The following is a 57,671-nucleotide window of genomic DNA, read 5'->3' as shown; positions in this document are numbered from 1 at the left end:
CCACGGTCAGCTACCTGCTGCGCGTGGGCGCCGGCGTGCGCGCTGGCCTGCACACCAACACGGCGGAGATGCATGACAACGGCAGCCGTGTCTCCAACGTGGCCACCGCCACGGTGCAGATGGTGGCCGACCCGATGACCGACGAATCCACCCTGATCGGTACCGTGTTCGACGACCGCGACGGTGATGGCTGGCAGGACAGCGCCGAAATGACCGACGTGCGCGTGCAGGGCGGCTTCGCCGCCGGCGCATACATCGCCAGTTCCACCACGGTCGATCACGGCAAGGGGCCGCAACCCGAGCCCGACGCCAGTGCGCCGCTGCTGCATGGCATCGCCATCGGCCGCATCGGTGGGCGCCAGTCCGACGCCGATCCGGCGCAGGCACGCGAGGTGGTGGTCAGCCAGCTGCTGCGTGCGCCCGAGTTCACCGGCGACTTCGTGCTGACCACCGGCCAGGGCGCGACGCTGCGCATGGATGCGGCCGGCACCACCGTGGTCAGCGCCGACGGCGGCGACGCTGCCCGCGGCCTGACCGCGGCCGTGCCGAGCGTGGAACGGCGCATCAGCCAGGTCGAGGGCGGCTACCGCGTGGACTACGTCATTCGCAACGAAGGCGTGGACGAGCGCGGCATCCCGGGCGTGCGCATCGCCTCGGTCGAAGGGCTGCTGGTGGAGACCGACCAGTTCGGTCGCTACAACCTGATCGGCATCGACGGCGGACGCGACGAGCGCGGTCGCAACTTCATCCTGAAGGTGGATCCGGCCACCCTGCCGCCGGGCAGCGTGTTCACCACGGCCAATCCGCTGGTACGCCGCATCACCCCGGGGCTGCCGGTGCGCTTCGACTTCGGCGTGAAGCTGCCGCCGGGCCTGGTCAAGGGGCAGGGCACGCAGCAGGTGGAGATGGAGCTGGGCCAGGTGATGTTCGCTCCGGCCAGCGCGCAGATCCGCAGCCAGTACCAGCCGATGATCGGCCGCATGGCCGAGCAGGTCCGCGCCCACGACGGTGGGGAGGTGGTGATCGGTGCGCAGGGCGAGGACGAGCTGCTGGCCTTCGAGCGCGCCGTGGCGGTGCGCAAGGCGCTGGTGGCCGAACTGCCCGCCGAGGTCGCCGCGCGTACCCGGGTCAGCCTGCGCACGGTGACCACCGATGCGGACAGCACGGTGGTGGGGCTGTCGTCCTGGCCGGTGCTGGGCAACGTGCTGTTCGACACCGACACCGCAAACATCAAGCCGGAGTACGGCGCGCTGCTGCGTCGCATCGGTGCGTACCTGGTGGAGATGGACGGCCGGGTGGTGAAGATCACCGGCCATGCCGACCGCCGGGCTTCCGATGCCCACAACGACGCACTGGGGATGCGTCGTGCGCGGGCGGTGCTGGATGCCATCACCGCCGCCATGCCCGAAGCGCAGCGGAAGGATGTCCGAGTCGAAATCGTCCCTGGCGAGCTCAACGCCCCATCTGAGCGTGCTGTCCAGGAGGCCAAGCCATGAAGATGAAACTGTTGGATTACGCACTGCTGTGCGCGCTGTCGGGCATGGCCCCGGCGGTCTACGCCCAGGTCGCGCAGGCGCCGGCCATTGCCCGTGGCCCGGCAACCGATGCGGTCGAGCCAGCCTGTGATGCCGCAGGCTGCAATGGGCAGGAAGGCATGCTGTTCCGCATCAACAGCCGCGGCAAGCGCGAGACCGTGGTGCCACAGGCAGCCAGCGGTTCAGCTGCACTGGCCCCGGACCGCCGCGTGTCGGTGGAAGCGGAGAAGCCGGGCAATGAGGCGCCGATGCCGTTGCAGCCGGGCCAGGCCGTGGCCATTGGCAAGTGGTCGCTGCAGCTGCCCAATGGCGGCGTGATCTGGGCCACGGAAGACCCCAACCTGGGCAAGCCGTCCTTCAGCCTGTCGGCACCGTCGCTGGTGCCGTTCGATGGCAGCCGCATCACCAAGCCGGTGCAGTTCTACGCCTTCAACAACTATTCGGCCTTCATCCAGCGTGCCGAGGTGCGGGTGTTCCGTGCCTCCGACACCGACCTGGTCGACCCGGTCGCCACCGTCGCCTTGCCGGTGGCCGCTTCGACCACGCTGGAATGGGACGGCGGCCTGCCGTCCGGTTATCGGCCCAAGGTGGGTGACGAACTGGTCTACATCGTGCGTGCCTACGGCGCCGATGGCAGCGTCGACGAAACCTACCCGAGCCGGCTGCAGCTGGTGCGTCCGGAAGAAGCCGAGCGCGGCACGCAGATGCTGCGCAACGCGGTGGAGCGCAGCAAGGGTGCTGCGTTCAGCACCGACGATGCGCAGCTGCAGAGCCTGGTCGACCAGAGCTTCGGCCGCGACAGCCTGCGCCAGCAGAACATCCCGATCTACGGCTCGCGCATCCGCATCCAGGGCCGCAACCTGCCCGAGCAGGCCAGTGTCCGCATCAACGGCCAGATGCAGCCGGTGGACATGGAGAGCAAGCTGGTCGCCGAGTACCTGGTGCCGGTGGGCCAGCACCGCTTCGACATCGACATCAGTGCCGGCACCCATGGCATGACGGTGCGCGACCAGTTGGACATCGACGTCACCGGCCGCTACATGTTCGCCGTGGCACTGGCCGACTTCACCCTGTCCGGCAACAGCGTGTCCGGCTCGCTGGAACCGCTGGGCCAGGACGATCGCTACGAGAAGGACCTGGTGGTCGACGGCCGCCTGGCGTTCTATCTGAAGGGCAAGGTCAAGGGCAAGTACCTGGTCACCGCGCAGGCCGATACCCAGGAGCGCGAAGTCAACGAGATGTTCCGTGGCTTCTGGGATGCCGATCCGCAGGACGTGTTCCGCCGCCTGGACCCGGACCAGTACTACCCGGTCTATGGCGACGACTCCACCACCTACCGCGACGTGGACACGCAGGGGCGGCTGTACGTCCGGGTGGACTGGGACAAGAGCCAGGCCCTGTGGGGCAACTTCAACACCGGCTTCACCGGCACCGAGTACGGCCAGTATTCGCGTTCGCTGTACGGCGGCGCGCTGAACTGGCGCAGCCGCGCGACCAACCCGTGGGGCGATGCCCGCAGCGAAGTGCGCGCGTTCGGCTCGGAGGCGCAGACCGCGCCGGGCCACAGCGAATTCCTCGGCACCGGCGGCAGCCTGTACTACCTGCGCCACAACGACATCCTGCCGGGCTCGGAGAAGGTTGCCATCGAGATCCGCGACGCCACCACTGGCCGCGTGGAGAAGCGCATCGACCTGCAGCCCGGTGCCGACTACCAGGTCGACAACTTCCAGGGCCGGTTGATCCTGTCCGACGCGCTGTCCATCGTCACACGGGATGGGCTGCCGCGCCTGTCGCGCGACACCCCGCTGGACGGCTACACCCAGGTGCTGCTGGTCGACTACGAATACCTGCCGACCGGCTTCAACCCCGATGAGGTCACCGCGGGCGTGCGCGCCAAGCATTGGTTCGGCGACCACGTTGGCGTGGGAGCCACCTACGTCGATGAGAACCGGGCCGGCGACGACTACACGCTGGCGTCGGCCGACCTCACCCTGCAGGCCGGGCGCGGCACCTACGTGAAGGTGGAACGTGCCCGCACCGAGTCCACCAGCGCCCCGGTGTTCTATTCGGAAAACGGTGGCCTGACCTTCGCCGAACTCAACTCCGGCCTGGGCGCACGCCGCCAGGGCGATGCCACCTCGGTGGAGGCGCGCGTCAATTTCAAGGAAATGGGCTGGACCGCGCTGGACTGGTCGGCCGGCGCGTGGATGCGCCGTGTCGACGCCGGGTATTCGATTGCCCGCTACGACATCGGCGAGGAGGTGCGTGAGCACGGCGCCGAGTTCCGTGGCCAGCTCAGCCCGGACATCGACCTCTACGGCCGCTACAGCCGCGCCGAGCGCGGCGCGGAGTACCTGGAGCAGAGCCAGCTGACCGGCGAATGGCGCATCACCGACGTCGACACCCTGAGTGCCGAGCTGCGCCGTGTCGACGAGAACCGCTACACCGGGCAGGGCATCGGCACGCTGGGCGCACTGCAGTACAAGCGTCGCTTCGGCAACATGCTCGACCTGTACGGCACCGCGCAGGTCACCCTGGACGATGATGGCGGCAAGTACGAAAGCAATGATGCGGTCACGCTGGGCGGCAACTACCAGTTCGGCAACCTCTCCAGCGTCGGCGCGGAAGTCACCCAGGGTGATCGCGGCGATGCAGCGCAGGTCAATGCCGAGTACCGCCTGACCCCGGACCATTCGATCTACGGCAACTACACCTTCACCAACGCCACCAGCAGCAGCTACGACTCGTTGTTCAGCCCGACCCAGCGTGATGGCTGGACGCTGGGCCAGCGTTGGCGCCTGTCCAACCAGGTCAACGTGTTCAACGAGAGCCAGTACCTGAAGGCACCGAACGAAACCGGGCTGGCCCACACCTTCGGCATGGACTTCTATCCGGGCGTGGGCTGGAACCTGGGCTTCCAGCTGCAGGATGCGGAACTGGACCGCGGCACCGGCAACATCAACCGGCGCGCGGTCAGCCTCAGCGGTGGCCGCACCTCGTCGGCCACGCAGTGGAGCAGCAAGCTGGAGTGGCGCAAGGACAGCGGCGCCGAGCGCCGCGTGCAGTGGGTGACCACCAACGCGTTGACCCACAAGTTCAGCGAGAGCCTGCGCATCGCCGCGCGCTTCAACTACTCCGACACCGACGACGCGCTGGATCCGCTGGCCGGGGCGAAGTTCATCGAAGGCAACCTCGGCTTTGCCTACCGCCCGTTCAACAGCACCCGCTGGGGCCTGCTGGGCCGCTACACGTACCTGTACGACGTCTCCACGCTGGCGCAGGACACCAGCAGCGCCTACTACGACCAGCGCAGCCAGGTGCTGTCGTTCGAGGGCGTGTACCGCCCGCTCAACCACTGGGAATTCGCGCTCAAGGCGGCGCGCCGCGAGGGCGAAGTGCGGATGGGCCGCATGACCGGGGCCTGGGCCGATTCGGCGGCGACGTTCCTGGCCGGGCAGGTGCGCTATGGCGTCACCACCAACTGGCACGCACTGGCCGAGTACCGCTCGCTGGCGGTCAAGGACGGTGGCCGCCGGCAGGGTGCCCTGGTGGGGCTGGACCGCGACATCGGCCGTAACTTCCGCGTCGGCGTCGGCTACAACTTCACCGACTTCAGCGACAAGCTCACCGATTTCGACTACGACCACCGGGGGTGGTTCCTCAACGTGGTGGGCAGCTACTGATGCGCGGACCGGTGGCGCGGCTGGCCCGCGCCATCCCTTCGGGAAGCACCCGCGGGCTTCCCGTCATTGAACCAAACCAAGCGGCGCGCGCCTGGCCCGGTGGCCGGGTGCGACGCCAGAGAGTCATGGGGGACAGGATCTTGATGAGTTGGAAGAAAGCCATCGTGGTGGTGGCGGCCGGCGCACTGGCAGGCCACGTCGTGCCGGCCAAGGCGCAGTTCGTGGTCAATGCCAGCTTCCGGAACACCACCGCGCCAGGCTGGTCGATCCCGAAGGTGGACAACGCCAGCACCGTGGATGACAGCAACATCCTCACCGGCGGCTACGGCGCGATCTCCGATACCAACACCAACGATGCCAACGGCAGTGGCTGGCTGCGCCTGACCACCAAGCGGCAGAACCAGGCCGGCGTCAGCCTGTACACCGGTTCGGGCTTCCCGTCTTCCAGCGGCGTGCTGCTGGAGTTCGACTACGTCAGCTGGGGCGGCGTGGCATCCAATGGCGCCGATGGCATCAGTGCGTTCCTGTACGACGCCAACGGCAGCATGGCCGGCGCCAAGCCGGGCGCGAGCCTGGGCTTCTGCCACGGCAACGGTGGGTACCTGGCGGTGGCGCTGGACGAATTCGGCAACTTCTCCAGCGACGCACGGACGGTGACCGATGCCTGCACCGGCATCACGCCGCACGGCGCCACCCGCCAGCCGCAGAGCATCGCCATCCGTGGCCCGGTCGGCAGCGGCAACCCCTACGTGGCCGGCCTGACCCTGCCCGGTGGGCAGACCCTGGACGTGACCGGCGTGACCTCGCGCCCGACGACCAACCGGCGCGTGCGCCTGGTGCTGGTCCCCAAGGGCAGCGGCACCGGCTACCGGGTGAACGTGTTCTACGGCGCAACGCCGGAGACCATGACCCAGTTGATCAGCAACCAGGACTTCGCCTACGCGGCCCCGGCCAACCTGCGGTTGGGCTTTGGCGGCTCCACCGGCGGCTACGTCAACGTGCATGAGGTGCGCGAGGTGTTCGTGCGTGCCCCGGCCGACCTGGTGGTGACCAAGCAGGTGTCCACGCCGCAGGCCGCCAAGGGCGACCGGCTCAGCTACACCGTCACCCTGACCAACAAGGACATCAACGCCGTCGACGCGGGCAACCAGGCCCCGACGATCACCCCGGCCAACGCGGCGCTGTTCAGTGACAGCCTGCCCAGCCAGCTGCGCGACGCCACCTGGACCTGCAGCGCATCAAGCGGCTCGACCTGCCCGGCCGCCAGCGGCACCGGCAGCATCAGCACCAGCAACTACACGCTGGCCCCGGGCGGCGTGCTGACCTTCAGCATCACCGGTTACGTCACCGACAGCGCGCAGTGCAACGCCACCGTCAGCAACACCGCCGCGGCCGTGTTCCCGGCAAGCTCCGGTTTCTCGGACATGAACCCAGGCGACAACAGCGCCACCGCCAACTTCACCGTGCTCTGCCCGGCGCCGTTTGCCACGTGCCCCACCGATGCCTTCGTCACCCGTGACAGCAACCTCTACACCATGGACCTGAGCACCGGTGCCATGAGCCTGCTCGGCACCAGTGGCCCGCTGGCCAACAGCGGCGTCAACGGCATCGGCTTCCGCCAGCAGGACGGCTACCTGTGGGGCTACTACAAGGGCACCGGCGCCGGCGACGTGCCGCGGCTGGTGCGCATCGGCCAGAACGGCGTGGCCGACCTGCCGTTCGCCGCAGCGCCGAGCGGGCTGGGTTTCAGCGGACAATTCGTCGTCGCCGACATCCAGCCGGGGACCGGTTACTACGCCGCCGCCAACGCCGGCAGCCTCTATTACATCAACGTGGCCACCAACGCCGTGGTCGGCTCGCCGGTGGCCACGACCGCCTTCGCGCAGTCCTCGGACATGGCCTTCCACCCGACCGATGGCAACATCTACGGCGTCAACAACACCACGGGGGTGTTGTTCCGGGTCAACTCCGCCACGGGTGCCAAGGTGGACCTGCCGCTGGCGCTGCCGCTGACACCGGGCAGCGGTGGTTGGGGCGGCATCTTCTTCGACAGCGCGGGCACGATGTACGCCTACCGCTCGGGTGCGACCACGCCGCCGGGCCTGGTCTATCGGATCTTCAACGTCAGTGGCAGCGGCGGTGCGATGTTCTACGACGTGCTGGCACCCAATGCCCCCACCTCCAGCAACCTGGACGGCGCACGGTGCCCTGCCGCGCCGCCGCCGGCCCTGCCGCCGGTGATCGCGCTGAGCAAGACCACCACCGGCGCGACCGGTGGGCCGTTCTCCTTCGCGCTGACCAATACCCGCACCCATGCCAGCGGCCAGGTGACCACCACCACCGCCGGCACGCCGACGCAGGTGGACGCGGACGGCAACGCCGCCAACGGCGTGCAGCCCTACACGGTGGACGTGACCGCGCAGGCGGTGACCATCAGCGAGACGGTCGCCCCGGGCTGGCGGTTGGCGTCGGCGACCTGCCGGAACAGCCAGGGCACGGTGCTGGGCGCTCTCAACGGCAGCACCTACACGCTGCCGGCCGGCACGCTGGCCACCTCGCAGGTCTACCAGTGCGAGTTCGTCAACGAGCGCAGTGATGTCGACCTGTACATCACCAAGACCAACAACGCTGCCGCGGTGGTGCCGGGTACGCCGTTCGACTACACGCTGGTGATCGGCAACAAGGGGCCGCAGCCGGCGGACGGCGCGGTCGTGCGCGACCCGGCAGTGGCTGGCCTGGCGTGCAGTGCGTTGACCTGCACCAGCACTGGCGGCGCCAGCTGCCCGACACCGCTGACCGTGGCCGCGCTGCAGTCGACCACCGGCCTGACGATTCCCGGCCTGCCGAAGGACAGCAGCGTGGAGCTGAAGCTGCGTTGCAGCGCCGATTGAGCGCCACCGGCACCTGCGCATCGTGCGCAGGTGCCGACGTCCCGGTTGCAAGGCTGCGATGGGACGAAGCGATCCATTGCTGGATCTGTGCGCGGAAGCGCGCCTATCGCCGGCATCCGGCGTGCTTTGTTGATGCCGCTGGCGTGAAAGCCAGATGAAACCCTTATCGGGCCTTGCCGCGCTTTGTGGCAGGGCTGACACACGACGACATCGTGCATGGAGCGAGCGCCGTGCCGAGGGACGTTCAATGCGATGGCTGGATCGGTCCATGCAGATCCATGTCAGCACCGACATGTTCTGCAGGGTTTTCCACTGCGCCCGGCGCCGCATCTGGTACACATAAGAAGTCGCCTGTGCTGTCGCCCAACCGGGATGGAGCGTTGCGTTGCACGCTTCGCCCGGAGGTACAGTTTGCGACGACAGTAGCGGCGCGCTGCGATGCGGGCCCGATGCTTCAGGCATCCATGGACAGTCCGCTCGCCGACGGGCACACGCGTTGGGTCCGTCATCCCTGTGGCGCGATTGGACGCATCTGCCGTATGGACAACCATGACTGTCGACTACCCCCCTCTCTCCCTGGCTGAAAAAGTCGCCACCGATATCGGCCGGCAGATACTGGCCGGCGCGCTCAAGCCCGGTGACAAGCTTCCCTCCCTGCGCGAGTACGCCCGATTGAACGGCTACTCCAAGAACACCGTGATCGCCGCCTTCGATCTGCTCAGCGAGCGCGCCCTGGTCGAGCCACACCATGGCAAGGGCTTCTACGTGCGCGAAATGGCCGGGCTGGGGGAGCGCGATACCGAGGAGGATCCACCGGCCTACAACCAGGCCATCGACACCATCTGGCTGATGCGCCAGCAGGCGGTGCGCGAACCCGGTCGCGCGCATCTGGGCGAGGGCTTCCCGCCGGTGGAGTGGCTGATGGACATGCGCGTGGACCGCTTCCACCGGCATATCGTCCGCTCCGGCGTGGCCAACCTGTTCCGCTACGGCAACCGCTACGGTCACCTGCCGCTGCGCCAGCACCTGGTCCGCCGGCTGGCCGGCTACGGCATCGAGGTCGGCCCCCGGCAGGTGGTGACCACCTTCGGTGCCAACCACGCCCTGGACATCATCATCCGCTGCCACGTGCGTCCCGGCGACACGGTGCTGGTCGAGGAGCCGGGCTACCACCCGCTGTACGGCAAGCTGCGCCTGCAGGGGGCCAACCTGGTGGCGGTGCCGCGGCGCGCCGATGGCCCGGACCTGGCCGTGCTGGAGTCCATCCTGCAGCGGAACAAGGTGCGCCTGTTCTTCATGCAGTCGGTGGCCCACAACCCCACCGGCACCGATATCTCGGCCGACGTCGCGCAGCGCCTGGCCAAGCTCGCGGCCGCGCATGACCTGCTGGTCGTCGACAACGATGCGATGGCCGACTTCAAGGCCAACGCCACGCCGCGCGTATCGGCGATGGCACAGCTGAAGAACGTCATCTACGTCGGCAGTTTCTCCAAATCGGTGTCCGCCTCGCTGCGGGTGGGCTTCATCGCCGGCGACAAGGCCCACGTCGAGGAGCTGGCCGACATCAAGCTGCTGCTGCACCTGGGAGGCAGCGAGTACGCCGAGCGGGTGCTGGAGGCGATGCTGCGCGGGGGCAACTTCCTGCGCCACGTCAAACGCCTGCAGGATCGCGCCCGCGCGGCCACCACAAGGGGCCTGGAGGTGCTGCACGGCATGGGCGCCACCGTGTTCGCCGAACCGGCGCAGAGCCTGTACCTGTGGGCGCGCTTTGCCAACATCACCGACACCCACCAGTTGACCACGCGGTTGTTGTCGCGCGGCGTGGTGCTGGCCCCGGGCGCATTGTTCCAGCTGGATCCGGAACGGGTCTCGCCGTGGACGCGGTTGAACGTGGCCTACCTCAACGAGCCGGTGTTCGTGGACAGCCTCAACCAGGAGCTGGACCGGGCCGCGGGAACCGCGTCGCCGCTGGCACGCCCGGGGCTGTTCACGCCGCCGGAATGGGGCCGCTAGGCGCGGCCCTCACTGCCAGGCCGACAGGGACAGCTTCAGCTCGGCGGCGAAGCCCTTGGCCGAGCGCAGCGGCACCGAGAACACATCCGGTGCCTGCTGCACGATGCCGATCGCCTTGGTGCGCGCGGCGTCGAGCTCGGCCTCGTTCTTCGGCCCGCCGGCCCACTGGTCGTCGCTCCAGACATAGCGCAGGCGCCAGCCACCGCCATCGGCCGGCTTGGCGAACAGCACCAGCGTGTTGCGGAACAGGTGCTCGCCGGGGATGTGGTTCTTCAGGAACAGCGCGCCATCCACCTCGTAGCCGGCATTGCATACCGCCAGGTCGATGGAGAAGGCGATCTCGCTGCCGGCCATGATCCTGCCGCTGTCCAGGAACACCGAGAACAGCACCGGCGAGCGCGCCTCGCGGCTCACGCTGCCGTCGGCATTGAACATCTCGTCGTAGCTGCGCCGGATGGCGCACTGGTTGGCCTGCGTGCGCGAGGTCAGCTCGTAGGTATACGCACCGCGCGGGGCGACCGTGGACTCGATGTAGTAGGAGGACTGGATCTTCTTGCCCTTGCGGCGCGCGGCCTCGATCTCGGGCGGGAAGGGCAGGGCGGTGATGTCCAGCTGCGCCGTGGCGCAGGTATCGCCGAACAGGAAGCGCACCAGGTTCTGGTAGCCCTCCTCGGAATTGACGATGCCGAAGTAGCCACTGTGGCTGCGGTTGACGAAGGCGCGTGGCGCGCCTTCCACGTAGGCATTGGCGATGCGCACCAGGCCATCGCTCAACGCACCCACCGCGAACGAGGACAGGCCATGCGCGGCGGCGTAGTCGCGGCTGTTGGTGCCGATCAGGCAGAACATGCGTTGCGGCGGGAACTCCGCCTTGCCCAGCGTGTTGACCTTGTCCTTGGGCACCTTGAGGTACTTGCCCATATTGGTGCGGTTGAAGTTGTTCAGGTCATTGATCGACAGCAGGTTGGGCAGGTTGATCCCGCCGACCTCGATGCCGTTGTGCGGGGTGGCGTAGGTGAACACCTTGTCGACCATCGCACGGGTCTGTGCACTGGCCACCTCCGGGTTCTGCAGCAGGCAGCGGCAGATCAGCCCGCCCATCGAATGGGCGACCAGGTAGACGCGGAAGTCGCGGCGCATGGCGGCGTTGTTGCCGCAGACGCTGTCACGCAGTTCCTCGATGCGACGCCCCAGGCTGGTGGCGGCGTCGATGATGGACGGCGTCCGGCCATCGCCGAAGGCCGGGTCGGCCGGGTCGTAGTAGCGGTGAATGACGATGCAGCGCGGCGAGATGCGGTCGCGCCGTTCGGCCCCGAACTCGTACACGTCGCGGTAGTTGTGGTCCTTCATCAGCCGCACCAGCGGCGATTCGAAAACGAACTTCACCACCGAGCCGTCCTGCGCCTGGCGCATCTTGGTCGAGCCCGCCTCGAAACCCATGAACGGCGTGGACGTGGTTTCCACGATCTCGTCGCGGGTCATCGCATAGCCGCGCACGTAGATGATCGGGTAGTAGGGGCGTTCGATGCGTTCCATGGGACGGCTCCGTCGCTGCACGCGGGAATGGTGGGCGGATTGTTGGTCAGTTGCATGAATCGGGGAAGCGTCGCGTCTCACATGATCGCGTTTTCCCTGGCCCTCCCTGCACCGGGCGCGTCGTTGCGCAGGCCAATGCCGACCGTCACAGGCCCGCTTCCGCCCCTCCCGCAAGGGGTGGGGCCGTTGATCGCCCCTGACGGCCCAACGCCACAAGCAGGACTACTGCCGGTCTCCCGCCGCGCTCCCGCGATCCAGCTGCCGGTACCCGATCGCCTCGGTCAGGTGCGACCGTTCAATCGCAGCGGCCCCCGCCAGATCAGCGATGGTCCGTGCCACCCGGAGGATGCGATGCATCGAGCGCGCCGACAGCTGCAGCCGTTCCATCGCCTGTTCGAGCAGGTCGTGGTCGGCCGACTGCAACGTGCAATCGCGCAGGGTTTCCGATTGCCCCAGGTGCGCGTTGGCCTTGCCGGCCCGCGCCAGCTGCCGGTGACGTGCCTGCATCACCCGCGCACGCACGGTCGCGCTGTCCTCGCCCGGTGGTGCATCGCCGCGCAGTTCCGCCGGCGGCAGGCGCGGCACCTGCAGGTGCAGGTCGATGCGGTCCAGCAGCGGTCCGGAGATACGCGCCCGGTAGCGGCGGATGGCATCCAGCGGGCACCGGCAGCGGCCACTGGCATCCCCCACCCAGCCGCATGGGCACGGGTTCATCGCGGCGACGAGCTGGAACCGCGCCGGAAATTCCAGGCTGCGCGCCGCCCGCGACACGGTGACCGTGCCCGACTCCAGCGGTTCGCGCAGTACCTCCAGCGCCTGGCGGTTCCATTCCGGTAGTTCGTCCAGGAACAGGACGCCGTTGTGCGCGAGCGAGATCTCGCCCGGGCGCGGGTGCGACCCACCACCCACCAGCGCCACCGCGCTGGCGGTGTGGTGCGGGGATCGAAACGGGCGCTGGCGCCAGTGCGCAGGATCGAAGCCACGCCCGCTCAACGAGGCGACCGCCGCGGTCTCCAGGGCCTCGGCTTCGCTGGCATCGGGCAGGATGCCGGGCAGGCGTGAGGCCAGCAGCGTCTTGCCGCAGCCTGGCGAACCCAGCATCAGCAGGTGGTGGCTGCCGGCGGCGGCGATCTCCAGGGCACGTCGCGCCTGCTGCTGGCCGCGCACATCGGCCAGGTCCGGCTGTGGCGAAGGCGTGGCCATCGGCACGCTTGCCTCCGGCAACGCCTTGGCGCCGCTCACGCCGGCGCAGACCTCCAGCAGGGTGCGGGCCACCTTCACCTGCGCATGCCGCGCCAGCCCCGCTTCGGCGGCATTGCCTTCGGCGACCACCAGCGTGCGCTGCGCCTGCGCGGCGGCAATCGCCGCGGGCAACGCGCCGTCGACCGCGCGCAGCTCGCCGGTCAGCGCCAACTCGCCGATGAACTCGTGTTCGGCCAGCGCGTTGCGGTCGATCTGGCCGCTGGCGGCGAGGATGCCCAGGGCGATCGGCAGGTCGAAGCGGCCGCCGTCCTTGGGCAGGTCGGCCGGTGCCAGGTTGATGGTGATGCGCCGCGCGGGATACTCGAACTGCGCGCAGAGCAGGGCGGCGCGCACGCGGTCACGCGATTCGCGCACGGCGGCCTCGGGCAGGCCGACGATCTGGGTCGAAGGCAGGCCACCGGACAGGTGGACCTCCACCCGTACCGGGGGCGCGTGCACACCCGCGCGGGCGCGGCTGTGCACCAGCGCCAGGCTCATCGGGCCCGGCTCAGGCGGACGGGGTGTCGGTGCGGCTTTCCAATGCGGAGACGGCCTGTTCCAGCGCCTCGAGCTTCTCGCGGGTGCGCAGCAGCACGGCGCGCTGCACCTCGAACTCCTCGCGGGTCACCAGGTCCAGTTTGCCCAGGCCGGCCTGCAGGGCGCTCTTGAAGGTGGCCTGCAGCTCCTCGCGCGATTGACGCAGGCCCGGCGGTACCAGGTCGCTCAGGCGACGGGCGAGTTCGTCGATGTGGTTCAGGTCGATCATGGTGGGTCTCCGCAGGAATTGGCCGAGCCTAGTGGGTCGGCGGCGTGCGGCGCATCGGGGTCCGTTATGGCAGGCGGTAAGGATAGTCCGTAATGCCCATGCCGGCACCTTGGCCGGGGTGGCCAAGCGCACCGGCGTAGAGGGTATCCTTCGGACAGATAACCCGAGGGAAGCGACCGATGAAGATGATCATGGCCATCGTCAAGCCGTTCAAACTGGACGATGTGCGTGAAGCGCTGGCCGAGCGTGGCGTGGCCGGCATCACCGTCACCGAGGTGAAGGGGTTTGGCCGGCAGAAGGGCCACACCGAGCTCTATCGCGGTGCTGAGTACGTGGTCGACTTCCTGCCCAAGGTGAAGATCGAGGTGGCGGTCACCGACGCCCAGGCCGACGAAGTGGTCGAAGCCATCGTCAAGGCCGCCGGTACCGGCAAGATCGGCGACGGCAAGGTGTTCGTCTACGACCTGGGCAGCGTGGTGCGCATCCGCACCGGCGAAGTGGACGCCGACGCACTCTGAGCCGCCGCGCAGGCCGGGACGCCATCCCGGCAGTGCACATCGCCGGGGAGAGGGCTCCGGCTCCCGGTTCCGCCCGGAACCAACGCATCAGGCCCCATCACGCCAGGCCTGCACGCCCCGCGTGGTCACTCCTGGCCCTTGATCCGCCGGTACAGGCGCTTCCACGTACCGCGAATGGCCTGCACCCATCCCGGCTCGGCCAGCAGGGCCACCTGTTCGGCGCTTGGCCGCTGGCCGGTCAGGCGCTGGCGCATCTTCACCAGGTTCTTCATGTCGCTGCGGCGCAGCTGGCGGCTGATCGGCCCGTTGCGCAACCAGCGCGGCGAGCGCCACGCCGAGGTGAAATCCAGCAGCACCGGCACGCCGGCGCTGACCACCACGTTGGTGCCATGCAGGTCGTTGTGGGTGATGCCGGCGGCATGCAGGCGGCCGAGCGCGTTCTGCAGCTGGTCGAAGACTTCCTGGGTGACGCCCTGCACGCCGGCGCTGAGGGTATCGCCGGGGATGAACTCCATGCCCAGCGCCAGGCCGCCCAGGGTGCCCAGCAGCGCCGGCGCATGTTTCCAGCCCTTCAGGCGTTCCAGTACCCGGGCCTCGCGGCGGACCAGCAGGCGCGCGACCGGCGCCAGCGGCGTGCCACGGTAGCGGCGGTAATCCTTGACCACGGCCGGCCGGCCATCGAGCTCGGTGCGGTAGACGTCGGGCTCGAGCAGGCGTTCGCCGCGCTTGAGCAGGTTGGGGGTGGGGACGACGGCATGTTCACCGTCAAAGGCGGGCAGGGAATTCATGGCAGACCTTCCTGACGCGGCGTGGGCGCGGAAAGCGTCGTGAACTGCCGGTCTTCGGGGTGATTCGTGTTGAGTGGCCGAATTATAAAACTGAACAGTCCACGAATTGCTGAATGTAAAAAAAATGTAGGAATCGCGTGACGGAAAGGATCGTTGCGCTGGTTGGCTTGCAACACTGCCGGGCCTTTGCGCTCGCCATCGCCACAAACGAAAAACCCCGCGCCTTGCGGGCGCGGGGTTGGGTCACCACGGCGGGCCTGGGTGGCTTACTCGCCCAGTGCCTTGGCCACGAACGGCGGGCTGACCAGCACGCCGGTATGCAGCGGGGCGGTGTAGTACAGCGTGTCGAACGGCTTGGCGGCCGCATCGGCCTCACGGAAGCCGAAGCCGAAGCCGGCCTGCTTGCTGGCCACGGTCACCGACCACCAGCCGGTCGGGTAGCACGGCTGCGGGAACGGCAGGGTCTTGAACGACTGGAAGCCGGCCTTGCCCATCTCCGCGCGCATGTCCTTGATCAGGTCCAGCAGCGCCAGCGGCGACTCGCTCTGCTGCACCAGCAGGCCGTCGTCCTTCAGGGCACGGAAGCAGCTTTCGAAGAACGCCTTGTTGAACAGGCCTTCGGCCGGGCCGACCGGGTCGGTGGAGTCCACGATCACCACGTCCACGCTGCCCGGGGCGCAGTTGGCCATGTAGGCCACGCCGTCGTCGAACAGCAGCTCGGCGCGCGCGTCACCGTTGGATTCGCACAGTTCCGGGAAGTACTTCTCGGCCATGCGGGTGACCTGCTCGTCGATGTCGCACTGGGTGGCGCTCTCCACGCCCGGGTGCTTGAGCACCTCGCGCAGGGTGCCGCAGTCGCCGCCGCCGATGATCACCACGCGCTTGGGCGCGGTGTGGGTGAACAGCACCGGGTGGCTGATCATCTCGTGGTAGAAGAAGTTGTCCTTGGTGGTCAGCATCATGGCGCCGTCGATGACCATCAACTTGCCCCAGTCGGTGCTGTCGTAGATCTCGATCTTCTGGAACGGCGACTGCACTTCGTCCAGCTTGCCGGTGATGCGGAAACCAATGGCCGAGCCGGTCGGCTGGAAGTGTTCGATGAACCAGTTTTCGTTGGAGGTCATGATGATTCCTGGGTGCTGGGGCTGTCCTCCTCCCACCGGGAGAAGGTGCCCCGAAGGGGCGGATGAGGGTAAGGGCGAAGCCTGTCATAGTCAGGTTTCACGCTTACTCTCACCCCCGATCCCTCTCCCGGGCAGAGAGAGGAAGTGGCGCGGGCGCGGATTGTAACGGACCGGTGCCCCGCTGGCGTTAGAATGCGCGTCCTTATTTATCCACAGCCGAGAGTTGCTACGCCGATGAGCGATTGGTCCCTCGAACAGGCCCGCAAAACCTATTCGATCCCGCACTGGTCCGATGGTTATTTTGACGTCGATGCCGCAGGGCATGTCGTGGTCCGCCCCGCCGGTAGCGCGGGCGTCACCGTTTCCCTGCCGCAGATCGTCGATTCGGCCCGTGCCGCAGGCGCCAAGTTGCCGCTGCTGGTGCGCTTCCCGGACATCCTGGGCGAGCGCCTGGGCAAGCTGCAGGCGGCCTTCGCCCAGGCCCAGGCGGACTGGGACTACGCCGGCGGCTATACCGCGGTGTACCCGATCAAGGTCAACCAGCACCGTGGCGTGGCCGGCACCCTGGCCAGCCACCACGGCGAGGGCTTCGGCCTGGAAGCCGGCTCCAAGCCGGAGCTGATGGCGGTGCTGGCGCTGAGCCGGCCGGGCGGGCTGATCGTCTGCAACGGCTACAAGGACCGCGAATACATCCGCCTGGCGCTGATCGGCCGCAAGCTCGGCCTGCAGACCTACATCGTCATCGAGAAGCCCTCCGAGCTGAAGCTGGTGCTGGAGGAGTCCAAGGCACTGGACGTGAAGCCGGGCTTGGGCGTGCGCATGCGCCTGGCCTCGCTGGGCGCCGGCAAGTGGCAGAACAGCGGCGGCGACAAGGCCAAGTTCGGGTTGTCGCCGCGGCAGCTGCTGGACCTGTGGAAGTCGCTGCGTGACACCGAGTACGCCGATTGCCTGAACCTGCTGCATTTCCACATGGGCAGCCAGATCAGCAACGTGCGCGACATCGCCAACGGCATGCGCGAGGCCACCCGCTACTTCGTCGAGCTCTCGCGCCTGGGCGCGAAGATCAGCCACGTCGACGTCGGCGGTGGCCTGGGCATCGACTACGAAGGCACCCGCTCGCGCAGCTACTGCTCGATCAACTACGGCCTGAACGCGTACGCCAGCAACATCGTGCAGCCGCTGGCCGAGGCCTGCGAGGAACACGCGCTGACCCCGCCGCGCATCATCACCGAGTGCGGCCGCGCGATGACCGCCCACCACGCGGTGCTGATCGCCAACGTGTCCGAAGTGGAGCAGGCCGCCGAAGGCCGCATCCCCGAGGCGCACGACGATGAGCCGGCCGCGGTCCGCCACCTGCGCGAGATCCATGACGAGCTGGACCAGCGTCCGGCGGTGGAGCTGTTCCAGGAGGCCCAGCACTTCCACGCCGAAGGCCTGAGCGCCTATGCGTTGGGCCAGATCGACCTGCCGCAGCGGGCGCGCATCGACGACCTGTTCTACGCGATCGCCCACGGCGTGCGTGCGCGCCTGAGCTACGACGAGAAGAGCCACCGCCCGGCGCTGGATGAGTTGAACGAGCGCCTGGTCGACAAGTATTTCGTCAACTTCAGCGTGTTCGAGTCGATCCCCGATGCCTGGGCCATCGACCAGGTGTTCCCGATCGTGCCGATCGAACGCCTGAACGAGCGCCCGGACCGCCGCGGCGTAATCGCCGACATGACCTGCGACTCCGATGGCATGGTCAAGACCTACGTCGAGAACGAGAGCCTGGACAGCTCGCTACCGCTGCACGCGGTGCGCCACGGCGAGAGCTACCGCATCGGCTTCTTCCTGGTCGGCGCCTACCAGGAAATCCTCGGCGACATCCACAACCTGTTCGGCGACACCGACGCGGTGGAAGTGGTGGCCGACGCCGATGGTTACTCGATCACCCAGCAGCGTCGCGGTGACACCACCGACGTGATGCTGGACTACGTGGGCTACAGCCTGGCGGATCTGCGCGCCTCGTACCGCGAGCGTGTAGCGGCGGCAAATCTGCCGGCCGAGCGCGCAGCAGAGCTGGACGCCGCACTGGAAGCAGGCCTGACCGGCTACACGTATCTGTCGGATGAGCCGCTGGGTTGAGTGGATGCGTTGCATGGCTGCCGGCATTGGCCGGCAGCCGATCTTGCGCCCCGGCCTTCCATAACGGGTATCGACTTCCGCAACCCCAGCCGCGCCGGCCACAACAGCCGCCAGTGATATGGGGTGGGGCGTACCGTTGCCGCCTGTCCCGCATCGTGCAGCCTCAGTAGGATTGGCACGGGAGCTGCGACCAATCACCGCTGCGTCAGGATTTTCGCCAGTTGCGCCAGCCGCGTAGCGGCCATTTCCACTGTATTGGCGTGACGTGACTCCACCGCGCCATCACAGCGCGGGCAGCTATCAAAGTGATCGAAACCGGGAACGCGGCAGTCACTGACTGGGCCGGGGAGGGTGTACTTCCAGCCACAGGCACGGCAGGCGAAAGTACGCGGTGGTGATGACCAAGCCATAGCGTTCTTCTCAGCCTCTCTGCAGGCCGTCATGCAGGGTTTCCAGATACTTGGCCAGGCCGAACAGGGCAAAACCGTAAACCACTACGCCACCGATTACCTTGAACATGACAGTCTCCCTTGGTTGGAAAAGCCCGCCCCCGGTATGGGAGCGGTGTAGAGAGAGGATGCAAGAGCGAGGCGACAGTTCATGTCGTGATCACTCGTATACATTGAGCGCCAAGAGCGGCGATGGTGGTAGTTGAGGATTGTTCCGTTGCTCACCCTGCGCGCAGTCGCTTGTACTCGCCCTTCAGTATGTCCGCCTGCTGGTGCCAGCTGTTGAAACGGTGCTGGCGCGACGACATCTCGTCCAAGGCAGATTTCAGTGAGCGCAGCACCTCATGGAGATCACGTAGATCCGGGAAATAGGTGCGGACGAACTGGCTTTCGCCGCCAACCCCGTCAAGCTCGTCGTTGAGCAACTTTCGTTGCTTTACGAGCGTCGCTACGAGCTCTTCCACCCCCTCTTTGAACTTCCTTTCCTTTTCGATTTTCTGGTAAGAATCCCAAACCTCCATCGCGATCCCAAGGCCGGCAAGTGCTCCATTGACGCCGCCAGCAAGTTTGTGGGCGCCCCAGGGGGCGAACTTGAGGTTTTTTCCTAGGTCTACGCCGACCATCTTGCCTGCCGAGACTACGCCATCGCGCATCATCAGGATGGACTTGTTGTTGATTACTTTGGAGTCCAGCAGATACTTGACGCCTTGCTGGCCAAATGAGGAAACAACCGTGTTGAAGTGATTGATTTCTTCCACGAAGCTTCCCTGTACCGACTCGAGGTTGAGCTTCGCTGTGCGTAGTGACTTGGAGTACTCGTCCTGAAGACGCATACGGATGATGATGCCTTCATCGCCAATTTCTCGTTCAAAGAACGTGGGCCAAGTCTGCATGTCTGCGCCCTGGGCCTGGATTATAAGGTCTGCGAAGTACTGAGCCAGAAAGCGACGGATCTGCTCCTCCACCTCCGATGCCTGCTCTTCGGTCGCCTTCAATTGTCCCGAGAGATCCTGAATGGTATCGGTCAGGCGTTCCACTTCAGCGTTGATTAGCTGACCACGCTCGATAGCAATCGGCAAATGCTTACTGAGAACGTCACCGATGATGGCCATACGGGTGTCGGCGACCAGGCGTTCGGTGCCGCCGCTGGATTGAATTCGACCTGCCGTGGCCTGCTGCAAGGTGACGATCCGCGAAAGCTGGCGATGCTGATCCTGGTTGACCAGCCAGTATTCGATGCCCTGTTCATAGGGGTTTGCCGAGACCGCAACGATGCTCAGCGCATCGATCTCGCTCGGAGACAGTACAATCAGCTCTGCAAGGCGCTGTCGTACTGCCCCACGCTTTACTTCCAGCAAACGCTGGTACTCGCCCTCGTCCTCTAGATCGGCGACAGCATCGAAGCGACTGAGCACGAACACAGTCCGGGGCAGCAGTGCGAGGTCACGGAAAAGCCACGTTAGTTCGGTCTTGTGGCTCTCCTTAATCGGATTGGTCGGGTCCATCACGTACAGGACAAGATTGGCCTCACTGATGTACTTGCGTGTGAGTTCCTTGTAGGTCTCACCATCAATCTCGCGCTCGCCGAAGAGCCCGGGTGTATCCACGAGCAACAGATCATCGCCAACCGGATACTCAAGTACGTGGTCGGTCGATTCCTTCTGTGAGATTTTCATGCCCTCCCGGTCCAAGCGGTTCATCCAGGCAGCTGCGATGGACGTCTTGCCTTCGGAGAAGCCTCCTACCAATGCAACCTTCAGTCGCTCCCCGGAGATCGCTTTAATCGCAGATTCGAGCTTCTGCTCGAATGCATTATCCATCGTCACCCCGAAATCTTCACCGGACTTCAGGAACGAAAGCAGATCCTGCAGAATGTCTACAGCGCGGCTTTGCTGGGCTTTGAAACTCTCAAGCGTGGTATCCATTGTGATAATCCTTTATGCCAACGTGGTTTCAATTCTGGAGGTCAATGCATCCAGTCGAGTGGTAGAAAGTCTGAGGATGGACGCTTTTGCCTTGATTGCACGCTGGGGGATGCTGAGGCGATTTTTCGCATCAACGCAAGCCACATCAAGTGCGGCCATGATGTCGCGCTCGCTGTTTTCCAGGTCTTCGGTCAGTGACGACCTTGCCTTGAGCAGGTTTTCATCAACGGCCTTGCGTTGTTGTGCCTTCTTGAAGTCTTCATCGATCAAGCTCCACAGGGCCTTGGCAAAACTTATGGCGATGCCAATAGCGCTGATTGTGACGAGTACCCAGCCCGGTGGGCCAGCAAAGGCCAACAGTGCTGTACTGATGCCCGATGTCACAAGACCGATGACACTGATGCCATTGTCAATTTTCAGGTCAAGTGAGAAACCTGTGACCGAGGATTGGCGCATTTTTCCACTGGCAATTTCGCCAAGATCCTTCAGATGCTTCTGCAGCCGCTCGGTGGTCTTGGCAATCGACTCCTGGAATGCCGTCATGGATTTCTGGGAGGCCTTGGCAAGATCTTCCGACAGCAGGACCGCATGCCTGTTCATGGAGTCCTCCAGCTTCGATTTCAGTGATTCATTGCTGATGCCATCGTTGATGAGCCCGTACACCTCGTTGCGTGCACCTGTCTCGAATGTGCGCAATGCATTGGAGGCATCGCTGCGCAGACTGCAGCGCAGCCTGCTGGCAGCCATGTCAACATGGCCTTGTGCAGCCTTGGTCTCGGTGATTACCTTGCGCGCGTGTGACTCCAGGCTGGTGGCGTGGCGGTCAAGTTCTTCGACAACGCTGCGTAGCGACTGGTTGGCCTTGAATACGTTGGCTTGCCGAATCTTCCGTGGTGCATCGACTGCCATGCTGGTCAGATGGTCTGCCATTGCTGCAAACCCGGTCTTTTCCAGAAGCTGGGGAGCATCGAACTCGGCCAGGAATTTCGCTCTGGCGCCGCTTCGATCCAGAGCTGCATCAGGCAGGGCTTCTGATGGCGGCAAACGATCAGCAAGTGCAAGGAACGCAGGGTACGCACTGACCGGCAGGACGCCTTTGTAGTTGCTCGCTAGCGCGTCGCTCAAGCCCTTGTCCAGATCCAGCATGCCATCGGCATCGTTGGCGAACAGGTTGGCAGCGTTGCGCAGCGGCATGGTGGCAGTCACGCGCTTGTTGAAGACCGCCCAGACCTCGGTCTGCGGCCCTAGGTGGCGTTTGATCTTTTCCAGCGTGCCGTCTTCCTTGTCGCCGTGCTGTGGGCGTGCGGCCTTGCCAGTGACATAGAACACGGCGTGCGCGGTCTGTACGGCACGGTCGATATGCGCTTTCACGCCTGCTTCGCCGCCTTCGATGCCAGGTACATCCAGCAGCACGATCGGCGCCCCGCCGTTATCGAAGACATAGCGCTGCGTTTCACGGGTGAAGTCGGGGCGACCGTCACCAATGATCGCGCCATCAGCGTGCTCCACAAGCAGCGGCAGCGAGCGCAGGCGACGGCCTAGCTCGTCCTCTGCACTGGCCAGCACCGCATCGGCAGCCGCCTTCTCATTTTCAAGCTGCTGACGCTCTTGCGTGTGGCGCGTGCGGAGGTCATCCAAACGCGCCTGCAGCGCGACCGTCGCGGCTGCCTGGGGATCGGGCTTGAACATACCCAGCATCCGCTGCCACCATGTGCGACCGGCCACGGCAAGCGCCACGGCCTGCTTCTGCTCATTCACTTCCAGCTCGAGCGCATGCAGTTGGCTCTGCGCCTGCGTTTCCAGCTCCGTGCTACGCTGCACTGCCGTGGCAGCCGATTCGCGGGCGATGGTGATGGATCTTCGCGTCGCCTCGATTGAGGCCTCGTCCAGACCGTGCGATGCCTTCAGCGCGTCGTACCGGCGGCGCTGCTCACGCTTCTCTGCTTCGCCCAGATGAATCCGCAGCGATTCGATGATGGTGGACTTTCCTGCGTTGGTTTCGCCGTAGAGGGCAACGGTGAAGTCCTTCCAGTCAGCCGAGGTGCGGAGTTCCTCCTGCTTGGCTGCAACGCGGGCCTGCATCAGGTTCAGCGCAGCGATGATCTCACTCTGCACCGATTCATCGTCTGCATCAGCATTCTGCGTTTCAAGCGCACATATAACATCCCGCACACCCTGAGTCACATAGCTGTAGATCTGCTCGGGCGACCCGGCATCCAAGTCGACAGCATGCCCAAAATCGTTAGAGCGCATGGTGTGTGCCTGTAATGAATTTATTCTATTTTGGATCATTAGGTGTCGCTGCTATTTTTTTTGCGTTGAGTAGTGGAAATGCCGGAGCTTATCTGGTGACGGTGATCTGTATGCTGGAAAGCGAATACATGGAATGCAGGGATTTGGAATTATTATTGATGGCTTTTTGCAGTGAGGCCGGTTCGTGAACAAGGATGCTTGCCCCCAAGCCTAGCACCCACCAAAGCGTCTCTTGGTCATCCGCCACGCGGACGCGCAGTCGCAGCCAATCGTTTTCGGGTAATGGATCCAGAGTTTGTTCTTCGCTGAGAGGGGTTTCCCGTAATATCCACGCGGTATCGGGATGCACATCCGCCACGAGCTCCACCATTCCCGTTCCCTGCCGTGGAGTAAATGCGGCGGTCGGCAGGTAGGCATCCATGTCGAAGTCGTCATCGCGTGTTGGATCGATCAATACTTCGGCACGCTGGATGCGGTGCAGGGCGAAGTGGCGCACATCGGTGTAGTCGCCGACGCTGGCGATCAGGTAACTGGCCGGGCCGCGTGATGCCAGGCCTTTCGGGTGCAGGGTCATGGTTTTGACCTCGCCCTTGACCCGGCTGAAGTAGTCCACCTGCAGCTGGCGTTGTTCGAGCAGGGCGGTGGCCACGCTTTCCCATACCTGGCCATCCACGCTGGCCGGCAGCAGGGTTTTGCCGTTGGGCAGGCTGCGCACACGTTGCGCCCAGCGGGTGAGGGGGTTGTGCTGCAACGACTGCAGGTGGTTGCGGGCGGTGGCGAACTGGGGTTCCAGCAAGGCCAGTACGCCAGGAGGCAGCAGGTGTTTGAGGTGACCTTCGGCAAGATTCATCGCCAGTGCGGCGGCGGTGTCTGTGGCTGGCAGGGTGATCTGCGCCTGGCTGTCGAAACTCCAGCGAAGCGTTTGGCCGTCGTTCTGGCTGATCAACGGGAAACGGGTGCTGAGTTTCTCGCCCAGGTCGCGTTGCAGGGTACGTGCGGTGACCGAAAAGCCGCGCTGCTCAAGGGCCGTCTTGAGTTCCTGCACGGAAGCACTTTTGGGATAGCGCGGAATCAATCCAAGCAAGACGAGACTGCGGACGAGGGGGTCTTTGGGGTCATTTCTGGACATGGCGTTTGCAGGCAATCCGTCTGGAGTTGCAAGGGGCCGTTGCGCTGGAGGGCGTATGGCGTGGCAGAAAGCCGACGTTAGTCAGTTGTCGCGACGGTTCCTGTCGCGGTTGCGGGGCCTTGCAGGAAGGGGGCTGGATTGGCAGGTGATGTGCCGACTTGCGCTGCGCTGGTGTACTCGGGCAGGACCGGGTAGGCGATGGCGTCGTTTTCAAATGCATCGGCTTCCATCATCACGCTGATAATGATGGGCATCAGGGCCCCTAGCAGCCCGCAACCATCGCGAAGTTGCTGGCGATTCACCGAACTGTTCCAGGTGGCACCGCCGTGAACCAATTGATTGCGTAACACGTACAGGCGACTGAGCACGATCGTCAGCAGGTCGGTGGTCCGTTTTCCGAGCAGCGCGTCCATGGCGGTCCTGCGGTCGCTATCGAATTGCTCTTTCCAGCGCTCGCTGGAATCGTGATCACGCAGTGCCCTCCAGAACGGAGCGAACACGTAGCGGTTGTCGATCAGCAGCCGGATGTGACCGGTGAAGTGTTCGAACAACAAGGTATGGAGGTGCTGCTCGGTATCGGCACTGACGAGGCGGGAAACAAAATTGGCCACGCGCTTCTGTTCGCTGGACTCCTCGTCGAACTCGCCCGCATACGCTGCGTTGAGGGAGATCCAAAGATGAATGAATCGCGTGTCATCATCATTCTCGTTGGCTTCGGAACGACGCAGCCAACTGATCGAGCGATGCAGGCGGGTTGCCATCGCCTGACTCTGCGCCTCCCGGATGTGCCGATGGCGCTGACGCAATGCTGCAGCGGTGATGACTTCCATGTTGTAGCGCCCCTCCCGTCCCTGTTGCTATGCATCCGCAGTGCCGTTCCTCGGCGCCGCCCTCTGCGCGTGAAGGTGACGTCAAAAACATCAATTGGCAATATGCCTCTTATCGGCTGGGACAAGCAGATATTTAGAGGTAGGTAAGCGGCTGATTTTGTGGTTCTTTTGGCTGTGATTCGCTAGTTGGTGGATGTCGGGCGCGGTGTGCCGGAATGCCGCAATTAATCTCATGTGCTCTCGCTCTATGGCATTTGATCATTGCTCGAAGCTCCCACTCCAGAGCGTGGGGCGTTTTCGTTTCCGGCATTTACCAAAAAGAAAACGGCGGCTCGCGCCGCCGTTCGTATTGCATCGTGATGTCGGCGCGATGCAGTTCAGCCGCCCTTGTAGGCGCCGTGGACGATGCTGCCTTCCAACGTCTGCTCATCCTTGACCAGGTTGTACAGCGGGCAGGTTTCCTCGACCGCGTCGCGCAGTGCCAGGATCTCCTGTTCCGACGCCGGCGATTCGATCCGTGCGGTGTAGCGGATGTTGTGGAAGCGCGCCGGGCCACTCACGTTCTTGCCAAAACGCGGGCTGAGTTCGGCGTCGGCGGTGACTTCCAGCGAATCCAGCAGCACGTTGCGCGCACCGGCCTGCACTTCAAAGATATGCGTGGGGCAGGTGGTGGTGACGCCGATCAGGTGCTCCTCGGCGGTCGGTGCCAACCCATAGCCGAGCAGGCCCGGCGCGCTGTCGTGCAGCTGCAGGTGGTAGCCGTCCTTGCCGATGAACACCTGGCGAAGGCCGGTATGCGGCTCGACGTGGGCGCGTGCGACCAGCGTTTCGGCGGCGGCCGGTTTGCCGGACGCTGCTTCGCGTTGCTTGGCCAGCACGGCCGGGCGCTTCTCCTGGGTGATGAAGTCGCGCAGTCCCGGCGGCAGGCTCGGGTCACGCGTGGCTGGGGTCTGGATGTACTCGACCTCGATGCGGCTGATCGGCTGCGCCTGCGTCACCAGGTTGATGGCCGAGGACTTCTCGTGGACGCTGCGCTTGAGTGCCTGCAGTTGCGCATCGGTGGCCGGCGAGTCGATGTAGGCCACGTAGGAAAGGTTGTTCGGGTAGCTCAGGTTGGCGCTCTTGCGCTTGGGGATGCTGGTGAACACCACGTCCAGGCCATCGATCGGGATGTTCGCCGCCGCGGCCTGCACCAGGTACTCGTCGGCGATGGCGCTGGACAGCACGCCCACCAGCGAATCCCACGAGCCCGCGCCCAGGTTGTAGCCGGCGTAGTCGCGGCCACTGTCACTGAGGTACTGGAAGGTGCCGGTCGGCCCGATGCGCAGGCGGCGCACGCCCGAACGGCTTTCGGCGGTGACCTTGGTGTGGATGGCGGTCGGCACGCCATCCTGCGCCGATTGCGCCTGGATGGCGGCTTTCTTCTCGACCAGGTAGTCGCGCAATGGCGTGCTCGACTGCGCCGCCGATGCCGGTGGCAGCAGCAAGGCCGTGGACAGCACGGTGGCAGTGAGGGCAAGGAACAACGGACGTGCGATGGACATGACAGGCAGGACTCCGCAGCGGGCCGGATGGCCGGAAGACTGCCGACTTTCCGCGTTCTGATGAATACGCGGAAATAGCCGATGGCGATGCTGTTATTACCGCCGACACCCGCGGTTGGCTGATACCGCCGACCGCAGGCACTCATGCGATGCGGTCATTATTCAGCGTGTGAACGAATTCCTAGCATCTGTCGCTCAGCCCGATCAGAGGAAGTGTACGGATGCAGTCCCAGCACGAGCGTCATCGCAAGACCTTCAGTCCCGTTGTCGCGGGGTGCAATCGTCGCCTTCCCGCACGCTCCGCGCTTGCCTGCGTGATCGTCGCTGCACTGGCCGGCGCGTTGTCGCCGTCGCAGGCACATGCGCAATCGGCCGATCAACTGCAGCGCGAGAACGCGCAGTTGAAGGCGGAGATCGCGCGCCTGCGCCAGGCGGCCGGCCTTCCGCCGGAAACCGGCACCACGCCGCCGCCAAGTGTGGTGGTGCAGCCACTGGGCGAGCCTGCAGCGTCCGCGCGCGCTGCCGCCGCGCCGGGCGTGGGCGATGCAGCGCTGCTGGATGCGGTGATCGTCAAGAGCGAGCAGATCAAGCAGCAGGCCGCGTCGATCTCGGCGGTTACCGGCGAGGAGCTGGAGAAGTTCCACGTCAACAACTTCCGCGACATCGTCAATCGCATCGGCAACGTGCGCACCTCGTGGCAAAACCCGAACACCGCCTCGATCTTCGTGCGCGGTGTGGGTTGGGCCGCCGGTGCCGGCGTGCTGGAGCCCAGCGTCGGCGTCAGCGTGGACGGTGTGGGTCACGGCATCAATGCGATCTCCGCGTTGAGCAACTACCTGGACATCGAGTCGGTGCAGGTGGTGCGTGGGCCCAACGGTACCGAAGGCGGTCGCGCGGCCAACGTGGGGCGCGTGGAAATCACCACCCGCAAACCGAGCTTCACCCCGGAAGCGCGCGCGGCGATCACGCTGGGCGAACGCAACACCACCATCGCCACAGCGGTGGTGGGTGGTGCCATCATCGACCAGAAGCTGGCCTACCGCCTGAGCGTGAACCGCGAGGCGGCCGATGGTCCGTTCGACAATGCCAACGACACGCACTACAGCTGGCGCAATACCGACCGCACCAACGTGCGTGCGCAGCTGCTGTTCACGCCGAACGATCGCCTTGAAGCGAACCTGTCGGTGGATGTCACCCCGAAGGGCCGCGAGATCTGCGAGAACTGCTTCTGGTTCAACACCAAGACGCCAGCCACCTACGACTGGACCAATCCGGTCACCGGCCAGCCGGGGCAGGTGAACTACGCCGAGGATGTGTTCGGCAAGCTGCAGCGGCGCTGGTTCGCGCAGAACCCGAACTACACCATCGACGACTACTACCGCCCGCACGTCAACACCATCGGCGAGTACCCGAACACCTACAAGACCGCCGGTGTCACCGCCAACATCGCCTACAAGCTCAGCGACGCGACCACGTTGACCTCGATCACCGGCTGGCGCGACTACGACTTCTCGCAGGGGGCGGGCTCGCATACCGGCTTCGAGTGGTTGCGTGCCCCGCGCGGCACCCAGACCCGCTTCGAGCAGCTCAGCCAGGAGCTGCGCGTGGACAGCCAGTTGAGCGACGGCCTGAGCCTGCGTGCCGGCGGTTTCTATTTCCACGGCAAGTTCCCCAACTACAGCCAGACGGAGCGCTACGGCACCGATGCCGGCGCCTACTACGCCAACGCCGCGCAGTACGCGGTGCTTGATCCGATCAATCCGGCACTGCCCAATGCGGTGGATGCCGCCGGCCGGCTGCTGCTGTTCAACTCCACCTATGGGTTGGTCACCCAGCGCAAGGAGCGTTACGACAACAAGACGCTGGCGGCGTACTCCAACCTCAAGTGGGAGGTCAGCGACGATTTCAGCGTCAACGCGGGCCTGCGTGTCAGCCGCGAGACCCGCAACACCCGCGCCGGCAGCGCCATCCTGGCCGACGGCTTTGCCGGGGAGCTGAATCCGGCCAAGGTCAACAACGTCGTCTACAACGGCTTCGCCAACGATGCATCCGGCAACCTCGCCGCGGGCAACAACGCGGCGCAGCTGGCGCTGGCCGACCTGGTCGCACAGAAGTACTTCGGCGTGGCCACCTACGGCGCGCTGAGCACCAGGCAACGCCAGCAGGTGGCCGCAGCCAAGGCGATCCGCGCCGGCCGCATCGGCAGCTCCTACCTGGAGGTTGCCGCGCCGGAGTACCAGGAGACGCTGTTCAGCGGCGTGCTCGGTGCGAACTACCGCATCAACGACGCGTTGACCGTGTACGGCTCGTACCGCTATGGCGAAAAGCCGGGCATCACCCAGATCGTCGGTACCACCGCGCTGGGCGGGAAGTCGGTGCCGGCCAAGGCCGAGTCCACCCAGGCCTGGGAGCTGGGCTTCAAGTCGCTGCTGCTCGATGACAAGCTCTCGCTGGCCGGTACCGTGTTCCTGCAGGACATCGACGACTACATCCAGAACACCTTCGTCTACGACGAAGTGCAGACCGCACTGAACAACGACGGCAAGCCGGCCTACGTGGCCGCGCTCGGCAACGTGCCCAAGGTGCGCACCCGCGGCCTGGAACTGGACGTGGCCTACTTCGGCATCCCGTACACCACGCTGCGCTTCTCCGGTGCATACACGGACGCGACTTACCGCTCGTTCCCGCGCGCGCCGAACCCGGCCGAGCTGGGTGGCGGCAATCCGGCCGGCCCGTACTACGACGCCAGCGGCAAGACCCTGCCGGGCGCGCCGAAGGTCAGTGGCAACCTGTTCGCCGATTTCTCGTACCCGTTGGGGCAGGTGTGGGCGCTGCAGTCCAACCTGAACTACAACTACCAGAGCAGCTATTACACCGACACGCTGCTGTCGCGCTACGCCAAGACCGATCCGCTGGGCACCACCGATTTCTCGATCGGCCTGGGCCGCCAGGATGGCCGCTTCGCGATCAGCCTGGTGGCCAGGAACCTGTTCGACCAGGACACCGGCGTGCCGCTGACCTGGAACTCGTACAAGCCGGGCATTCCGCGCTGGCTGGGCGTGACCGTGCAGGCGTCGCTGTACTGAGGCGCAGGAAGGCATCGCCGGCCAGGCTGGCCCGTTGAGGGGTCAGCTGGCCGGCTTGAGGTCCACGCCTTCCATCGCCTGTTCAACGCTGTCCGCGTTGCAGCGCACGGTGGCGACGTGGCGACCATTGACCTCCACGTTCACGCCGGCCTGCACTTCGTGCTCGTCGGTCATGCGGTCCACGCTCCAGAACACGTCATAGACCGTGTTGCCGTTGGGCACGTTGATCGAATAGGAGATCGCCCGCCCGATGCCTTCCCATTGCCAGGTGGAGGCCTCTTCGCGGCGCACCTTCAGCTGCATTTCCGGGGGCCGTCCGGGCTTGCCGAAGGTGTAGTGCAGCGTATCGCCCGCATCGCACAGCAGCACCTGCTTGCCGTTGGTGGTGTTGCAGGTGAACAGCGGTGTTTCGGCTGCGGCGCAGGTGTTGCTGGCCGCGGCCGGCATGGCGGTGAATGCGGCGGTCAGGGCCAGTGCCGCGACGGCATGTCCGTGGCGTTCCATCTCGCTGCGTCTCCTTGTCTGTGGATGCGTGGTCCGCACGACCGCCGCTGTGGTGGTCAGACCTGTCGCGCGACCTGGAAGCCGGCGAAGGACTGGCTGACCGGCATCAGTTCCAGGCGGTTGATGTTCAGGTGCGTCGGCAGCGTGGCCACCCAGAAAACCTGCTCGGCGATGTCGGCAGCCGTCATCGGGTCGGCCCCCTTGTACAACTGGTCCGACGCGGCCTGGTTGCCGTGCGTGCGCACCAGGGTGAATTCGGTTTCGGCCATGCCCGGTTCGATCGCGGTCACGCGCACGCCGGTGCCGTGCAGGTCCGAGCGCAGGCCCAGCGAGAACTGGCTCACGAAGGCCTTGGTGCCGCCGTAGGCATTGCCGCCCGGGTACGGGTAGATGGCGGCGGTGGAACTGATGTTGATGATCGCGCCGCGGCGTTCGATCAGCTTCGGCAGCAGCGCATGGGTCAGCGTGACCAGCGCGGTGATGTTGGTGTCGATCATGGTGCGCCAGTCGTCCAGGCTGGCGTGCTGGGCCGCGGCGGTGCCCTGGGCGAGGCCGGCGTTGTTGACCAGCAGGTCGATGTCACGGAAGCCGGCCGGCAATGCCGCCAGCGCCGCCTGCATGGCCGCGCTGTCGCGGATGTCGAACACCGCCGCATGCACGGTGCCGGAACCGAATTCGTCGACCAGCGGCTGCAGGCGCTCGGCACGGCGACCGGTGACGATCACCTTCCAGCCGGCCGATGCGAAGCGACGTGCGGTGGCGGCGCCGAAGCCGGAAGTGGCACCGGTGATCAATGCAGTCTTGGACATTGCGGAATCCTTGGGGCAGGGATTTTGATTTTCGCACTTTGCGGTGGTGCGGGTGTGGGGAGGTCGCCGCCTCAAGCAAAGGGCCAAAGCCAAAGCGCCCCCTCATCCCAACCCTTCTCCCGCAGGCGGGAGAAGGGCTAAAGCCAAGAGCCAAGAGCCAAGAGCCAAAGCACCCCTCCCCAACCCTCCCCTGCGCCTGCGGCGCAAGGGAGGGTTGGGGAGGGGTGCTCTTTGCAGGTAAATCAACGTCGCAAAAAGATTGAATTTCGAGCAGGCGCGCACTCAAAGCCCCGGGTGCGCTCCGCTTACCCGGGCTACAACGGCACAAACAAAAAGCCCCAACACCAAAGCGATGTCAGGGCCTGAATGTTCGAAGGGCTCTTCAAGTGATCTGTCAGTCGCAACAGCCCCCTTGAGTCAAGAAGGGGGCGCGCCGACAGGCGCGGGGATTTGGAGAAGAGGGGCACGGGGGCCAAAGTTTGTTTCACAAACTTTGGGGTGAAGCCGCCGTAGGCGACTTCACTGCGCCTTGATCGCCATCGCCTGCAGTCCGCTGCCGTCGAGCTTGGACTTGGCCTCGGCCAGTTCGCTGGCGGTGCCGTACGGTCCCATGCGCACGCGGTACACGGTGTTGCCGTTGATCTGCGCCGATTCCACGCGCGCGGCCAGGCCCATCATCGCCAGCTTGGCCTTGGTGGCTTCGGCCTCGCCGGAAGCGCCGAACGCGCCGGCCTGCAGGATGTAGCGCACGTTCTCGCTGGCTGCCGCAGGTGCGGCGGCGGCCGGTGCCGGGGTTGCCGCGGCGGGCCGGGTAGCGGGCTGGGCGGAGGCGACCTGGGCCGGGCGGGCCGGCGTGGTTTCGGCCACCGGCGTCGGCTGGCGCGGTGTTTCGCTGACCGGCGCCGGCAGGGCGGCGGTGGCCGGCAGCGGGCGACCTTCCAGCGCGGCCTGCGCACGCTGCGCCTCGGTCGGCGGGGTGGCGCTGGCCGCTGCGGCGGCACGCGCAGCCGCGGCACGGCGCTGTTCCTCGGCCTTGGCACTGGCCGCCAGCTCGGCGTCGGACATCTGCACTTCGGTGCCCGGCAGCAGGTTGTAGAACTCGTACTGCGTGGCAGGCTTGTCTTCCGGCTTGGTGGCCGCCTGCGCGGCCGGCCGTGGCACATCCACGCCCGCATCGACGTCGGCATCGGCGACCGGCGCCGGCTGCGCGTCCGGGTTGGGTTGCGGGCCTACCCGCAGGAAGCCGTCGCCGTCCTTCTTGAACAGGTTCGGGGCCGCCAGGAACACCACGGCAGCGATCGCCGCACCGGCGACCAGCCACACCCACCCGGGCGTGCCGTTGCCGCTGTTGCGTCGTGCCTGTGTCTTGCCGCGTCGTGCTGCCATTTCTACTGCGTCTCCTTGACTTACATCTTTTCCGGGGCGCTCACGCCCAGGATGCCCAGACCATTGGCCAGCACCTGACGGGCCGCGCAGGCCAGCGTCAGCTTGGCGTTGCGCGAGGCCCCGTCGTCCACCAGCACCGGCGTCCCGTGATACCACGTGTGGAAAGCGTGCGCCAATTCACGCAGGTACTGCGCGACCTGGTGCGGTTCCAGCGCGGCGCCGGCGGCTTCCACCACTTCCGGGTAACGCGAGATTTCGTTCATCAGTTCCAGCGACAGCTCGTCGCCGAGCAGCGACAGCGCGGCCAGGCCGTCGGCCTGCTTGTAGTCCAGGCCCTTCTCCTGGGCCTGGCGCAGCAGCGAGCAGACCCGGGCATGCGCGTACTGCACGTAGAACACCGGGTTGTCGTTGCTCTGCTGGCGGGCCAGGTCGATGTCGAAGGTCAGCTGCGAGTCCGGCTTGCGCGCGATCAGGAACCAGCGCACCGCGTCGCTGCCCACTTCCTCGATCAGGTCGCGCAGCGTCAGGTAGCTGCCGGCACGCTTGGACAGCTTCACTTCCTCGCCGCCGCGCATCACCGTGACCATCTGGTGCAGCACGTACTCCGGCCAGCCCTGGGGGATGCCCAGGTCCAGCGCCTGCAGGCCGGCGCGCACGCGCGCCAGCGAGCCGTGGTGGTCGGCGCCCAGCTCGGTGATGGCGCGCTCGTAGCCGCGCTGCCACTTGCTCAGGTGGTAGGCCACGTCCGGCAGGAAGTAGGTGAAGGTGCCGTCGGACTTGCGCATCACGCGGTCCTTGTCGTCACCGAAATCGGTGGAGCGCAGCCACAGCGCGCCGCCTTCCTCGTAGGTGTGGCCGGAGCTGATCAGCTGGTTGACGGTCTCGGCGACCTTGCCGTCCTTGTACAGCGAGCTTTCCAGGAAGTAGATGTCGAAATCCACCCCGAACGCGGCCAGGTCCAGGTTCTGCTCGTTGCGCAGGTAGGCCACGGCGAAGCGGCGGATGGACTCGATGTCCTCGGCGTCCTTGGTGCCGACCACCTGGCTGCCTTCCAGCTCGACCGTCTGGCCGAGCAGGTAGGCCTTGGCCACGTCACCGATGTAGTCGCCGTTGTAGGCGTCGGCCGGCCACTGTGCGTCGCCCGGCTTGAAGCCGCGCGCGCGCGCCTGCACCGATTTGGCGAGGTTCTCGATCTGAACGCCGGCGTCGTTGTAGTAGAACTCGCGCTTGGCGTTCCAGCCGTTGGCTTCCAGCACGCGGGCGATGCAGTCGCCGATCGCGCCGGCGCGGCCGTGGCCGACGTGCAGCGGGCCGGTCGGGTTGGCCGAGACGTATTCCACGCCGACCGAGCGGCCGTTGCCGCTCAGGTTGCGGCCGTAGTCGGCGCCTTCCTTGAGCACGCTGACCACTTCGCGCTGGTAAGCCACCGGCGCGAGCTTGAAGTTGATGAAGCCCGGGCCGGCGATCTCGACCTTGGCGATGTCATCGCTGGCGGGCATGGCCTCGACCAGCGCCTGGGCCAGTGCGCGCGGGTTGCTGCGCGCGGCCTTGGCCAGCAGCATCGCGGCATTGGTGGCGAAGTCGCCGTGTTCGCGGGTCTTGGGTCGCTCGACCACGAATTCCGGCGGCAGGGTGTCGGCAGGCAAGGTGCCGTTGGCGCGCAAGGCTTCGATGCCTTGGCCGATGAGGGCGCGGAGTTGGGGTTTCACGTGGACTATCTGCTTGAAGCGCGGAACTGACCATTTTACCCGACCTGTGGGTCAACCGCCCCCGGATCGCCGCAGGTGGGGGTCAGGATTGTCAAAACCGCGTTGACGGGCTTCACATCCAGCCACGCGCGGCCAATGACACCGGCGGGCCGTCACCGACCACGAAATGGTCCAGCAGGCGCACCTCCACCAGCGCCAGCGCCTGTCGCAGGCACCGGGTGAGGGCGCGGTCGGCCGCCGAGGGCTCGGGGTCGCCGGAGGGGTGGTTGTGGCCGACGATCACCGCCGCGGCGTTGTGGGCCAGGGCCCGCCGGACCAGCTCGCGCGGATGGACCTGGGCGCTGTCGAGGGTGCCGCTGAACAGCTCCTCGAAGGCCAGCGCCCGGTGCCGGGTGTCCAGGAACAATGCGGCAAACACCTCCTGCGTATGGTGGCGCAGGCGCTGGGCGAAGTAGCGGCCGGCCGCGTCGGGGTCGCTCAGCAGCGTGCCGCGCTCCAGCGCCGTGGCCAGGTGGCGGCGGCCCAGTTCCAGCGCGGCATTCAGCTTGCAGGCGCGGGCCGGGCCGAGCCCGCGCAGGCGTGCCAGCGCGGCCGGTTCACGGTCCAGCAGGGCCCGCAGCGAGCCCTGCGCCTGCAGCAGTTCACGCGCGGTCTGCACCGCATCACGGCCAGGCAACCCGGAGCCCAGGAAAATGGCCAGCAGTTCGGCATCGGACAACGCGCCGGCACCGCGTGCCAGCAGCTTCTCGCGGGGGCGTTCGGCGCGTGGCCAGTCACGAATGTGCATGCCGGCAGGTTGGGTGTTGATGAGCAAAAGGTGGATCGGCCCGGAGATACCCTTCGGTTAAGCTAATCGTTCTTGTGCAGCTAGGAATTTCCACTCGTGACCAGCGTTTCCCCGAGTACCCCGGCGTCCTTGCGGCCGCTGGAAGGACAGAAGCTGCTGTTGTGCGTCGGTGGCGGCATTGCCGCCTACAAATCATTGGAACTGGTGCGCCGCCTGCGTGACGCCGGGGCCACCGTGCAGGTGGCCATGACCGCCGGGGCGCAGCAGTTCGTCACCCCGCTGAGCTTCCAGGCGTTGTCCGGCCATCCCACCCGCACCACGCTGTGGGACAGCGCGGCCGAGCAGGCCATGGGCCACATCGAACTGGCGCGCTGGGCCGACCGCATCGTGATCGCGCCGGCCACCGCCGACCTGCTGGCGCGGCTGGCGCATGGCAACGCCGATGACCTGGTGACCACGCTGTGCCTGGCCACCACCGCGCCGCTGACGGTCTGCCCGGCGATGAACCACCGCATGTGGCTGCACCCGGCCACGCAGGCCAACATCAGCCTGCTGCGCGCGCGCGGCGTGCAGGTGATCGGTCCGGAAGACGGCCCGCTCGCCGAGGGCGAATCCGGACCGGGCCGCCTGAGCGAGGCGCAGGCCATCGTCAGCGCGCTGGCGGCCAACCTGGCCGCACCGGCGGCGGCCGTGCCCGGCCGCCTGAACGGGACCCGGGTGCTGATCAGCGCCGGCCCGACCTATGAAGACCTGGACCCGGTGCGCTACGTCGGCAACCGCTCCAGCGGCAAGATGGGCTATGCGCTGGCCGCCGCGGCCGCCCGCCAGGGCGCGCAGGTGGTGCTGGTCAGCGGCCCGGTGCAGCTGCCCACGCCGGCCGGCGTGGAGCGCATCGACGTGCGTTCGGCCGCGCAGATGCGCGAGGCGGTGCTGTCGGCGTTGCCGGCGGATATCTACATCGGCGCCGCCGCGGTGGCCGACTACACCCCGCGCCAGGTGTCGCCGCAGAAACTGAAGAAGACCGCCGGCAGCCAGACCCTGGTGCTGGAGCTGGTCCGCACCGCCGACATCCTGGCCGAAGTGGCCGCGCAGGAGCAGGCGCTGAAGCTGGTGGTCGGGTTTGCCGCCGAAACCCACGACGTGGAGAAGTACGCCCGTGGCAAGCTGGCCGACAAGCACCTGGACCTGATCATCGCCAACCAGGTCGGCGTCGCCGGCGGTGGCTTCGAGAGTGACCAGAACGCGGCCACCGCCTACTGGAACGGTGGCCAGCGCGAGTTCCCCGGCACCGCCAAGACCCAACTGGCAGAACAACTGCTGGACCTGATCGCGGAGAGACTGGACGCATGAGCAACCCCAACGCATTGCAGCCCCTGCAGGTAAAGCTGCTGGACCCCCGTTTCGGCGATGCATGGCCGTTGCCGGCCTACGCCACCGAAGCCAGCGCCGGCATGGACCTGCGCGCGGCCATCGAGGCGCCGCTGGCGCTGGCACCGGGTGACGCGGCGCTGCTGCCCAGCGGCATCGCCATCCACATCGCCGACCCGGGCCTGTGCGCGGTGGTGCTGCCGCGCTCCGGGCTGGGCCACCGCCACGGCATCGTGCTGGGCAACGGTACCGGGCTGATCGATGCCGACTACCAGGGCCCGCTGCTGATCAGCGTGTGGAACCGCGGCCGCGAAGCCTTCACCATCGAGCCCGGCGACCGTATCGCGCAGCTGGTGGTGATGCCGATTGCACGCGTGAGCCTGCAGGTAGTGGATACTTTCATCGACAGCGCACGTGGAGCGGGTGGATTCGGCCACACCGGGGTGCGCTGACAGGGGAAAACACGATGAGCCAAGGGAAAGAAGGGCGCCCGCGCATCGCGCTGGGCCGTTCAACACCGCTGCTTGCGGTGCTGGTGCTGCTGTTGGCCGGCCTGTTCGGCTGGAGCGCGGTGAACCAGTGGCTGCAATCCGATACCGGCACGGCGCTGGAGCAGTCGCGCGACCAGGCGGTGGCGGGCGTACAGAAGGCGCTGGACGGGCAGACCCGGCAGTTCGCCAGCCAGCTGCAGCTGGAACCGGTGAAGGCCGCCCTGGCCGGCGGCGACGCCCAGGCCAGCGCGCTGGCCATTCGCGACAAGTGGAACGGCGTCGAAGACGCCGTGGTGCTGGATTCGACCCTGATGGAGGCCTACGCCGATCCGGCCGCCTTCGGCTATGCGCGGCTGTCGCTGCTGGAACTGGCCCTGGCCGAAGGCAAGCCGGTGGCGCGCGTGGTGCGCGACGGCGGTGCGCCGCGGTTGGGCCTGGCCGCACCGGTGCGGCTGGGCGAGCGCGAGGCGGTGGTGTACATCCGCCAGCCGTTGAACCGCCTGACCTCGGTCTTCGACACGATCGACGCGCCGGGCAGTGCCTTCCTCGGCCTGCGCCAGGGCGGCTTCACCATCGTCGCCAAGGGCAACACAGGGCTGGGTGGTGGTGCCGATGCACTGGCCCGCCCGGTAGGCGAGACCGGCCTGCGCGTGGTGGCCGAACTGCCGGACATCGGTGAAGGCCCGATGGGGCTGGGCATGGTCGCCTGCGCGGTGGTGGCGGTGCTGCTGCTGGCGCTGGCCGTGCTGATGCTGGTGGGGCGCAAGCGCTTGAAGCTGCCGGCCCTGCGCCGCACCACCGAGGTGGTCGACGACAACACGATGACCCTGCAGCAGGCGCTGGAGCAGGAACCCCTGCCGGTGGCCGCGGCCACCTCCGCGCGTGCCGCCGGCGAGGACGCGCCGGCGCGTCCGGAGCCGGGCGCCGAGGCGGTGGTGCCGGGCATCTTCCGTGCCTACGACATCCGTGGCGTGGTCGGCACCGAGCTGACCGGCAACGTCGCCACCCTGATCGGCCAGGCCATCGGCAGCGAAATGCAGGCCCAGGGCCTGCGTGAGGTGGTGGTGGGCCGCGATGGCCGCCTGTCCGGGCCGGAGCTGGCCGATGGCCTGATCGAGGGCCTGCGCCGCGCCGGCTGCGATGTCATCGACATCGGCATGGCACCGACGCCGGTGGTCTACTTCGCCAGCTACCACCTGCGCGCGGGCAGCTGCGTGGCGGTGACCGGCAGCCACAACCCGCCGGACTACAACGGCTTCAAGATCGTCATCGGCGGGGAAACCCTGTCCGGTGACGCGATCACCGCGCTGTACACGCGCATCCAGGAAGGCCAGCTCAAGCGTGCCGACGCGCCGGGCAACCTGTCCGAGCGCGAGGTCATCAACGATTACGTGCAGCGCATCGCCGATGACGTGCAGTTGGACCGCCCGCTCAAGGTGGTGGCCGACGCCGGCAACGGCGTGGCCGGTGCGGTCGCCCCGCAGCTGCTGGAGGCCATTGGTGCCGAGGTCATCCCGTTGTACTGCGACGTGGATGGCACCTTCCCCAACCACCACCCCGATCCGAGCGACCCGCACAACCTCGAGGACCTGGTGCAGATGGTCAAGCGTTTCGACGCGGACCTCGGCGTGGCCTTCGACGGTGACGGCGACCGCCTGGGCGTGGTCACCCGCGAAGGCAAGGTGATCTTCGCCGACCGCCTGCTGATGCTGTTCGCCGCCGACGTGCTGATGCGCAACCCCGGCGCGATGGTGCTGTACGACGTCAAGTGCACCGGCAAGCTAGCCGACTGCATCCTGCGCAACGGCGGCAGCCCGATGATGTGGAAGACCGGGCATTCGCTGATGAAGGCGAAGATGCGCGAGACCGATGCCGAGCTGGCCGGCGAGATGAGCGGCCACTTCTTCTTCAAGGAGCGCTGGTACGGTTTTGATGACGGCCTGTACTCGGCCGCGCGCCTGCTGGAGATCCTGGCCCAGCGCGAGGAATCGCCGGAGGAGGTGTTCGCCGAGCTGCCGGATGCGATCTCCACCCCGGAGCTGAAGGTGCCGGTGGAAGAGGGCACCCAGCATGCGCAGGTGGCGCTGTTCGTCGCTGCCGCGCAGCTGGAGGAATCCCCGTTCGCCGCTGCGCGGTTGTCCACCATCGACGGCCTGCGTGCCGACTTCAACGATGGCTGGGGCCTGGTGCGTGCTTCCAACACCACGCCGGTGCTGGTGCTGCGCTTCGAAGGCGACAGCGAGGCGGCGCTGGAGCGGATCAAGGGCGTGTTCCGCACGCAGTTGCAGCAGATCCTGCCGGAAGGCACCGAACTGGGCTTCTGACCGGCCCGGTGTGTCGCCAAGAAGGCCGTCCGCGCGCTGTGCGGGCGGCCTTCGCGTTTGCAGGAGCGCCCTGGGGCGCGAAGCCGATGCCCTCCGCACCCACGAAATGCTGCGTCATCGGCGAGATGGCCCGCTTCGCGCCCGAAGGCGCTCCTGCCGGCGGCGGCTCACGCGCCGCCGAAGCGCAGGCCCACGCCCGGTTCGGTGAACAGGTAACGCGACTGCAGCGCCGAGTCACCCAGCTTGTGGCGCAGGCGGCCGACCAGGATGCGCAGGTAATGCGTGTCGTGCTTGTGGGTCGGGCCCCAGATTTCCTGCAGGATCTGCGGCTGCGTCACCACCCGCCCGCTGTTGCGCAACAGCAGCGCCAGCAGTGCGTACTCCTTGCGCGTCAACGCCACCGCCTCACCGTCGATGCGCACCTCGCGGCGCGCCAGGTCGATGTGCAGGTGACCATCGTCGAACACCGGTACCTGGCCTTCGCTGTCGGTGCTGCGGCTGCGCAGCAGGGCACGCACGCGCGCCATCAGCTCCTGCGTGCCGAATGGCTTGGTGACGTAGTCGTTGGCACCGTTGTCCAGCGCCCGTACCTTCTCGGCCTCGCCGGCGCGCACGCTGAGCATGATCACCGGCACCTGGCTCCACTGCCGCAGTTCGGCCAGCACGTCGTGGCCCTCCATGTCGGGCAGGCCGATGTCCAGCACCACCAGGTCGGCGCCTTCGTTGGTCAGTTGCTGCAGGCCCTCGCTGCCGGTGGCGGCCTGGCTGACCGCGTAGCCCTGGGCGCGCAGCGAGATGTCGAGGAAGCGGCGGATCTGCACTTCATCGTCGATCACCAGCACGCGTGCCGGCGGAATGGCGGGAGCTTCAGCCATTGTCGGGCGCGGGGTCCGGTTGCGGGGTGAGCAGGGGCAGGGTCATGCGCACCAGCGTACCGCGTCCGTCGCGCCCCGGCAGCGCCTCGACTTGGCCGCCATGCGCGCCGATCATGCCCTGGCAGATGGTCAGGCCCAGGCCGGTGCCCTGGCGGCCGCGGTCACCGCGTTCCACGCTGTAGAACATGTCGAAGATGCGCGTGCGCTCGGCATCGGGGATGCCCGGGCCTTCGTCGATCACCTCGATGCGCAGCATGCTGTCCTGCTGGCGCGCACGCACCTGCACGGGAACGCCGGGCGGGGAGAACTTGGCGGCGTTCTCCATCACGTTGAACACCGCCTGCTCGACCAGCGCCGGATGTACCCAGATCGGTGCAAGGTCGGCCGGGATATCCAGGCTGAGCCGCACCTCGGGCTGGTAGCGCTGCAGGCGCCGCGCCGCCGAGCCGATCAGTTCGTCCACGCCGATCCAGTCGCGGTTGAGCTTCAGCCCGTCGTGGCCAAGCCGGGTCATGTCCAGCAGGTTCTGGATGTAGCGGTCCAGGCGCTCGCCCTCGACCACGATGGTGTCGAGCAGCGCACGGCGATCGACCGCATCCATGGCTTCGGCGTAGTTGGACAGGCTGTCGGCCGAACCGATCATGGCCGCCAGCGGCGAGCGCAGGTCGTGCGACACCGAGGACAGCAGCGCCGAGCGCAGGCGTTCGGTCTCGTTGTGCAGGTGGGCGGTTTCCAGCTCGGTGACCAGTTGGGTGCGCAGCGCGGCCTGGGCGATGTCGTCGGCCATGGCCTCGGCCAGCTGCCGTTGTTCCGGTGCCAGGCGTGGGTGCTGCCGGCCGAACTGCAGGCCGGCCACGCCGATGGCACGGCCTTCGCCGTCGAGCAGCGGCAGGAACCACCAGTCGGCGCCGGCCAGCGTGTCGGTGTAGCGGCCGGCCGGCTGGCCATGCCGCAGCGCCCAGTCGGCCGCGGCCAGGTCGGTGTCGCCGGGCGCGGCACTGCCGCTGGTGCTGGTATCGCCAGCCAACCGCACCCAGGCCGGCGCATCCAGTGCCTGTTCCAGCGCGGCGCGCCCGGCGTGCGCGACCTGCGCGTTGTCGGCGGCACCGGCCAGCTGCCGGCCCAGCGCCTGGCGCAGCGTGGCGTGGCGGTTGGCCGCGCGCAGTGCCACCACCTGCATGCGCAGCCGCGAGGCCAGGCGGCCGGCGACCAGCGCCGCGGCCAGGAACAGGAACACGGTGATCACGCCCTGGCGTGCACTGATGGCGAAGGTGAAGCGCGGGGCGATGAAGAAGAAGTTGTAGGCCAGGAAGCACAGCGTCGCGGCCAGTACCGCCGCGCTCATGCGCGTGCGTGCGGCGACCAGCACCACCGCGACGATGAACACCATCGCCAGGTCGCTCAGGCCGATCCAGCGTTCGCCCAGCCACGCCGCGATGCAGGCCACGGCAGTGGCCAGCACCGCCAGCCCGGCGTCCTTGGCCCAGCTTCCGGTATCCAGCGACAGCCCCACCCGGCGTGCACGGGCGCGGGCCTGCGGGGTGCTGATGATGGTGATCTCGTAATGCGCGCCGCGTTGGATCAGCTGTTGGGTCAGGGTCTGGTTGAACAGCCGCGCCAACGGTCGTTCGCGGGTGCGGCCCAGCACCAGCGAGGACACCGCGTTGTGCGCGGCGTAGTCCAGCAGCGCGTCGGCGATGCCGGGCCCGTGCAGCAGTTCGGCTTCGCCGCCAAGGCGGCGCGCCAGCGCGAAGGCGGCATCGATCTCGCGGCCGGTAGCTTCGTCCTGGCGCCGGTGCTGCACGGTCACCACCGTCCACGGCGCATCGCGGCGCTCGGCGATGCGCCGCGCGACGCGCACCAGGTATTCGCTCTGGCCGCCACCGTCGATGGCCACCAGTACCCGTCGCCGCAGCGGCAGGTTGCCTTCGCCACGCGCGGCGCGGGTCTCGCGCAGGCTGCTGTCCACGCGGTCGGCGGCCTCCTGCATCGCCAGTTCGCGCAGCGCGGTGAGGTTGGCCGGCGAGAAGAACGCCTGCAGTGCCTGCGCGGCCTGTTCGGGCACGTAGACCTTGCCCTGCTGCAGGCGCTCGATCAGCTCGCGCGGCGGCAGGTCGACCAGCACGATGTCGTGCAGGCGGTCGAACACCCCGTCCGGCACGGTTTCGCTGACGCGCACGCCGGTGATGCGCATCACCACGTCGTTGAGGCTTTCCAGGTGCTGGATGTTGAGGGTGGTCCAGACGTCGATGCCGGCGTCGAGCAGCTCCATCACATCCTGCCAGCGCCGCTCGTGGCGGCTGCCGGGGGCGTTGCGGTGGGCCAGCTCGTCGACCAGCACCAGCGCCGGGTGCCGGGCCAGCACCGCGTCCAGGTCCATCTCCTGCAACCGATGGCCGTGGTAGTCCACCTGCTGCAGCGGAATGACCGGCAGGCCGTCCAGCAGCGCGGCGGTATCGCCGCGGCCGTGCGTCTCGACCAGCCCCACGGCCACGTCGACGCCGCGCCGCAGTTGTTCCTGGGCGCGGGTGAGCATGCGGAAGGTCTTGCCGACGCCGGGGGCGGCGCCGAGGAAGACCGTCAGCTTGCCGCCGGCATCGCGTTGCAGGCCTTCCACCAGAGCGTCGGCCTGGCGGCTGCGGGTGTCGTTCATGGCCGCGATTGTGCGCCGTTGCCGGTCGCGCATGCATCACGGGGCATGCATGGCCTCGTCCAACCTGCGGTTGAGCGCGACCACGTTGATCCGTGGTTGGCCAAACACGCCCCATTGGCGGCCCTGCACCTGCGCCTCCACCACTGCCTGCACGCGTTCGACCGGCCAGCCGCGTGCCCGTGCGACGCGGGCCACCTGCACCTGTACGGCGGCCGGCGAGAGCTCCGGGTCCAGGCCGCTGCCGGACTGGGTGGCCAGTTCGCCCGGCACCTTCGCCGGGGCGATGTTCTCGCGGGTCGCGACGGCGGCGGTGGCATCCGCCACGCGTTTGGCCAGGTCCGGGTTGCTGCGCGCCAGGTTGCTGCCGGCAGCGGCCATCGGATCGTAGTTGGCCGCCGATGGACGTGCCTGGAAGTAGCCATCGCCCTTGAACGGCTGCGCGACCAGCAACGAAGCGCGCACCGTGCCATCGCCATCACGCAGCAGGCTGCCATCGGCCTGGGCGGGGAACAGCACGCCGGCGATGCCGGTGGCGACGATGGCATAGACCAGCCCGGTGCCGATCAGGCCGAACAGCGACAGGCCGATGGCCGGGCGCCAGAGGAGAGTGGAAGTCGTGGATTTCATGCGCCGAACACCATGGCAAGAAGAAGGTCGATGGCCTTGATGGCCGCAAAGGGAAGCAGCACGCCGCCCAGCCCGTACACCAGCATGTTCCGGCGCAGCAGCGCGGTGGCAGTGGCCGGGCGGAAGCGCACCCCGCGCAGCGCCAGCGGGATCAAGGCCGGGATCACCAGCGCGTTGAAGATCAGTGCGGCCAGCACCGCGTTGCGCGGGCTGGACAGCTGCATCACGTCCAGCGCGTGCATCGAGGGAATGGCGGCCACGAACAGCGCCGGCAGGATCGCGAAGTACTTGGACACGTCGTTGGCCAGCGAGAAGGTGGTCAGCGCGCCGCGCGTGATCAGCTGCTGCTTGCCCACTTCCACCACCGCCAGCAGCTTGGCCGGGTCCGAGTCCAGGTCGACCATGTTGCCGGCCTCCTTGGCCGCCTGCGTGCCGGAGTTCATCGCCAGGCCGATGTCGGCCTGCGCCAGTGCCGGCGCATCGTTGGTGCCGTCGCCGACCATCGCCACCAGCCGGCCGCCGGCCTGCTCGCTGCGGATGCGCGCCAGCTTGTCCTCGGGCCGGGCCTGGGCGATGTAGTCGTCCACGCCGGCCTCGGCGGCGATGGCCGCGGCGGTCAGCGGGTTGTCGCCGGTGATCATCACCGTGCGGATGCCCATCGCGCGCAGCTGCGCGAACTTCTCGCGCATGCCGTGCTTGACCACGTCGGCCAGCTCCACCACGCCGAGTACGTGCCGGCCTTCGCTGACCACCAGCGGCGTGGCGCCGCCGCGCGCGACCTGGTCCACGCGCGCCTGCAGTTCGTTGGGTACGTTGCCACCCAGTGCGAGCACATGCGCGGTGATCGCGTCAGCCGCGCCCTTGCGGATGCTGCGGCCGCCGGCCAGGTCCACGCCGGACATGCGGGTCTGCGCGGAGAAGGCCAGGTAGTCGGCCGTCTCCGGTTCAGCGGTGGCGCAGCCCTGCTCGCGCGCCAACCGCACGATGGACTTGCCTTCCGGGGTCGGGTCGGCCAGCGAGGACAGCAGCGCCGCCTCGCGCAGCTGGTCGCCGTTGATGCCGGCCAGCGCGTGGAAGGCCGATGCCTGGCGGTCGCCGTAGGTGATGGTGCCGGTCTTGTCGAGCAGCAGCACGTCCACGTCGCCGGCCACCTCCACCGCCTTGCCGGACTTGGCCAGCACGTTGGCCTGCAACGCGCGGTTCATGCCGGCGATGCCGATGGCCGGCAGCAGGCCGCCGATGGTGGTCGGGATCAGGCACACCAGCAATGCGATCAGCAGCAGCGGGTCCAGCGTCACGCCAACGAAACCGGCGATGGCCGGCAACGTCGCCACCACCACCAGGAAGGTCAGCGACATCGCCGCCAGCAGCAGCGTCAGGGCGATCTCGTTGGGCGTCTTCTGGCGGTTGGCGCCTTCCACCAGCGCGATCATGCGGTCCAGGAAGCTGTGGCCGGGCTCGGCGGTGACGCGCACCACGATCTCGTCGGACAGCACCTTGGTGCCACCGATCACGCCGGAACGGTCGGTGTTGGCCTCGCGCAGCACCGGGGCCGATTCGCCGGTGACGGCGGCTTCGTTGATGGTGGCCAGGCCGCGCACGATCTCGCCATCGGCCGGCACGAACTCGCCGGCGCTGATGATCACCAGGTCACCCGGGCGCAGTTCGGCGGCAGCGACCTTGTCCTCGCCTGCACCGGCCAGCGCGGTGGCCAGGCGGCGTGCGACCAGGTCCTGGCGTGCGCGCCGCAGCGACGCGGCCTGGCCGCGGCCACGCGCCTCGGCGACGGCTTCGGCGAAATTGCCGAACAGCACCGTCACCAGCAGGATCGCGGTGACGGCCAGGCCAAAGCCCAGCGGTGCATTGCCGCTGAGGGTGAGCAGCAAGGCCAGCAGCGTGCCGGCCATGACGATGGCCATCACCGGGTTGTGCAGCAGGTGGGCCGGGGCGAGCTTGCGCACCGATTCCAGCAGTGCCCGCCGCCAGCCGGCGGCATCGAGCAGGGCGGGGCGGCGTACGCCGGCATGTGGAACAGAAGCATTCATGGGGATCAGGCTCCCTGCAGTGCCAGGCTCAGGTGGTCGGCCACCGGGCCGAGGACCAATGCCGGCATGAACTGCAGCACGGTGAGGATGACGATCACGCAGACCAGGGTCAGCGCGAAGGTCGGGGTTTCGATCTGCAGGCTGCCCGCGCTCTGCGGGGCCTGCCGCTTGGCCGCCAGTTGGCAGGCGATGACCAGCGGAATGATCAGCACGGGGAAACGGCCCAGGGCCAGCACCAGCGCGCAGCTCAGGTTCCACCAGAGGGTGTTGTCGGCCAGCCCTTCAAACCCCGAGCCGTTGTTGGCATAGGCGGAGGTGAACTCGTAGAACACCTGGCTGATGCCGTGGAAGTCGGGGTTGGAGGTGCCGGCCAGGCCGGGCAGGGCCAGCGTCAGTGCGGTCAGGCCGAGCAGGGTGATCGGCTGCAGCAGCACCAGCACCGCCAGCAGTCGCACCTGCGGGGTTTCCAGCTTGCGGCCGAACAGTTCCGGCGTGCGCCCGGTCATCAGCCCGGCCAGGAACACTGCCATCAGGATGTAGACCAGGAACTGCTGCAACCCGCAGCCAATGCCGCCCCAGATCGCGCTGACCAGCATGTTGACCAGCGATACCAGGCCGGTCAGGGGGCTCATCGAGTCCTGCATGCCGTTGACCGAGCCGTTCTGCACCTGGGTGGTGAGCGTGGCCCACAGCGCGGTGCCATCCGCGCCGAAGCGGGTTTCCTTGCCCTCCATCAGCAGTGCGCTGGCGGCGGTGGCGCTGTGGCCCTCGGACCACAGGCTGGCGAAGGTGGACAGCAGCGACATGCCGAGCATGCAGCCGAACACCAGTGCCGCGAACTTCCGGCGCCCGGTGAAGCGGCCGATCATGAAGATGATCGCGATCGGGATCAGCACAATGCCGACCAGTTCCAGTGCATTGGACAGCGGCGTCGGGTTCTCCAGCGGCACGCTGCTGTTGGGTCCGTACCAGCCGCCCCCGTTGGCACCCAACTGCTTGGCCGCCACCATCGCCGCCACCGGGCCCAGCGGGATCTTCTGCGTCGCCATGCCGGCGCTGGCATCGATCGGCGTGGCCTGCGGGCCCGCGGCCAGGGTGGACGGCACGCCCTGCCAGGTCAGCAGCAGCGCCCACAGCAGGCACAGCGGCAACAGGAAGCGCAGGCACAGGCGCACCACGTCGGCGTAGTAATTGCCGACGGTGACGCGTACCGGCGTATGGGTGTCGGCGGCGGTGGCCGCCGGCGCCTTGGCGAACAACGCACGCAGCGTGGCCACCGCCAGCGCCAGGCCCATCATCGGCGTGATCACCTGCAGGCCGGTGATGCCGGTCATCTGCGACAGGTAGGACAGCTGTGCCTGACCGCTGTAGTGCTGCTGGTTGGTGTTGGTCAGGAACGACACCATCGTGTGCAGCGCGGTGTCCCAGCGCAGGTTGGGGATGTTGTCCGGGTTGAACGGCAGCCAGGCCTGGGTCATGAACACCGCCTGGGTCAGCACGGCCAGCACCAGGTTGCTGATCAGGAAGGCGAGCACGTAGCCACGCCAGGACATGGAATGGGTCGGGTCCACGCCGAGCACGCGGTACAGCGGCTTCTCGATCCAGTGGAACAGGATGTCGATGCGCATGGGCGTGCCGCGCATCAGCCGCGCCAGGTACAGCCCCAACGGCCAGGCCAGCGCGATGCCGGCCAACAGGATGACAAGGGTTTCGGTCATGGCGCGGTCCTCAGAACGACTCGGGTCGCAGGACCGCGTACAGCAGGTAGGCGGCGGCGATCAGCACCACCACGCCGCACAACAGGGAAAGCCAGCCGGGCATGGAACACCTCGGTAGGGGCACCGGATGGCCGATGCCCGTTGATGGAAGGGCAGGGCACCGGTCTTGGATACGCCGATCACCCCGTTCAAGGCCGGCATCGTCCTCCCGCAGGGCGTAAACGTTCGACGCCGACGGGCAGGGATTGGCGTAAAAAGCACATAAAAAGTGGGGGAACGCCGCATTGTCTGGCACGGCGCGCGATGTGGTCACCGCGCCCCACGCTCCTGCCGGGTGCGATGCACCTCATCGAGGGGAGCGGGCACCTTCGGCCGGGCAAAAGAAAAGCGGCCCGAAGGCCGCTTGGGTTCACATGACTCAGGACGCGTCGGTCATCCCTGCGCCGGTGCCGGGGCGGCGGCCGGTGCCGGCGGCGCGTCGGCCGGCGCGGTGATGCCCTTGAGCTCACGGTAGCGGGCCAGGGTCTGGGCGATCTCCACGTCCAGCGCCCTGCGCTGGGCCTCGAAGGCCCCCTGCAGGCGCAGTTGGGCCAGCAGTTCGCCATGGCGCTGGCGGATGTCCTGGGCCTGCTTGTCGGCCACCTTCTGCCCGGCCAGTTCCTTGTTGCCGGCCGATGCCAGCTGCGCCGCCAGCGCTTCGCGCAGGCTGGTCACGTTGTAGGCCGCGGTCTTGATGTTGTTGTCGACGATGGCGACGCGCTCGTTGAACACGCGGCGCAACGCATCCTCGCTGCCATAGGTGGACAGCATCGCCTGCTCGGTGCGTTTGCGCGTTTCCACCGCGGCGGCGTCCACCTCCGCCTGGGCCCGCGCCAGTGCCGCATCGGCGCGTTCCTCGGCGGTGAGCGCACGCTGGACCTCGGCACTGCGGGTGCCGCTGCGTGCGTTGAATTCCTCGCGCGCGCTGTTGACCGCCTCGCTCGGCAGCGTGTCCGAGCAGATGCGTTCGCCCCCCTGGTTCCAGCAATACAGCTTCTTGCCGGCGTCGGCCGGCTTGTTCTGCGCGGACACCGGCAGCGCCAGCGCTGCCAGCAGCGCCAGTGCGGTGGTACCTGTCCGGGAAGGAATCAGCGTCATGGCAGCCCCCTGCGATCAGCCTGTCGGATTGCTCCCGTAGCGGGCACGGTAGGCCAGCAACGGTTCGCGATAGCCGACAAGTTCCGGGTTCCCGGAGGCGAATGCAAGCAGGTCGGCCAGGTTGGCCACCGCGATCACCGGAATGCCGGTTTCAGCGGCCACGGCCTGGGCGGCCGAGCGGCGGTCTTCTTCCGAGGCGATCTCCTGGCGGTCCAGGGCCACCACGATGCCGGCCGGGATGCCGTTGGCCTCGCGGATGATGGCCAGCGCCTCGCGGATGGCGGTGCCGGCGGTGATCACGTCATCGACGATCAGGATGCGGCGGCCGGCCATGTCGGCGCCGATCAGGCTGCCGCCCTCGCCGTGGTCCTTGGCCTCCTTGCGGTTGAAGGTCAGCGGCAGGTCGCGGCCGCGGTGGGAGAACTCGCAGGCGATGGCGGTGGCCAGCGGGATGCCCTTGTAGGCCGGCCCGAACAACTGGTCGTAGGCCACCCCGGACGCCTCGATGGCATCGGCATAGCAGTTGCCCAGCTGGGCCAGGGCCAGTCCGGTGTCGAAACGGCCGGCGTTGAAGAAGTACGGGCTGGAGCGGCCGGACTTGAGGGTGAACTGGCCAAAACGCAGGGCGTCGGCATTCAGCGCCAGCTGCAGGAAGCGGGAACGGTGGTCACTCATGAAAATCCACTTTCTAGTCGTCGTTTGAAGGGCACTAGGTTAATGCATGGCTACGGCGAATGCTGGCGACGGAGGCCTTGCTGGCGGTTGCCTGAGGGGGACGGGGTGGGCTCAGGCCAGCAGTTCGCGGGCACGCGCCACCTTGGCCCATGCCTGCCGTGCGATCGGGCGGAAGCCTTCGGTCACCTGCTGGCAGGCAATCACCTGGCTCCAGAAGTCCTCCGCGGCGGCGGCGGCGGCCAACCATTCCGCCCGCTGCTCGGGAAGCGGCGGGCGGATCTCGAGCTCGCGTGGAACGATCTCGCCGCCGCTGCCCGGCCGGAACAGCATGGGCAGCATGTCGTACATCGGCGCGAGGGCGAGCGGACGATCGACGTCCAGCACCAGCGCCGCATTGCCCAGGTGCATGTCGGTGTTGCCGATCAGCTCACCGAACAGCGAGGCGATGGTCAGCAGGCGCGCATCGTCCGCGCCGATCCACCCGTCCCGCTGCAGCTGGCCGGCGAACCGCCACCAGTGGATGCGCCCGTGGCCATAGAAATCGGCGTCCAACGCGGCCAGCGAAACAAACCCACGGCGCCACAATTCCGGGCCTCGATCGAAGCGCTCGGACTCCAGGAACACCCGTCCGCCGGCCTCGATGCGCTGGCTGCTGGCTGCTGGCAGGCCGTGCTTGCGCATCACTTGGCCGGCGATGTGTTCGCAGCGCAACAGGTCGGCCCAGCGTCGCGCCGCATCGGTGTCTGCGCGTTCGCTGAACTTGACGATGGCTGCGCGCAACTGCTCGCCGCTCTTCAGGGTGACGGTGAACTTGGGCTGTTCGCCACCGGCCGAGGAGCCCGGCGCGTCACCGGCCATCGCCTCATCCGCCAGGTGCAGGTAGGCCTGCTCCCGCGCTTCATCCGCAATGACGTGGGTGGGCTCGAAGATCTGCTGCACCGCACGTCGATAGGCGACATCACCCAGCACAAGGTCGCCCGGTGGGTCGGTTCCGTACTGCAGGATGGCAATGGCGTAATCGTCGGGCGTCCAGTGGTCCAGCACGGCATCCACGTGGATGTCGTCCGCGATCCGACGTGCGAACGCGCGCCCGAGGAAACCCTGCGGGCGTTGGTCATCGATGAACCAGGGCAGCCCGGGATAGCGGCCGTCACGGAAATCGCCGATGAAGAACGCCGGGCAGGGCATATCGGCGATGAACAGGTAGCCGCCGTCGTGCAGCGCCTGCAGTTGGCCCAGCCGCACACCTTTGCTCGTCGCATCCAGCCGGTACAGGGGCCAAATGCTGCCGTTGCGGCCGACCTGTCGGGTGGCCGCATAGCGGGTGCTGCGGGCCTTGCCGATACGGGCAACCTGGTCGGCCGCTGCTGCGATCAGGCGCGACACCGTGGGCTGGCTCACGCCCAGCGCGGCACCGATCTCCGCCGCACTGGCCGAAGACTGGGTGCGAAGATAGGCCAGCAATGTCGCAAGCGTGGCAGGAGGCGAGTTCATGGAATCATTCTACGTGCACGAGAATAGCTATTTGAATAGATATTTGAATGGATTTGGATTTGTCTATGACCATTCCTGCAGCCCCAGGGGAGGCATGGTCTGACCCCGCGGGAATCCACCTATTCCGTGGGACTTATCGGGAGTACATGTGACTCTGCGGGAATCCACGGGACTCAGCGGGACTGTGCGGGACTGTGCGGGAATCCATGGGACTCCTCACCCCAGCGCTGAATAGATACTGCTCTCTCTCCCACATGCTTCGTGGCCGCTGTAGCGGCGCGGCCCCCGCGCGACATCCCCTGCGCCGTCGTGCCCCGCTGGCGCTGGCAAATGAAAGCAGCGGCAAGGCATGATGCCCATTCTTTGTGCTTCTTTCGGTCTGAAGGCGGCCGCGGTGCCGACATCGGCGCCAGATGGCCTGATTAGGCTCGATAAAACAACAATATAGGCCAGCTATGCGTATCACCAGCTTCAACGCCAACGGCATCCGTTCGGCAACCACCAAGGGCTTCAGCGAGTGGTTCCTGGGGCAGCAGTCCGACGTGCTCTGCATCCAGGAGACCAAGGCGCAGGAGTCGCAGCTGACCGACGCGCTGTTCCGCCCGGACGGCCACCACTGCTTCTACCGCGACGCCATCACCAAGAAGGGCTACAGCGGCGTGGCGATCTGGAGCAGGCGCGAACCGGACGAGGTGCGCACCGGGCTGGGCTGGGCGCCGTTCGACGACGAGGGCCGCTACATCGAGGCCCGCTTCGGCAACCTGAGCGTGGTGTCCTTCTACATCCCCTCCGGTTCCTCCGGCGAGCTGCGCCAGGGCTTCAAGTTCGAGGTCATGGAGTGGCTGCGCCCGGTGCTGGACCAGTGGCTGGCCAGCGGCCGGGACTACGTGCTGTGTGGGGACTGGAACATCGTGCGCAGTGCGCTGGACATCAAGAACTGGAAGTCCAACCAGAAGAACTCCGGCTGCCTGCCCGAGGAGCGCGACTGGCTGAATGGCTTATGCGCCGACCTGCCCGAGCACGCCGACCCGGCCACCGGCCGCGGCTGGGTGGACGCCTACCGCGCGCTGAACCCCACCGGCGAGGACTACACCTGGTGGAGCAACCGCGGCGCGGCCCGGGCCAACAATGTCGGTTGGCGCATCGACTACCAGTTCGTCACCCCGGGGCTGCGTGATCGCCTGCGCGGCTGCTCGATCTACACCGGCCAGCGATTCTCCGACCACGCCCCGTTCAGCGTGGACTACGACCTGTGACCGAAGCGCTGGTGGAGGCCCCGCATCGCGGCCTGCCGCGGCTGCGCCGCCTGTTCGTGATCCTGCTGCTGGGCTTCGCCTCCGGCCTGCCGCTGGCGCTGACCGGCGGCGCCATGCAGGCGTGGCTTACGGTGGAAGGCCTGGACCTGGTCACCCTGGGCTTCCTGTCCCTGATCGGCATCCCGTACACGTTCAAGTTCCTGTGGGCGCCGCTGATCGACCGCTTCGACCTGCCGTTGCTCGGCCGCCGGCGCGGCTGGATCGTGCTGATGCTGTTTGCCCTGGCCGCGGCGCTGCTGGTGATGAGTTCGCTCTCGCCCTCGCGCAACCTGGGCCTGTTCGCTTCCGTGGCGGTGGTGGTGGCCTGCCTGTCGGCCACCCTGGACGTGGTGATCGATGCCTACCGCACCGACCTGCTGCAGCCGGCCGAACGCGGCCTGGGCGGCTCGCTGACCGTCCTTGGCTATCGACTGGCCATGGTCCTGTCCGGTGGCATCACCCTGATCTGGGCCGAGCAGTGGCAGAGCTGGCCGCAGGTGTACCGGGTCATGGCGAGCCTGGCGGCCGTGGTCGGCGTGCTGGCGCTGGTGCTGATGCCGCCGCTGCCGGCACGCTTCAAGGCACCGGTCTCCAAGGCCAGCAGTGAAGTGTGGGGGTTCCTGGCGCTGGTGCTTGGCGTGGCGGCGGGGGCCTGGCTGGCACACCAGCTGCTGGTGCTGGTCGGGCTGGACCCGGAAAGCAGCGACCGCTGGGTGCGGCTGGTGTTCGTCATCACCCAGATCGCAGCGGCAATGGTGCTGGGCCTGGGGGTAACCCGCTGGGTGCGCTTCGAAACCCTCAACGCCTCGCTGCGCAGCTATTTCGGCATGCGCGGTGCCGGCGCCTTCCTCGCGCTGGTGGTGCTGTACAAGGTCGGCGACGCCTTCGCGCTGAGCCTGTCCACGCCGTTCCTGCTCAAGGGCATGCACTTCAGCCAGGCCGAGGTGGGGCTGGCCAACAAGACCATCGGCCTGCTGATGACCATCGTCGGCGCCATCGTCGGCGGCTTCTTCCTGCTGCGCCTGCGCCTGTCCACGGCGGTGATCGCCTTCGGGGTGCTGCAGCTGGTCTCCAACCTGGGGTTCTACCTGCTGGCCCGCGAGGGCGCAGGCGCCTGGGGTACGGTGGAAGTGCCCGCCTTCAACCTGCTGATCGTGCACCTGGACACGCCCACGCCGATGGACGGCCTGCTGCTGTTCGCGCTGAGCCTGGACAACTTCGCCGGCGGCATGGGCACGGCGGCGTTCGTGGCGCTGCTCAGTGGCCTGTGCGGCACCCGCTTCTCGGCGACCCATTACGCGCTGTTGTCGGCCTTCGCCACGCTGGGGCGGGTGTTCGTCGGGCCGTTCGCCGGTGTCCTGGCCGATGCCTATGGCTGGCAGGTGTTCTTCCTGGTCTCGGTGGTGGTCGGCATGCCGGGCCTGCTGATGGCCTGGTGGCTGCGCCGCGAGGTGGATGCCACCACCCGGGTTGTCGAGGCCGGCTGAACCGCCGGCCGGTTCGTATTGAATCCCCCGGCCGCCTCGCTGATGATGCCGCCGGGGGATCCACCGGACCGTTGACGTGGTGGACATGGCCGAAGTGACCTTGCGGGATATCGACCCGCTGTTGTTTGAGCGCATCCGCCGCCTGGCGGTGGCGCGCGGCTGGACCCATGAGCAGACCTGCCTGATCCTGCTCGAACAGGGGCTGTTCTCCAGCGAGCACGAAGTCCGCAGCGGCTTCGAGAACCGCGAAGTCGACGTCCTCACCGAAGCCATCAAGGCCCTGCACGAACTGCCCGCCGGCGCCGACCTGTAGCCCGCAGGCTGGCCAGCAGCGCTTTCCCCGCGCATTGGCGTGGATGCAATCTCCGCCCAGTCAAGCCGCCTCAGGCCGGATGGATCGCGCCCAGGATCCGCGGCCCACGGGCCCCGCTGACGCTGGGCAGGTTGCCCGGCAACCCCGCCAGCGTCTGCTGCGCCAGCCACGCAAAGCCCATCGCTTCCATGTAATCCGGGTCCAGCCCCTGTTCGGCGCTGGAGCCGATCACCACCCCCGGCAAGCGAGCCTGCAACCGGCGCAGCAACGGCGGGTTGCGCACGCCGCCGCCGCAGACCAGCAGGCGCCGCACCTGCGGCAGGTGGGTCAGCAACGCGTCCGCCACGGTGGCAGCGGTCAGTTCCAGCAAGGTGGCCTGCACGTCGGCCGGTGCCAGTGGCCGGCCGTCGAAGCGCGCCTCCACCCAGGCCAGGTGGAACTGTTCGCGGCCGGTGCTTTTCGGCGGTGGCAGGGCAAACCACGGTTCGGCCAGCAGGCGCGCCAGCAGGCCTTCATCGACCTGGCCGCTGGCCGCGAACGCGCCATCGGCATCGAAGGCCTGTCCCAGATGCCGATGGCACCAACCATCGAGCAGCGCGTTGGCCGGTCCGGTGTCGAAGCCCCGCAGGCTGCCGTCACGGGCGATCAGGCTCAGGTTGCCGATGCCCCCCAGGTTCAGCACGGCACGGTCCTCGTCGGTGCTGCCCAGCATGGCCAGGTGGAAGGCCGGCATCAGCGGCGCGCCTTGGCCACCGGCGGCCACGTCGCGGCGGCGGAAGTCGGCCACCGTGGTGATGCCGGTCAACTCCGCGATGCGGTTGGCATCGCCGATCTGCCAGGTGAACCCCGGCGCGGCCAGTGGCCGGTGGCGGATGGTCTGCCCATGCGAGCCGATCGCGCGCACCTGCCGGGCGTCCACGCCGGCACTGGCCAGCAACCGGTTGGCAGCCGCGGCGAACGCCATCCCGACCTGTGCATCCAGTTGCCCCAGCGTATCCAGCGAGGCCGGCTCATGGCCCTGGCCCAACGCGATCAGTGCCGCGCGCGTGTCCGCCTCCCAGTCATGGGTATGGCCTTGCACGAAATGGCACCCGCCTTCGGTCGGGAACTGCACCAACGCGGCATCGATGCCATCGGCACTGGTGCCGGACATCAGGCCAAGGAACAACGGCAGGCGGGGATCAATGGCGGTCATGGCGGAAGCCGGATGAAAACGGGCAGGGAAGCTTCAAGCCCCCTGCCCGTGGCGTCAACGCGCGGCGGTTGGATCAGCCGCGCTTGCCGGTCGGTGCCGCCGCGCTGGCGGTCTGCGTCGGCGCCGGCGTGGCGCTGCCGGCATCGGCGTAGATGGCTTCCTCCATGCCGCGGATCCGCGCCATGGCCGGCGCGGTCTGCGCACGGAACGCCGCCAGTTCAGCGCCCTTGAGCGGTTCCGGCGGCGGCATCGTCACCGACAGCGGGTTGCGGTGCTGGCCATTGACGCGGAATTCGTAGTGCAGGTGCGGGCCGGTGGCCAGGCCGGTCGAGCCGACGTAGCCGATCACCGCGCCCTGCGGCACGCGCGCCCCGGTGCGGTAGCTGCCCAGGCGCGACATGTGGCCGTACAGCGTGGTGTAGCCGCGCCCGTGGTCCAGGATCACCACGTTGCCATAACCGCGCTGGGTGCCGGCGAACTGCACGCGGGCATCACCGGCGGCCATGATCGGGGTGCCGGTGCGCGCGGCATAGTCCACGCCCTTGTGCATGCGCATGGTGCCCAGCACCGGGTGCCGGCGCGCGCCGAAGTTGGAGCTCAACCGCGCGAACGGGATCGGCATGCGGATGAAGCTCTTCTTCAGCGGCCGCCCGTTGATGTCGTAGTACTCGAACTTGCCGCCGCGCTCGAAGCGGAAGCCGGTGTAGGTCTTGCCCCCGGTGTTGAACGTGGCCGCCAGGATCTTGCTGGTGTCGATGCGCTCGCCTTCGCGCCAGGTCTCGTCCATCACCACGCTGAAGCGGTCGCCCGGCTGCAGGTCCTTGGAGAAGTCGATGTCGTACTTGAAGATCTCGTCGGTCATCGTGGCGATGGCCGAGGGCGAGAGCCCGGCGCGGCGCGCGGAGGCGTACAGCGAACTGGTGATCTCGCCACTGGCGACCACCGTCCGGGTGCTCGTCGCCCGTTCGGTCACCTTCTCGCTGATCTGGTCATCGCGCAGGGAGAGTTCGACGCGGTGGCTGGCATCACGGTCAAACCGGAGGGTGCGCAGGCTGCCGTTCACCGGCAGGTCGAACGCCAGCTCGGTGCCGGGCTTGAGCCGGGTCAGCACCTCGCGGGTGCCGGGGTGTTCCAGCACGCGGTGCATCACCGTGGCCGGCACGCCGGCCGCTTCGAACAGGTCGCTCAGGGTCTGGCCACGCTGCACGCGCAGGATCTGCCAGCTGTCCCCGGGCGTTTCGCCCTGGCGTGCCAGCGCCAGCGGCGGCAAGGGCAGTGCCAACGAGGCATGCGAGGCGGGCAGGGGGTTGTCGATGGAATTGGAGAACCCCGGCACGATCGTCGCGGCGAGCGCGCCGATGGTCACGAACAGGCTGGCGTGGATCCAATGGCGCCGTGTCCAGCGTTCGTTGAACGCGGCGGGAAGATGATCCTTGAGCCTCCGATGCAGGGCCGTGTCGTGCAGGACGTTGCGTCGTTCCTGGATGCGCTGCTTGCGCGCATCGCCATGATCGGATTGTGCCATCGGTGGTTTCTCTGACCGGCCCGGAGCGCGGGCTCAAACGGGGGTAACATAGACACCTATCAATACCGCGTCAAACCATTGAGCCATATGGCTTTTCGATCTGCCGGCGTGGTTAACTTGCACTTAACACCATTCATGTTTTTAACGGCGAAGCCGGGAGTTTTAGCGTGTCCCCCATTGATGAAGCCCTTGCCCTGATCGGCCGCGGAGCCGATGAAATCCTCAAGTTGGATGAATTGCGCCAGCGCCTGGAGAGTGGTCGCCCGTTGCGCGTGAAGGCTGGCTTCGATCCCACCGCCCCGGACCTGCACCTGGGCCACACCGTGCTGCTCAACAAGCTGCGCCAGTTCCAGGACCTCGGCCACCAGGTCATTTTCCTGATCGGCGACTTCACCGGCATGATCGGCGACCCCTCCGGCAAGAGCCTGACCCGCAAGCCGCTCAGCAAGGAAGACGTGCTCGCCAACGCCCGCACCTATGAGGAGCAGGTGTTCAAGGTGCTGGACCGCGACAAGACCGAAGTCCGCTTCAACTCGGAGTGGTTCGGCAAGATGGGCGCGGCGGACATGATCCGCCTGGCCGGCCAGCACACCGTCGCGCGCATGCTCGAGCGCGACGACTTCGCCAAGCGCTATGCCGCCCAGCAATCCATCGCCATCCATGAATTCCTCTACCCGCTGGTGCAGGGTTACGACTCGGTGGCACTGGAAGCGGACGTTGAACTCGGCGGCACCGACCAGAAGTTCAACCTGCTGATGGGTCGTGGCCTGCAGGAGCATTACGGGCAGAAACCGCAGATCGTGCTGACGATGCCGCTGCTGGAAGGCCTGGACGGCGTCAACAAGATGTCCAAGTCGCTGGGCAATTACATCGGCATCAGCGAACCGGCCATCGACATCGTCACCAAGACCATGAAGGTGGACGACACCTTGATGTGGCGCTGGATCGACCTGCTCAGCTTCGACATCTCCATTGCCGAAGCCAAGCAGCTGCGTGCCGACGTTGAAGCCGGCACGATCAATCCGCGCGAGATCAAGCTGCGTCTGGCGCGCGAACTGACTACCCGTTTCCATGATGCCGCCGCCGCCGAGCAGGCCATTGCCGGTTGGAACGCGGCGGTGACCGGGCAGGGCGACATCACCCAGCTGCCGCTGCAGGAAGTCACCGTGCCGGCCGAAGGCCTGCGTATCGGCGCCTTGCTGACCGCTGCGGGCCTGACCCCCAGCAACTCCGAAGCCTCGCGCAAGCTCAAGGAACGTGCGGTCAAGGTGGATGGCGAAGTGATCGAAGACGCACAGACCGTCCTGCAGCCGGGCTTCGAAGGCCTGCTGCAGGTGGGCAAGCGCACCTTCGCCCGCGTCCTGCTGGTCGCCGGCTGAGCCCGAACCCAGCACACCAGGGATCTCCGGGCTCGTGATCTCCCGGCTCGCGGCAGAAAAGCCCCTCTCCCGCAAGCGGGAGAGGGGCTGGGGTGAGGGGAGGGTCGTAGCGCTCCTTATATGTGTGGGGGGAGCAGGCGCTGTCTCACCGCCTTGGGCGGCCTCAGAACAGGCCGCCCAAACAAAAGTAAGAAAAAGCCTCCACACCCCCTTCACAAAGCCGCAAAAGAAGCACATACTTTCCTTCCCCCGACGCAGGGGCCTCGCAAGAGGCGCAGCGCAGGGAAAGTTCGAAGTCACCGCCTCGCAAAAAGGTGTTGACGGAAACGAAAAGCCTGCTAAAGTAGGCGGCTCGCTTCAACGAGATGCCTTCGGGCGCCGGAGAAGCAGTTGAGTCAACTTCCTCGAAACGAGGTGTTGACGAAACGGAAAAGCCGGC

The 57,671-nt window shown here is 67.0% G+C and carries 41 protein-coding genes (1 of these 41 running past the window's edge); 14 read left to right on the top strand and 27 right to left on the bottom strand.

Annotated elements, in window-relative coordinates; all coding sequences use genetic code 11:
• From IB227_RS16205 to IB227_RS16190, 4 genes are all read left to right on the top strand, one after another.
• Positions 1 to 1,496: the 3' end of an Ig-like domain-containing protein gene (locus IB227_RS16205; RefSeq protein ID WP_192288238.1), read on the top strand. It extends 5,161 nt beyond the left edge of the window; only the last 1,496 of its 6,657 coding nucleotides appear in the window; the start codon falls outside the window, past its left edge; its stop codon occupies positions 1,494 to 1,496.
• Positions 1,493 to 5,218: a hypothetical protein gene (locus IB227_RS16200; protein WP_225591930.1), complete on the top strand. Its 3,726-nt coding sequence runs from the start codon at positions 1,493 to 1,495 to the stop codon at positions 5,216 to 5,218. Before IB227_RS16205 ends, IB227_RS16200 begins: the two co-directional genes overlap by 4 nt.
• A gap of 143 nt (positions 5,219 to 5,361) precedes the next feature.
• Complete coding sequence (locus IB227_RS16195; protein ID WP_192288237.1) at positions 5,362 to 8,109, top strand: DUF11 domain-containing protein; 2,748 nt, start codon at positions 5,362 to 5,364, stop codon at positions 8,107 to 8,109.
• A 549-nt stretch (positions 8,110 to 8,658) separates the two neighbouring features.
• A complete protein-coding gene (locus tag IB227_RS16190) occupies positions 8,659 to 10,122 on the top strand; it encodes a PLP-dependent aminotransferase family protein (protein ID WP_192288236.1) in 1,464 nt (487 codons plus the stop codon).
• Between the two features lie 9 nt (positions 10,123 to 10,131).
• Here the strand turns inward: IB227_RS16190 and IB227_RS16185 are convergent, their stop codons facing one another.
• The 3 genes from IB227_RS16185 to IB227_RS16175 form a co-directional block, all read right to left on the bottom strand.
• Positions 10,132 to 11,658, bottom strand: coding sequence for a hypothetical protein (locus tag IB227_RS16185; RefSeq protein WP_192288235.1), 1,527 nt, complete (start codon positions 11,656 to 11,658; stop codon positions 10,132 to 10,134).
• Between the two features lie 222 nt (positions 11,659 to 11,880).
• Entirely contained in the window at positions 11,881 to 13,398 is a 1,518-nt protein-coding gene (locus IB227_RS16180) for a YifB family Mg chelatase-like AAA ATPase (RefSeq protein WP_192288234.1), read from the bottom strand.
• Positions 13,399 to 13,408: 10 nt separating this feature from the next.
• Complete coding sequence (locus IB227_RS16175) at positions 13,409 to 13,666, bottom strand: accessory factor UbiK family protein (RefSeq protein ID WP_132862599.1); 258 nt, start codon at positions 13,664 to 13,666, stop codon at positions 13,409 to 13,411.
• Between the two features lie 179 nt (positions 13,667 to 13,845).
• On the opposite strand from IB227_RS16175, the gene IB227_RS16170 reads away from it, so the two are divergent.
• Positions 13,846 to 14,184, top strand: coding sequence for a P-II family nitrogen regulator (locus IB227_RS16170; RefSeq protein ID WP_057635941.1), 339 nt, complete (start codon positions 13,846 to 13,848; stop codon positions 14,182 to 14,184).
• A 125-nt stretch (positions 14,185 to 14,309) separates the two neighbouring features.
• Here the strand turns inward: IB227_RS16170 and IB227_RS16165 are convergent, their stop codons facing one another.
• Together IB227_RS16165 and speE are read right to left on the bottom strand one after the other, a co-directional pair.
• Entirely contained in the window at positions 14,310 to 14,972 is a 663-nt protein-coding gene (locus IB227_RS16165; RefSeq protein ID WP_132862600.1) for an RIO1 family regulatory kinase/ATPase, read from the bottom strand.
• 266 nt (positions 14,973 to 15,238) lie between these two features.
• On the bottom strand, positions 15,239 to 16,096 hold the full coding sequence (speE, locus tag IB227_RS16160) for a polyamine aminopropyltransferase (RefSeq protein ID WP_192288233.1): 858 nt from the start codon (positions 16,094 to 16,096) through the stop codon (positions 15,239 to 15,241).
• Positions 16,097 to 16,330: 234 nt separating this feature from the next.
• On the opposite strand from speE, the gene speA reads away from it, so the two are divergent.
• Positions 16,331 to 18,220 carry an arginine decarboxylase gene (gene speA, locus IB227_RS16155; RefSeq protein ID WP_192288232.1) on the top strand — a complete coding sequence of 630 codons (1,890 nt, stop codon included), beginning with the start codon at positions 16,331 to 16,333 and terminating at the stop codon, positions 18,218 to 18,220.
• Positions 18,221 to 18,890: 670 nt separating this feature from the next.
• Here speA and IB227_RS16150 read toward each other — a convergent pair.
• The 5 genes from IB227_RS16150 to IB227_RS16130 all read right to left on the bottom strand — a co-directional run bounded on the left by IB227_RS16150 (position 18,891) and on the right by IB227_RS16130 (position 26,350).
• Entirely contained in the window at positions 18,891 to 20,594 is a 1,704-nt protein-coding gene (locus IB227_RS16150) for a LeoA/HP0731 family dynamin-like GTPase (RefSeq protein ID WP_192288231.1), read from the bottom strand.
• Between the two features lie 12 nt (positions 20,595 to 20,606).
• A complete protein-coding gene (locus IB227_RS16145; protein ID WP_192288230.1) occupies positions 20,607 to 22,847 on the bottom strand; it encodes a hypothetical protein in 2,241 nt (746 codons plus the stop codon).
• Between the two features lie 88 nt (positions 22,848 to 22,935).
• Complete coding sequence (locus IB227_RS16140; protein WP_192288229.1) at positions 22,936 to 23,976, bottom strand: WYL domain-containing protein; 1,041 nt, start codon at positions 23,974 to 23,976, stop codon at positions 22,936 to 22,938.
• A 77-nt stretch (positions 23,977 to 24,053) separates the two neighbouring features.
• A complete protein-coding gene (locus IB227_RS16135; protein ID WP_192288228.1) occupies positions 24,054 to 24,806 on the bottom strand; it encodes a HEPN domain-containing protein in 753 nt (250 codons plus the stop codon).
• A gap of 377 nt (positions 24,807 to 25,183) precedes the next feature.
• On the bottom strand, positions 25,184 to 26,350 hold the full coding sequence (locus IB227_RS16130) for an OsmC family protein (protein WP_192288227.1): 1,167 nt from the start codon (positions 26,348 to 26,350) through the stop codon (positions 25,184 to 25,186).
• Between the two features lie 221 nt (positions 26,351 to 26,571).
• On the opposite strand from IB227_RS16130, the gene IB227_RS16125 reads away from it, so the two are divergent.
• Positions 26,572 to 29,436, top strand: a complete 2,865-nt coding sequence (locus IB227_RS16125) for a TonB-dependent receptor (RefSeq protein WP_192288226.1) — start codon at positions 26,572 to 26,574, stop codon at positions 29,434 to 29,436.
• Positions 29,437 to 29,478: 42 nt separating this feature from the next.
• Here the strand turns inward: IB227_RS16125 and IB227_RS16120 are convergent, their stop codons facing one another.
• From IB227_RS16120 to radC, 5 genes are all read right to left on the bottom strand, one after another.
• Positions 29,479 to 29,940, bottom strand: coding sequence for a hypothetical protein (locus IB227_RS16120; protein WP_192288225.1), 462 nt, complete (start codon positions 29,938 to 29,940; stop codon positions 29,479 to 29,481).
• A 56-nt stretch (positions 29,941 to 29,996) separates the two neighbouring features.
• On the bottom strand, positions 29,997 to 30,749 hold the full coding sequence (locus IB227_RS16115; protein WP_192288224.1) for an SDR family NAD(P)-dependent oxidoreductase: 753 nt from the start codon (positions 30,747 to 30,749) through the stop codon (positions 29,997 to 29,999).
• Positions 30,750 to 31,268: 519 nt separating this feature from the next.
• Positions 31,269 to 32,135, bottom strand: a complete 867-nt coding sequence (locus tag IB227_RS16110; protein WP_192288223.1) for an SPOR domain-containing protein — start codon at positions 32,133 to 32,135, stop codon at positions 31,269 to 31,271.
• A 20-nt stretch (positions 32,136 to 32,155) separates the two neighbouring features.
• On the bottom strand, positions 32,156 to 33,844 hold the full coding sequence (gene argS, locus IB227_RS16105; protein WP_192288222.1) for an arginine--tRNA ligase: 1,689 nt from the start codon (positions 33,842 to 33,844) through the stop codon (positions 32,156 to 32,158).
• Positions 33,845 to 33,956: 112 nt separating this feature from the next.
• Positions 33,957 to 34,631 (bottom strand): DNA repair protein RadC, encoded by a 675-nt coding sequence (gene radC / locus IB227_RS16100; RefSeq protein WP_192288221.1) that lies wholly within the window; start codon positions 34,629 to 34,631, stop codon positions 33,957 to 33,959.
• A gap of 96 nt (positions 34,632 to 34,727) precedes the next feature.
• Between radC and coaBC the strand changes: the two genes are divergently transcribed.
• Genes coaBC through IB227_RS16085 form a run of 3 tightly spaced genes read left to right on the top strand, consistent with a single transcriptional unit; the run spans position 34,728 to position 38,814 of the window.
• The gene (gene coaBC / locus IB227_RS16095; RefSeq protein ID WP_192288220.1) at positions 34,728 to 35,981 is read left to right on the top strand and encodes a bifunctional phosphopantothenoylcysteine decarboxylase/phosphopantothenate--cysteine ligase CoaBC; all 1,254 of its coding nucleotides are present in this window, start codon (positions 34,728 to 34,730) and stop codon (positions 35,979 to 35,981) included.
• Positions 35,978 to 36,451 carry a dUTP diphosphatase gene (gene dut / locus IB227_RS16090; protein WP_132862611.1) on the top strand — a complete coding sequence of 158 codons (474 nt, stop codon included), beginning with the start codon at positions 35,978 to 35,980 and terminating at the stop codon, positions 36,449 to 36,451. Before coaBC ends, dut begins: the two co-directional genes overlap by 4 nt.
• Positions 36,452 to 36,465: 14 nt before the next feature.
• The gene (locus IB227_RS16085) at positions 36,466 to 38,814 is read left to right on the top strand and encodes a phosphomannomutase/phosphoglucomutase (RefSeq protein WP_192288219.1); all 2,349 of its coding nucleotides are present in this window, start codon (positions 36,466 to 36,468) and stop codon (positions 38,812 to 38,814) included.
• A 167-nt stretch (positions 38,815 to 38,981) separates the two neighbouring features.
• On the opposite strand, the gene IB227_RS16080 is transcribed toward IB227_RS16085, so the two are convergent.
• The 9 genes from IB227_RS16080 to yjjJ all read right to left on the bottom strand — a co-directional run bounded on the left by IB227_RS16080 (position 38,982) and on the right by yjjJ (position 50,038).
• On the bottom strand, positions 38,982 to 39,689 hold the full coding sequence (locus tag IB227_RS16080; RefSeq protein WP_132862613.1) for a response regulator transcription factor: 708 nt from the start codon (positions 39,687 to 39,689) through the stop codon (positions 38,982 to 38,984).
• A complete protein-coding gene (locus IB227_RS16075) occupies positions 39,682 to 42,342 on the bottom strand; it encodes a sensor histidine kinase KdpD (protein WP_192288218.1) in 2,661 nt (886 codons plus the stop codon). Before IB227_RS16075 ends, IB227_RS16080 begins: the two co-directional genes overlap by 8 nt.
• Before the next feature lie 36 nt (positions 42,343 to 42,378).
• Positions 42,379 to 42,969 (bottom strand): potassium-transporting ATPase subunit KdpC, encoded by a 591-nt coding sequence (gene kdpC / locus IB227_RS16070; protein WP_192288217.1) that lies wholly within the window; start codon positions 42,967 to 42,969, stop codon positions 42,379 to 42,381.
• Positions 42,966 to 45,014, bottom strand: coding sequence for a potassium-transporting ATPase subunit KdpB (kdpB, locus tag IB227_RS16065; RefSeq protein ID WP_132862616.1), 2,049 nt, complete (start codon positions 45,012 to 45,014; stop codon positions 42,966 to 42,968). Before kdpB ends, kdpC begins: the two co-directional genes overlap by 4 nt.
• Before the next feature lie 5 nt (positions 45,015 to 45,019).
• Positions 45,020 to 46,732 (bottom strand): potassium-transporting ATPase subunit KdpA, encoded by a 1,713-nt coding sequence (kdpA, locus tag IB227_RS16060; RefSeq protein WP_192288216.1) that lies wholly within the window; start codon positions 46,730 to 46,732, stop codon positions 45,020 to 45,022.
• 10 nt (positions 46,733 to 46,742) lie between these two features.
• Positions 46,743 to 46,835, bottom strand: a complete 93-nt coding sequence (locus tag IB227_RS16055) for a potassium-transporting ATPase subunit F (RefSeq protein ID WP_057635969.1) — start codon at positions 46,833 to 46,835, stop codon at positions 46,743 to 46,745.
• 329 nt (positions 46,836 to 47,164) lie between these two features.
• Positions 47,165 to 47,869 carry a hypothetical protein gene (locus IB227_RS16050; RefSeq protein ID WP_132862618.1) on the bottom strand — a complete coding sequence of 235 codons (705 nt, stop codon included), beginning with the start codon at positions 47,867 to 47,869 and terminating at the stop codon, positions 47,165 to 47,167.
• A gap of 15 nt (positions 47,870 to 47,884) precedes the next feature.
• Complete coding sequence (gene pyrE, locus IB227_RS16045; protein WP_192288215.1) at positions 47,885 to 48,544, bottom strand: orotate phosphoribosyltransferase; 660 nt, start codon at positions 48,542 to 48,544, stop codon at positions 47,885 to 47,887.
• A 111-nt stretch (positions 48,545 to 48,655) separates the two neighbouring features.
• Complete coding sequence (gene yjjJ / locus IB227_RS16040) at positions 48,656 to 50,038, bottom strand: type II toxin-antitoxin system HipA family toxin YjjJ (protein ID WP_192288214.1); 1,383 nt, start codon at positions 50,036 to 50,038, stop codon at positions 48,656 to 48,658.
• Between the two features lie 455 nt (positions 50,039 to 50,493).
• On the opposite strand from yjjJ, the gene IB227_RS16035 reads away from it, so the two are divergent.
• The 3 genes from IB227_RS16035 (at position 50,494) to IB227_RS16025 (ending at position 53,133) form a co-directional block, all read left to right on the top strand.
• Positions 50,494 to 51,294 (top strand): exodeoxyribonuclease III, encoded by an 801-nt coding sequence (locus tag IB227_RS16035; protein ID WP_192288213.1) that lies wholly within the window; start codon positions 50,494 to 50,496, stop codon positions 51,292 to 51,294.
• Positions 51,291 to 52,820 (top strand): MFS transporter, encoded by a 1,530-nt coding sequence (locus IB227_RS16030; RefSeq protein ID WP_192288212.1) that lies wholly within the window; start codon positions 51,291 to 51,293, stop codon positions 52,818 to 52,820. Before IB227_RS16035 ends, IB227_RS16030 begins: the two co-directional genes overlap by 4 nt.
• A gap of 85 nt (positions 52,821 to 52,905) precedes the next feature.
• Positions 52,906 to 53,133 (top strand): hypothetical protein, encoded by a 228-nt coding sequence (locus tag IB227_RS16025; RefSeq protein WP_132862622.1) that lies wholly within the window; start codon positions 52,906 to 52,908, stop codon positions 53,131 to 53,133.
• A 70-nt stretch (positions 53,134 to 53,203) separates the two neighbouring features.
• Here IB227_RS16025 and IB227_RS16020 read toward each other — a convergent pair whose 3' ends face one another.
• Entirely contained in the window at positions 53,204 to 54,328 is a 1,125-nt protein-coding gene (locus tag IB227_RS16020; RefSeq protein ID WP_192288211.1) for an anhydro-N-acetylmuramic acid kinase, read from the bottom strand.
• A gap of 73 nt (positions 54,329 to 54,401) precedes the next feature.
• A complete protein-coding gene (locus IB227_RS16015; protein ID WP_132862624.1) occupies positions 54,402 to 55,853 on the bottom strand; it encodes a peptidoglycan DD-metalloendopeptidase family protein in 1,452 nt (483 codons plus the stop codon).
• 167 nt (positions 55,854 to 56,020) lie between these two features.
• On the opposite strand from IB227_RS16015, the gene tyrS reads away from it, so the two are divergent.
• On the top strand, positions 56,021 to 57,232 hold the full coding sequence (tyrS, locus tag IB227_RS16010) for a tyrosine--tRNA ligase (protein WP_192288210.1): 1,212 nt from the start codon (positions 56,021 to 56,023) through the stop codon (positions 57,230 to 57,232).
• A gap of 163 nt (positions 57,233 to 57,395) precedes the next feature.
• Here tyrS and IB227_RS18540 read toward each other — a convergent pair.
• Positions 57,396 to 57,671 (bottom strand): hypothetical protein (locus IB227_RS18540; protein WP_225591929.1); only part of this gene is annotated, 276 nt, incomplete at its 5' end.

The sequence above is a fragment of the Stenotrophomonas sp. STM01 genome (assembly GCF_014852135.1).
Lineage (GTDB): Bacteria > Pseudomonadota > Gammaproteobacteria > Xanthomonadales > Xanthomonadaceae > Stenotrophomonas > Stenotrophomonas capsici.
This window is presented reverse-complemented; position numbering and strand designations above follow the sequence as displayed.

What these genes read in the sequence shown, in the direction of transcription:
- kdpA (WP_192288216.1), bottom strand. Translation starts at nt 46,732, where the DNA reads ATGACCGAAACCCTTGTCATCCTGTTGGCCGGCATCGCGCTGGCCTGG.
- IB227_RS16110 (WP_192288223.1), bottom strand. Translation starts at nt 32,135, where the DNA reads ATGGCAGCACGACGCGGCAAGACACAGGCACGACGCAACAGCGGCAAC.
- IB227_RS16200 (WP_225591930.1), top strand. Translation starts at nt 1,493, where the DNA reads ATGAAGATGAAACTGTTGGATTACGCACTGCTGTGCGCGCTGTCGGGC.
- IB227_RS16025 (WP_132862622.1), top strand. Translation starts at nt 52,906, where the DNA reads ATGGCCGAAGTGACCTTGCGGGATATCGACCCGCTGTTGTTTGAGCGC.
- dut (WP_132862611.1), top strand. Translation starts at nt 35,978, where the DNA reads ATGAGCAACCCCAACGCATTGCAGCCCCTGCAGGTAAAGCTGCTGGAC.
- IB227_RS16125 (WP_192288226.1), top strand. Translation starts at nt 26,572, where the DNA reads ATGCAGTCCCAGCACGAGCGTCATCGCAAGACCTTCAGTCCCGTTGTC.
- kdpC (WP_192288217.1), bottom strand. Translation starts at nt 42,969, where the DNA reads ATGAAATCCACGACTTCCACTCTCCTCTGGCGCCCGGCCATCGGCCTG.
- speA (WP_192288232.1), top strand. Translation starts at nt 16,331, where the DNA reads ATGAGCGATTGGTCCCTCGAACAGGCCCGCAAAACCTATTCGATCCCG.
- IB227_RS16135 (WP_192288228.1), bottom strand. Translation starts at nt 24,806, where the DNA reads ATGGAAGTCATCACCGCTGCAGCATTGCGTCAGCGCCATCGGCACATC.
- IB227_RS16170 (WP_057635941.1), top strand. Translation starts at nt 13,846, where the DNA reads ATGAAGATGATCATGGCCATCGTCAAGCCGTTCAAACTGGACGATGTG.
- pyrE (WP_192288215.1), bottom strand. Translation starts at nt 48,544, where the DNA reads ATGAGTGACCACCGTTCCCGCTTCCTGCAGCTGGCGCTGAATGCCGAC.
- IB227_RS16035 (WP_192288213.1), top strand. Translation starts at nt 50,494, where the DNA reads ATGCGTATCACCAGCTTCAACGCCAACGGCATCCGTTCGGCAACCACC.
- IB227_RS16130 (WP_192288227.1), bottom strand. Translation starts at nt 26,350, where the DNA reads ATGTCCATCGCACGTCCGTTGTTCCTTGCCCTCACTGCCACCGTGCTG.
- IB227_RS16190 (WP_192288236.1), top strand. Translation starts at nt 8,659, where the DNA reads ATGACTGTCGACTACCCCCCTCTCTCCCTGGCTGAAAAAGTCGCCACC.
- IB227_RS16150 (WP_192288231.1), bottom strand. Translation starts at nt 20,594, where the DNA reads ATGGATACCACGCTTGAGAGTTTCAAAGCCCAGCAAAGCCGCGCTGTA.
- IB227_RS16185 (WP_192288235.1), bottom strand. Translation starts at nt 11,658, where the DNA reads ATGGAACGCATCGAACGCCCCTACTACCCGATCATCTACGTGCGCGGC.
- radC (WP_192288221.1), bottom strand. Translation starts at nt 34,631, where the DNA reads ATGCACATTCGTGACTGGCCACGCGCCGAACGCCCCCGCGAGAAGCTG.
- IB227_RS16055 (WP_057635969.1), bottom strand. Translation starts at nt 46,835, where the DNA reads ATGCCCGGCTGGCTTTCCCTGTTGTGCGGCGTGGTGGTGCTGATCGCC.
- yjjJ (WP_192288214.1), bottom strand. Translation starts at nt 50,038, where the DNA reads ATGAACTCGCCTCCTGCCACGCTTGCGACATTGCTGGCCTATCTTCGC.
- IB227_RS16050 (WP_132862618.1), bottom strand. Translation starts at nt 47,869, where the DNA reads ATGACGCTGATTCCTTCCCGGACAGGTACCACCGCACTGGCGCTGCTG.
- IB227_RS16140 (WP_192288229.1), bottom strand. Translation starts at nt 23,976, where the DNA reads ATGTCCAGAAATGACCCCAAAGACCCCCTCGTCCGCAGTCTCGTCTTG.
- IB227_RS16015 (WP_132862624.1), bottom strand. Translation starts at nt 55,853, where the DNA reads ATGGCACAATCCGATCATGGCGATGCGCGCAAGCAGCGCATCCAGGAA.
- kdpB (WP_132862616.1), bottom strand. Translation starts at nt 45,014, where the DNA reads ATGAATGCTTCTGTTCCACATGCCGGCGTACGCCGCCCCGCCCTGCTC.
- IB227_RS16165 (WP_132862600.1), bottom strand. Translation starts at nt 14,972, where the DNA reads ATGAATTCCCTGCCCGCCTTTGACGGTGAACATGCCGTCGTCCCCACC.
- IB227_RS16080 (WP_132862613.1), bottom strand. Translation starts at nt 39,689, where the DNA reads ATGGCTGAAGCTCCCGCCATTCCGCCGGCACGCGTGCTGGTGATCGAC.
- IB227_RS16195 (WP_192288237.1), top strand. Translation starts at nt 5,362, where the DNA reads ATGAGTTGGAAGAAAGCCATCGTGGTGGTGGCGGCCGGCGCACTGGCA.
- IB227_RS16085 (WP_192288219.1), top strand. Translation starts at nt 36,466, where the DNA reads ATGAGCCAAGGGAAAGAAGGGCGCCCGCGCATCGCGCTGGGCCGTTCA.
- IB227_RS16180 (WP_192288234.1), bottom strand. Translation starts at nt 13,398, where the DNA reads ATGAGCCTGGCGCTGGTGCACAGCCGCGCCCGCGCGGGTGTGCACGCG.
- IB227_RS16145 (WP_192288230.1), bottom strand. Translation starts at nt 22,847, where the DNA reads ATGCGCTCTAACGATTTTGGGCATGCTGTCGACTTGGATGCCGGGTCG.
- speE (WP_192288233.1), bottom strand. Translation starts at nt 16,096, where the DNA reads ATGACCTCCAACGAAAACTGGTTCATCGAACACTTCCAGCCGACCGGC.
- IB227_RS16075 (WP_192288218.1), bottom strand. Translation starts at nt 42,342, where the DNA reads ATGAACGACACCCGCAGCCGCCAGGCCGACGCTCTGGTGGAAGGCCTG.
- IB227_RS16120 (WP_192288225.1), bottom strand. Translation starts at nt 29,940, where the DNA reads ATGGAACGCCACGGACATGCCGTCGCGGCACTGGCCCTGACCGCCGCA.
- IB227_RS16115 (WP_192288224.1), bottom strand. Translation starts at nt 30,749, where the DNA reads ATGTCCAAGACTGCATTGATCACCGGTGCCACTTCCGGCTTCGGCGCC.
- IB227_RS16020 (WP_192288211.1), bottom strand. Translation starts at nt 54,328, where the DNA reads ATGACCGCCATTGATCCCCGCCTGCCGTTGTTCCTTGGCCTGATGTCC.
- IB227_RS16175 (WP_132862599.1), bottom strand. Translation starts at nt 13,666, where the DNA reads ATGATCGACCTGAACCACATCGACGAACTCGCCCGTCGCCTGAGCGAC.